At 65.0% G+C, this 54,814-nt stretch carries 56 protein-coding genes, 1 tRNA gene and 1 pseudogene (2 of these 58 cut by a window edge); 17 read left to right on the forward strand and 41 right to left on the reverse strand.

The window, feature by feature from the left end:
* From FQV39_RS21175 to FQV39_RS21190, 4 genes are all read right to left on the reverse strand, one after another.
* On the reverse strand, window positions 1-230 hold the 5' portion of the coding sequence (locus FQV39_RS21175; protein WP_149132088.1) for an MFS transporter. 1,165 nt of this gene lie to the left of the window's left edge; the window shows 230 of its 1,395 coding nt (coding positions 1-230); its start codon is at window positions 228-230; the stop codon falls past the left edge of the window.
* Complete coding sequence (locus tag FQV39_RS21180) at window positions 227-898, reverse strand: LON peptidase substrate-binding domain-containing protein (RefSeq protein WP_149132089.1); 672 nt, start codon at window positions 896-898, stop codon at window positions 227-229. The genes FQV39_RS21175 and FQV39_RS21180 overlap by 4 nt, the downstream gene beginning before the upstream one ends.
* Before the next feature lie 23 nt (window positions 899-921).
* Window positions 922-1,821 carry a thioredoxin gene (gene trxA, locus FQV39_RS21185; protein ID WP_149132090.1) on the reverse strand — a complete coding sequence of 300 codons (900 nt, stop codon included), beginning with the start codon at window positions 1,819-1,821 and terminating at the stop codon, window positions 922-924.
* A gap of 81 nt (window positions 1,822-1,902) precedes the next feature.
* The gene (locus FQV39_RS21190) at window positions 1,903-2,427 is read right to left on the reverse strand and encodes a prolyl-tRNA synthetase associated domain-containing protein (protein WP_349238558.1); all 525 of its coding nucleotides are present in this window, start codon (window positions 2,425-2,427) and stop codon (window positions 1,903-1,905) included.
* A gap of 242 nt (window positions 2,428-2,669) precedes the next feature.
* Between FQV39_RS21190 and FQV39_RS21195 the strand changes: the two genes are divergently transcribed.
* Window positions 2,670-2,744, forward strand: a tRNA-Gly gene (locus FQV39_RS21195).
* Between the two features lie 500 nt (window positions 2,745-3,244).
* On the opposite strand, the gene FQV39_RS21200 is transcribed toward FQV39_RS21195, so the two are convergent.
* Genes FQV39_RS21200 through FQV39_RS21210 form a run of 3 tightly spaced genes read right to left on the reverse strand, consistent with a single transcriptional unit; the run spans window position 3,245 to window position 4,538 of the window.
* Window positions 3,245-3,961, reverse strand: a complete 717-nt coding sequence (locus tag FQV39_RS21200) for an SOS response-associated peptidase (protein ID WP_149132091.1) — start codon at window positions 3,959-3,961, stop codon at window positions 3,245-3,247.
* An 11-nt stretch (window positions 3,962-3,972) separates the two neighbouring features.
* Window positions 3,973-4,191, reverse strand: coding sequence for a hypothetical protein (locus tag FQV39_RS21205; protein WP_149132092.1), 219 nt, complete (start codon window positions 4,189-4,191; stop codon window positions 3,973-3,975).
* Window positions 4,191-4,538, reverse strand: coding sequence for a hypothetical protein (locus FQV39_RS21210; protein WP_149132093.1), 348 nt, complete (start codon window positions 4,536-4,538; stop codon window positions 4,191-4,193). The genes FQV39_RS21205 and FQV39_RS21210 overlap by 1 nt, the downstream gene beginning before the upstream one ends.
* A gap of 35 nt (window positions 4,539-4,573) precedes the next feature.
* On the opposite strand from FQV39_RS21210, the gene FQV39_RS21215 reads away from it, so the two are divergent.
* On the forward strand, window positions 4,574-5,329 hold the full coding sequence (locus FQV39_RS21215; RefSeq protein ID WP_149132094.1) for a YkgJ family cysteine cluster protein: 756 nt from the start codon (window positions 4,574-4,576) through the stop codon (window positions 5,327-5,329).
* Window positions 5,330-5,427: 98 nt separating this feature from the next.
* Here FQV39_RS21215 and FQV39_RS21220 read toward each other — a convergent pair whose 3' ends face one another.
* Window positions 5,428-5,904 carry a hypothetical protein gene (locus tag FQV39_RS21220; RefSeq protein ID WP_149132095.1) on the reverse strand — a complete coding sequence of 159 codons (477 nt, stop codon included), beginning with the start codon at window positions 5,902-5,904 and terminating at the stop codon, window positions 5,428-5,430.
* A 307-nt stretch (window positions 5,905-6,211) separates the two neighbouring features.
* On the opposite strand from FQV39_RS21220, the gene FQV39_RS21230 reads away from it, so the two are divergent.
* Window positions 6,212-6,796 carry a DUF6647 family protein gene (locus tag FQV39_RS21230; RefSeq protein ID WP_149132097.1) on the forward strand — a complete coding sequence of 195 codons (585 nt, stop codon included), beginning with the start codon at window positions 6,212-6,214 and terminating at the stop codon, window positions 6,794-6,796.
* A gap of 223 nt (window positions 6,797-7,019) precedes the next feature.
* Here FQV39_RS21230 and FQV39_RS21235 read toward each other — a convergent pair whose 3' ends face one another.
* The 3 genes from FQV39_RS21235 to ku (FQV39_RS21245) form a co-directional block, all read right to left on the reverse strand.
* Window positions 7,020-9,092 (reverse strand): ATP-dependent helicase, encoded by a 2,073-nt coding sequence (locus FQV39_RS21235; RefSeq protein ID WP_149132098.1) that lies wholly within the window; start codon window positions 9,090-9,092, stop codon window positions 7,020-7,022.
* Window positions 9,093-9,475: 383 nt separating this feature from the next.
* Window positions 9,476-9,709 (reverse strand): hypothetical protein, encoded by a 234-nt coding sequence (locus FQV39_RS21240; RefSeq protein ID WP_149132099.1) that lies wholly within the window; start codon window positions 9,707-9,709, stop codon window positions 9,476-9,478.
* Between the two features lie 104 nt (window positions 9,710-9,813).
* The gene (gene ku, locus FQV39_RS21245; RefSeq protein ID WP_149132100.1) at window positions 9,814-10,638 is read right to left on the reverse strand and encodes a non-homologous end joining protein Ku; all 825 of its coding nucleotides are present in this window, start codon (window positions 10,636-10,638) and stop codon (window positions 9,814-9,816) included.
* Between the two features lie 126 nt (window positions 10,639-10,764).
* Here ku (FQV39_RS21245) and ku (FQV39_RS21250) point away from each other — a divergent pair, with 126 nt between their 5' ends.
* On the forward strand, window positions 10,765-11,565 hold the full coding sequence (gene ku / locus FQV39_RS21250) for a non-homologous end joining protein Ku (protein ID WP_149132101.1): 801 nt from the start codon (window positions 10,765-10,767) through the stop codon (window positions 11,563-11,565).
* 144 nt (window positions 11,566-11,709) lie between these two features.
* Here ku (FQV39_RS21250) and FQV39_RS21255 read toward each other — a convergent pair whose 3' ends face one another.
* Window positions 11,710-11,931 carry a hypothetical protein gene (locus tag FQV39_RS21255; RefSeq protein ID WP_149132102.1) on the reverse strand — a complete coding sequence of 74 codons (222 nt, stop codon included), beginning with the start codon at window positions 11,929-11,931 and terminating at the stop codon, window positions 11,710-11,712.
* Between the two features lie 465 nt (window positions 11,932-12,396).
* Between FQV39_RS21255 and FQV39_RS21260 the strand changes: the two genes are divergently transcribed.
* Window positions 12,397-12,600: a DUF4167 domain-containing protein gene (locus FQV39_RS21260; RefSeq protein WP_149132103.1), complete on the forward strand. Its 204-nt coding sequence runs from the start codon at window positions 12,397-12,399 to the stop codon at window positions 12,598-12,600.
* A 492-nt stretch (window positions 12,601-13,092) separates the two neighbouring features.
* Here the strand turns inward: FQV39_RS21260 and FQV39_RS21265 are convergent, their stop codons facing one another.
* From FQV39_RS21265 to FQV39_RS21275, 3 genes are all read right to left on the reverse strand, one after another.
* Window positions 13,093-13,392 (reverse strand): hypothetical protein, encoded by a 300-nt coding sequence (locus FQV39_RS21265; RefSeq protein ID WP_149132104.1) that lies wholly within the window; start codon window positions 13,390-13,392, stop codon window positions 13,093-13,095.
* A 1,449-nt stretch (window positions 13,393-14,841) separates the two neighbouring features.
* Window positions 14,842-15,648, reverse strand: a complete 807-nt coding sequence (locus tag FQV39_RS21270) for a class I SAM-dependent methyltransferase (protein WP_149132105.1) — start codon at window positions 15,646-15,648, stop codon at window positions 14,842-14,844.
* Between the two features lie 538 nt (window positions 15,649-16,186).
* Complete coding sequence (locus FQV39_RS21275) at window positions 16,187-16,597, reverse strand: helix-turn-helix transcriptional regulator (RefSeq protein ID WP_149132106.1); 411 nt, start codon at window positions 16,595-16,597, stop codon at window positions 16,187-16,189.
* A 393-nt stretch (window positions 16,598-16,990) separates the two neighbouring features.
* Here FQV39_RS21275 and FQV39_RS34420 point away from each other — a divergent pair.
* Window positions 16,991-17,161: pseudogene (locus tag FQV39_RS34420) on the forward strand (DUF7696 family protein); the annotation flags it as partial.
* A 389-nt stretch (window positions 17,162-17,550) separates the two neighbouring features.
* Here the strand turns inward: FQV39_RS34420 and FQV39_RS21285 are convergent.
* The 10 genes from FQV39_RS21285 to FQV39_RS21330 all read right to left on the reverse strand — a co-directional run bounded on the left by FQV39_RS21285 (window position 17,551) and on the right by FQV39_RS21330 (window position 27,247).
* On the reverse strand, window positions 17,551-17,865 hold the full coding sequence (locus FQV39_RS21285; RefSeq protein ID WP_149132108.1) for a DUF3303 domain-containing protein: 315 nt from the start codon (window positions 17,863-17,865) through the stop codon (window positions 17,551-17,553).
* A 420-nt stretch (window positions 17,866-18,285) separates the two neighbouring features.
* Window positions 18,286-18,483, reverse strand: a complete 198-nt coding sequence (locus FQV39_RS21290; RefSeq protein ID WP_149132109.1) for a helix-turn-helix transcriptional regulator — start codon at window positions 18,481-18,483, stop codon at window positions 18,286-18,288.
* Between the two features lie 504 nt (window positions 18,484-18,987).
* A complete protein-coding gene (locus tag FQV39_RS21295; protein WP_149132110.1) occupies window positions 18,988-19,773 on the reverse strand; it encodes an SDR family oxidoreductase in 786 nt (261 codons plus the stop codon).
* Window positions 19,773-20,702 (reverse strand): dihydrodipicolinate synthase family protein, encoded by a 930-nt coding sequence (locus tag FQV39_RS21300; protein WP_149132111.1) that lies wholly within the window; start codon window positions 20,700-20,702, stop codon window positions 19,773-19,775. Before FQV39_RS21300 ends, FQV39_RS21295 begins: the two co-directional genes overlap by 1 nt.
* An 8-nt stretch (window positions 20,703-20,710) precedes the next feature.
* On the reverse strand, window positions 20,711-22,150 hold the full coding sequence (locus tag FQV39_RS21305) for an FAD-binding oxidoreductase (protein WP_149132112.1): 1,440 nt from the start codon (window positions 22,148-22,150) through the stop codon (window positions 20,711-20,713).
* Window positions 22,151-22,152: 2 nt separating this feature from the next.
* Entirely contained in the window at window positions 22,153-22,836 is a 684-nt protein-coding gene (locus tag FQV39_RS21310) for an aspartate/glutamate racemase family protein (RefSeq protein ID WP_149132113.1), read from the reverse strand.
* Entirely contained in the window at window positions 22,833-23,495 is a 663-nt protein-coding gene (locus tag FQV39_RS21315) for a flavin reductase family protein (RefSeq protein ID WP_149132114.1), read from the reverse strand. Before FQV39_RS21315 ends, FQV39_RS21310 begins: the two co-directional genes overlap by 4 nt.
* 5 nt (window positions 23,496-23,500) lie before the next feature.
* Window positions 23,501-24,745, reverse strand: coding sequence for a Zn-dependent hydrolase (locus FQV39_RS21320; protein WP_149132115.1), 1,245 nt, complete (start codon window positions 24,743-24,745; stop codon window positions 23,501-23,503).
* 5 nt (window positions 24,746-24,750) lie between these two features.
* Entirely contained in the window at window positions 24,751-26,100 is a 1,350-nt protein-coding gene (locus tag FQV39_RS21325; RefSeq protein ID WP_149132116.1) for a dihydroorotase, read from the reverse strand.
* Between the two features lie 49 nt (window positions 26,101-26,149).
* On the reverse strand, window positions 26,150-27,247 hold the full coding sequence (locus FQV39_RS21330) for a DUF917 domain-containing protein (protein WP_149132117.1): 1,098 nt from the start codon (window positions 27,245-27,247) through the stop codon (window positions 26,150-26,152).
* A gap of 178 nt (window positions 27,248-27,425) precedes the next feature.
* On the opposite strand from FQV39_RS21330, the gene FQV39_RS21335 reads away from it, so the two are divergent.
* From FQV39_RS21335 to FQV39_RS21355, 5 genes are all read left to right on the forward strand, one after another.
* Window positions 27,426-28,352 carry a LysR family transcriptional regulator gene (locus tag FQV39_RS21335; RefSeq protein ID WP_149132118.1) on the forward strand — a complete coding sequence of 309 codons (927 nt, stop codon included), beginning with the start codon at window positions 27,426-27,428 and terminating at the stop codon, window positions 28,350-28,352.
* A gap of 144 nt (window positions 28,353-28,496) precedes the next feature.
* On the forward strand, window positions 28,497-29,372 hold the full coding sequence (locus FQV39_RS21340; RefSeq protein ID WP_248313098.1) for a substrate-binding periplasmic protein: 876 nt from the start codon (window positions 28,497-28,499) through the stop codon (window positions 29,370-29,372).
* A 14-nt stretch (window positions 29,373-29,386) separates the two neighbouring features.
* The gene (locus FQV39_RS21345; protein ID WP_149132119.1) at window positions 29,387-30,136 is read left to right on the forward strand and encodes an amino acid ABC transporter ATP-binding protein; all 750 of its coding nucleotides are present in this window, start codon (window positions 29,387-29,389) and stop codon (window positions 30,134-30,136) included.
* Window positions 30,137-30,144: 8 nt separating this feature from the next.
* Window positions 30,145-30,819: an amino acid ABC transporter permease gene (locus tag FQV39_RS21350; protein ID WP_149132120.1), complete on the forward strand. Its 675-nt coding sequence runs from the start codon at window positions 30,145-30,147 to the stop codon at window positions 30,817-30,819.
* Entirely contained in the window at window positions 30,816-31,493 is a 678-nt protein-coding gene (locus tag FQV39_RS21355; protein ID WP_248313099.1) for an amino acid ABC transporter permease, read from the forward strand. Before FQV39_RS21350 ends, FQV39_RS21355 begins: the two co-directional genes overlap by 4 nt.
* Window positions 31,494-31,665: 172 nt before the next feature.
* Here the strand turns inward: FQV39_RS21355 and FQV39_RS21360 are convergent, their stop codons facing one another.
* A complete protein-coding gene (locus FQV39_RS21360; protein ID WP_149132121.1) occupies window positions 31,666-32,517 on the reverse strand; it encodes an NHL repeat-containing protein in 852 nt (283 codons plus the stop codon).
* A gap of 74 nt (window positions 32,518-32,591) precedes the next feature.
* On the opposite strand from FQV39_RS21360, the gene hydA reads away from it, so the two are divergent.
* Window positions 32,592-34,034: a dihydropyrimidinase gene (gene hydA / locus FQV39_RS21365; RefSeq protein WP_149132122.1), complete on the forward strand. Its 1,443-nt coding sequence runs from the start codon at window positions 32,592-32,594 to the stop codon at window positions 34,032-34,034.
* Between the two features lie 18 nt (window positions 34,035-34,052).
* Here hydA and FQV39_RS21370 read toward each other — a convergent pair whose 3' ends face one another.
* Entirely contained in the window at window positions 34,053-35,000 is a 948-nt protein-coding gene (locus tag FQV39_RS21370) for an N-carbamoyl-D-amino-acid hydrolase (RefSeq protein ID WP_248313100.1), read from the reverse strand.
* Window positions 35,001-35,435: 435 nt separating this feature from the next.
* On the opposite strand from FQV39_RS21370, the gene FQV39_RS21375 reads away from it, so the two are divergent.
* Window positions 35,436-36,383 carry a sugar-binding transcriptional regulator gene (locus FQV39_RS21375; protein WP_149132124.1) on the forward strand — a complete coding sequence of 316 codons (948 nt, stop codon included), beginning with the start codon at window positions 35,436-35,438 and terminating at the stop codon, window positions 36,381-36,383.
* Window positions 36,384-36,397: 14 nt separating this feature from the next.
* Here FQV39_RS21375 and FQV39_RS21380 read toward each other — a convergent pair whose 3' ends face one another.
* From FQV39_RS21380 to FQV39_RS21415, 8 genes are all read right to left on the reverse strand, one after another.
* Window positions 36,398-37,189 carry an inositol monophosphatase family protein gene (locus FQV39_RS21380; protein WP_248313444.1) on the reverse strand — a complete coding sequence of 264 codons (792 nt, stop codon included), beginning with the start codon at window positions 37,187-37,189 and terminating at the stop codon, window positions 36,398-36,400.
* Window positions 37,182-38,027, reverse strand: coding sequence for a phosphodiesterase (locus FQV39_RS21385; protein WP_149132126.1), 846 nt, complete (start codon window positions 38,025-38,027; stop codon window positions 37,182-37,184). The genes FQV39_RS21380 and FQV39_RS21385 overlap by 8 nt, the downstream gene beginning before the upstream one ends.
* Window positions 38,028-38,109: 82 nt before the next feature.
* Window positions 38,110-39,381 carry an ABC transporter substrate-binding protein gene (locus FQV39_RS21390; RefSeq protein ID WP_149132127.1) on the reverse strand — a complete coding sequence of 424 codons (1,272 nt, stop codon included), beginning with the start codon at window positions 39,379-39,381 and terminating at the stop codon, window positions 38,110-38,112.
* 92 nt (window positions 39,382-39,473) lie between these two features.
* A complete protein-coding gene (locus FQV39_RS21395) occupies window positions 39,474-40,349 on the reverse strand; it encodes a carbohydrate ABC transporter permease (RefSeq protein ID WP_149132128.1) in 876 nt (291 codons plus the stop codon).
* Entirely contained in the window at window positions 40,349-41,272 is a 924-nt protein-coding gene (locus FQV39_RS21400; protein WP_149132129.1) for a carbohydrate ABC transporter permease, read from the reverse strand. The genes FQV39_RS21395 and FQV39_RS21400 overlap by 1 nt, the downstream gene beginning before the upstream one ends.
* 2 nt (window positions 41,273-41,274) lie before the next feature.
* Window positions 41,275-42,465 (reverse strand): ABC transporter ATP-binding protein, encoded by a 1,191-nt coding sequence (locus FQV39_RS21405; protein ID WP_149132130.1) that lies wholly within the window; start codon window positions 42,463-42,465, stop codon window positions 41,275-41,277.
* A gap of 80 nt (window positions 42,466-42,545) precedes the next feature.
* Window positions 42,546-43,367 carry a metallophosphoesterase family protein gene (locus FQV39_RS21410; protein ID WP_149132131.1) on the reverse strand — a complete coding sequence of 274 codons (822 nt, stop codon included), beginning with the start codon at window positions 43,365-43,367 and terminating at the stop codon, window positions 42,546-42,548.
* A gap of 217 nt (window positions 43,368-43,584) precedes the next feature.
* Window positions 43,585-44,823 (reverse strand): MFS transporter, encoded by a 1,239-nt coding sequence (locus FQV39_RS21415; protein ID WP_149132132.1) that lies wholly within the window; start codon window positions 44,821-44,823, stop codon window positions 43,585-43,587.
* A gap of 336 nt (window positions 44,824-45,159) precedes the next feature.
* On the opposite strand from FQV39_RS21415, the gene FQV39_RS21420 reads away from it, so the two are divergent.
* Window positions 45,160-45,870, forward strand: a complete 711-nt coding sequence (locus tag FQV39_RS21420; protein ID WP_149132133.1) for an orotate phosphoribosyltransferase — start codon at window positions 45,160-45,162, stop codon at window positions 45,868-45,870.
* 36 nt (window positions 45,871-45,906) lie between these two features.
* Here FQV39_RS21420 and FQV39_RS21425 read toward each other — a convergent pair whose 3' ends face one another.
* A complete protein-coding gene (locus tag FQV39_RS21425; RefSeq protein WP_248313101.1) occupies window positions 45,907-46,437 on the reverse strand; it encodes a MarR family winged helix-turn-helix transcriptional regulator in 531 nt (176 codons plus the stop codon).
* 225 nt (window positions 46,438-46,662) lie between these two features.
* On the opposite strand from FQV39_RS21425, the gene FQV39_RS21430 reads away from it, so the two are divergent.
* On the forward strand, window positions 46,663-47,343 hold the full coding sequence (locus FQV39_RS21430; protein WP_187640008.1) for an alpha/beta fold hydrolase: 681 nt from the start codon (window positions 46,663-46,665) through the stop codon (window positions 47,341-47,343).
* 1 nt (window position 47,344) lies between these two features.
* On the opposite strand, the gene hemH is transcribed toward FQV39_RS21430, so the two are convergent.
* Window positions 47,345-48,409, reverse strand: coding sequence for a ferrochelatase (hemH, locus tag FQV39_RS21435; RefSeq protein ID WP_149132135.1), 1,065 nt, complete (start codon window positions 48,407-48,409; stop codon window positions 47,345-47,347).
* 186 nt (window positions 48,410-48,595) lie between these two features.
* Here hemH and FQV39_RS21440 point away from each other — a divergent pair, with 186 nt between their 5' ends.
* Window positions 48,596-50,116 (forward strand): bifunctional metallophosphatase/5'-nucleotidase, encoded by a 1,521-nt coding sequence (locus FQV39_RS21440; protein WP_149132136.1) that lies wholly within the window; start codon window positions 48,596-48,598, stop codon window positions 50,114-50,116.
* The gene (gene ung / locus FQV39_RS21445; protein ID WP_149132137.1) at window positions 50,113-50,811 is read left to right on the forward strand and encodes a uracil-DNA glycosylase; all 699 of its coding nucleotides are present in this window, start codon (window positions 50,113-50,115) and stop codon (window positions 50,809-50,811) included. The genes FQV39_RS21440 and ung overlap by 4 nt, the downstream gene beginning before the upstream one ends.
* 113 nt (window positions 50,812-50,924) lie before the next feature.
* On the opposite strand, the gene FQV39_RS21450 is transcribed toward ung, so the two are convergent.
* The 4 genes from FQV39_RS21450 to FQV39_RS21465 all read right to left on the reverse strand — a co-directional run.
* Window positions 50,925-52,157, reverse strand: a complete 1,233-nt coding sequence (locus tag FQV39_RS21450; RefSeq protein WP_149132138.1) for a phenylacetate--CoA ligase family protein — start codon at window positions 52,155-52,157, stop codon at window positions 50,925-50,927.
* A 50-nt stretch (window positions 52,158-52,207) separates the two neighbouring features.
* On the reverse strand, window positions 52,208-53,053 hold the full coding sequence (locus FQV39_RS21455; protein ID WP_149132139.1) for an ABC transporter ATP-binding protein: 846 nt from the start codon (window positions 53,051-53,053) through the stop codon (window positions 52,208-52,210).
* Between the two features lie 65 nt (window positions 53,054-53,118).
* Entirely contained in the window at window positions 53,119-54,450 is a 1,332-nt protein-coding gene (locus FQV39_RS21460; protein WP_149132140.1) for an ABC transporter substrate-binding protein, read from the reverse strand.
* Between the two features lie 164 nt (window positions 54,451-54,614).
* Window positions 54,615-54,814 carry the final stretch of a branched-chain amino acid ABC transporter permease gene (locus FQV39_RS21465; protein ID WP_149132141.1) on the reverse strand. It continues 880 nt past the right edge of the window, so 200 of the gene's 1,080 nt are visible here — the last part of the coding sequence; the start codon falls outside the window, past its right edge; it ends in the stop codon at window positions 54,615-54,617.

Raw genomic sequence — 54,814 nt, forward strand, 5'->3', positions numbered from 1 at the left:
GAGAGCAGGGCGATGCAGAAGCCGGCGAAGCCGGTGGCATAGCCCCAGAGCGCCTGGCCTTCGGCTGCATCCTTCGCCAGCGCCGAGGCGAAGAACGGGGCGAAGACGAAGGTGGTGATCAGCGTGAAGAAGGGCTGTGCCGCCCAGTCGAAGAACAGCCAGGCTGTGACCGCGCGGCGCGGCGGCCAGACTTTCGGCGGGGCTTCGACAGGCGGCGTGGCGACGGTCACTGCAGGGTCGTGTCCGGATCACTGCCGCCGCGGGCCAGCTCGATCTCGGTGATCGCGACCAGCACCTCGGCCCGGTCCTTCAGCGTCCGCGCCTCGAGCAGGGCCTGCTTCTCGCGCGGCCCGAACGGGCACATCATCGAGAGTGCGTTGACCAGGGCCTCGTTCGGCGCCTCATTGACGCCCTTCCAGTCGATCTTGAGGTCGTTCGCCTTGGCGAAGTCGCGCAGCGCCTTGAGCAGGCCCTTGCGGTCGACCTCCTCCTCGCCGGTACGGGCGACGAAATCGGCGGCGAAGGGCTGGTAGTCGACCCGCGCCTGCCGATAGGCCGTGGTGACCGACAATTCGTCGAGCAGCCGGAACCGGCTGATCCCGGTCAGGGTGATGATGTAGCGCCCGTCGCCGGTCTCGGCGAGCTGGGTGATCCGGCCCAGGCAGCCGACCTTGAGCAACGGAGGGATCTCCGGCTGGCGGCCAACCTCGGGTTCGGGCTGGATCATCCCGATGACGCGCTCTCCTTTCAGCGCATCGTCGATCATGGCGAGATAGCGCGGCTCGAAGATATTGAGCGGCATCTGGCCGCGCGGCAGGAGCAGCGCGCCGCTCAAGGGGAAGAGCGGGATCACCTCAGGGCAATCCCCGGCCCCCTCATAGACGGCGTTCATGCCCATGCGCGGTTCCGTCCTCTCGGCGGTCAGGAGAACAACAGGGTCGACAGCTTGCGGCGGCCGGCAATGCTTGCATCGTCCATCGGGCCCCAGGCCTCGAAGAACTGGAGCAGCTGCTTGCGCGCACCGTCGTCGTTCCACTTTCTGTCGGCCCTGATGATGGCGATCAGATGGTCAACCGCCTCGTCGCGTCTGTCGCGGGCGTTGAGCGCCAACGCCAGGTCGAAACGAGCCTGATGATCCTTGGGGTTAGCTGTGACCTTTGCCTCGAGCTCCGCCGTGTCGCCGAGCGAGGCAGCCTGCGCGGCGAGCTCGATCGCGGCGCGCAAGGCCGTGATGGCCGGGTCGCCGGCCTTATCCTGCGGCGTCATGGCGAGGATGCCCTTGGCGCCTTCGATATCGCCGGTGTCGAGGTGCAGCCGCGCCAGCCCCGCGATGGCGCCGAGGTTGTCGGGCTCGGCCTGGAGCACGCGGGCATAGAGCTCGCTTGCACCGGCCGGGTCGCCGGCCTCGGCGGCGGCTTGCGCGGCCGTAATCAGTTCCTCCGTCGCGCCGGGGCCCATCGGGCCGACCAGACGCTCGATAAAGGCCTTCACCTGGCTTTCCGGCTGGGCGCCCATGAAGCCGTCGATCGGCTGGCCCTGCTTGAAGGCGATGACGGCGGGAATCGACTGGATGCCGAGCTGGCCGGGGATCTGTGGATGCTCGTCGATGTTCATCTTGACGAGCTTGACCTTGCCGCCGGCGGCCTTAACCACCTTCTCGATGATGGGGGTGAGCTGCTTGCAGGGGCCGCACCAGGGCGCCCAGAAATCGATCAGCACCGGCTGCTTCATCGATTCAGCAATGACGTCCTGGCGGAAGCCCTGCGTCGTGGTGTCCTTGATCAGGCCGGGTTGCTCGGCCGCCTCGCCATTGACCAGCATGGGTCGCCCTTCGTGATGCTTCGTAGAGGCGCTGGCGTGCCGATGCGGCCGCCTGCGCAGTCGCCCCATAGATGGGGGGCTTTAGCCGTTCTGTCCATCGGGCGGGACGGGCAAATCGACGATCAGCGGCTCATGGCCGGTCTGCCGGAGGAAGGCGAGGAAATCGTCGCGGCCGACCCTGAGCGTCGCCGTATTGATCAGCGGGTGGAAGTTGACGTCCTCGCCCGTCACCAGATTGGCGTCGAGCACCATGGTGACGTCGCCGGCGCGGTCGTTGATCACGGCGAAGGCGGTGACCGAGCCCGGCGTGACGCCGAGCTTCTCCAGCAGCAACTCGGCCGAGCCGAAGGAGAGCCGGCCGCTGGCGCCGATCCGTTCATGCAGGCGCTTCAGGTCGATCCGGGCATCCGCCTCGGCCGAGACGAGGAACAGCCGCCCCTTCTTGTCCTTCAGGAAGAGGTTCTTGGTGTGCAACCCCTGCAGCGGCTCGCGATGAACAGTCGATTCGGCGACGGTGAAGACCGCGGGATGGTCGATCCGATGGAAGGCAATGCCGCGCTCGGAGAGATGTTCGCAGAGCTGCTCGGGCGTGACGGGCATGTTCATCGTGGAGAGGCCGGTGATCGCTAGCGTCGGAATCGGTCTGGCATGGCGCGTTTCCGCCACTTCCGTCGGAGAAAGCGTGCCATCCGCGATGCCTAACCTCACGTCGTGCAGACGGCAAGGTGTCGTGGCGGAGGACGGGTTATCAACGGCCGGCAAAAAAGTTTCGACAAGGCGCTTGCACTCCGCCGCGCTTTGGGGCAATAACCCGGCCGCGCCGCCACCACGGCGCGACTGTCTCGGATGCGGGTGTAGCTCAGGGGTAGAGCACAACCTTGCCAAGGTTGGGGTCGAGGGTTCGAATCCCTTCGCCCGCTCCAGACAATCTCAAGACTTGAGAGGCACGCAAGCGTCGGATTTTCCGGCGCTTTTTGCTTTTTGGGCTCGGATGATTCGGTGCGGTTTCCGAAGCGCTCGGAAAACCCGTGGTTACCTGCGGGTTACAAGTACGATGCGTGGCCGAATAGGCCTTCTCAGGCTCACTCCCGCTGATCTCTACTGTTTGAAGCAATTCTCCCGATGCCACCGCAGGAAATGACCGGAGCGCCGAAGAAGCTCCGCGGTTACATGCTTTTCACGAGCGTTCACCAGCTTCAAGCCAGTTAAGCCGTCCCCAAGACGATAGGCCGAGCGAGCCGGCCCCGAATTCGAGATCGAATCGCAGAAGGACTATGCGCTCGCGCTCGACCGGGGCTGAGGGCCTGGAGGCTGGAGGACGCTCAGAAGAGCAAGAGGCCGAAGCGCGCGCGCTCAAGCGTGCGGTCACAATCGAGGATAGTCGGCAGAGCTAGGCTTCCGCCACGACACTCTGACGCCGGCTTCAAAAAAGATCGCCTTGTGTCGGTTGCTGCGGCTTCTCTGCCTCCGGTTCGACCGGGGCAGCCAGCGTTGGATCATCGTCGGGTGCCCGGCTGCTGTTGACCCGCGTCGAGACGATCCATTCCCGCAATTCAGGCGGCGGCCGGTCCAGCAATTCCTTGCCGCCGGTTCCGTTGAGCCAGGCATCAAAATCCTTCGGATGCAGCATCGCTGGCATGCGGTCATGGATCGCTGACATCCATCGGTCAGCGTCGCGCGTGATGATGGTGCAGGAGGTGATCTCCTCGCCGGTCGGCGGGTCCGTCCAGCGATCCCACAGCCCGGCGAAGGCCAACAGGCCGCCGTCGGCGGCGCTTATCCGGTGGGGGATTTTCTCGCCCTTCGGCCCTGTCCACTCATAGAACGCGCTGGCGGGGATGATGCACCGGCGCTTGATGAAGGAAGACTTGAACATCGCGCTATCGCTGACGCGATCGGAGCGCGCATTGAAGGTCGATCCGACCTCATTTGCCTTCTTCTTCCACCACCCCGGAATGAGGCCCCATCGCGCCTTGCGGAGCTCGCGCCCGGCCTCCGTCTTCACGATAATATCGACCTCGGTGGTCGGCGCGATGTTGTAGCGAGCCTGCAGGTTCGGTCGGCTGGCTGGCACCGTGAGAGGCTGGCTGAAAGCGACGATCTCTTCCCATGTGTACGCTTGGCTGAACCGACCGCACATCGCTGCTGCCTCTATTGGATCGGGGAAATCTGAGCCTGCGCTTCGTTCGCTTTTGCGAGCATGGCTTCAAGTTTGGCTAGCATTGCCGGTGCGAAGATTAGGTTCATGATTTGGCCGCCGGCAATCTCGAGACTGATCATGGTTTCGCCCTGCAAGTTCGTGGTGATCGCGACCCGGCGCACGTCCACGACGTCGAGATCGACTTCCGGCAGTACGGTCGGCTCGGCCATCAATCCCGCTCCTCGATCGGGCGCCAGAGCTGTTCGGGCTTGCGCTTGCCGGTTTCGCTCTCTTCGGCAATTCGATCGGTCTGAATCTGAGCCTCGATCCGGGCCGTTTCGAGGAAGTAAGCCAGCGTCCCGAAACCTCGTGCGTCCGCTTCGGCTATTAGCGCGACGATGCGTTCGACCAGATCGTCAGCCCGGTGCAAAGGGACGCACGGAACGCCTGAGCTTGAGCCAAGTCGCACGACATCTGCCATGACATCCTCCACCCCAAGGGCAAGGTATTCGGCAGCGGGGCAATTACACAAGACGAGCGCCGGACGCGGCGGTTTGCCTGCCAAGACCGGATCCATGCCATACTCACTTCGCAGCGATCCGGAGTGGCAAAATGGGCGGACATCCCGAAGGCACTGCGCGTGTGACGCTTGCACTTCGCGTCCATGATCGACCTGTGCATATCGACGTGCGCCTTCCGGACCGGACGGCGCGGCTCGATGAGCTGCTCCCCGCATTGCGCGAGATGGACGACCGCGTGATCGACGCGACGATCGCTCACGTCGAGGCGGGAGGGGAGCGCGTATCCTGCGCCAAGGGCTGCTCGGCCTGCTGCCGGGCCCAGCCGGTGCCGGTGACGCCGCCAGAAGCCTATGCGCTGGCGCGCCTCGTCGAACGGCTGCCCGAACCAAGCGGGGCAAGAGTGCGAGCGGCGTTTACCGCCAACGTCACGCGGCTGCGCGAGGCAGGGCTTTATGAGGCCTACATGCAGCGCGATCCGGCCATGACGCGCGACGAGGCGCGCATCATCGCGCGACGCTACATGGCGCTCAGGCTCACCTGTCCATTCCTCGCCGACGATGCGTGCAGCATCTATGCCGAGCGGCCATTCACATGCCGGCAGTATCTCGTGACCTCGCCACCGAAGCTCTGCGAAGCGCCTCTCGACAACGCGGTGAAGCCCGTCCCGATGCCGGCGACTTTCGCCACCGCAATGCTCGAAGCCGGCGAGGCCCTGACCGGACGTGCGCAACACACCGTGCCGCTGACACTCGCGCTCGACTACGCGGAGGCCAGTCGAATGGACATCGAGAAATCCGGCTCGGCGAAGCTGGCCTTCGAGCAGATCGTGCGCAGAGCACTGAAGTAAAAGCGAGCACGAATGACGTCAGCTTTCAACGCAACTCTGTCGCGGCCGGGACCAACGTAGAATACGAAGGCCCAGCCACTGCGCTTCGGCGCCGCCGATCAACCAAGCTTGAACAACTCTGGCGCCTTGAGGCCCCAGTTCTTGGCGGCGCTGCGCTTCTTGTAGAGCTCGTCCATCGCCTTCTGCATCTCGGCTGGCTTGGCGCGGGCGCGCTCCGGTGCGCCATAGCTAACCATTGTGAGGTCAGTCTCGTACAAGCTGATGATCCAGCTGTCGAACGTCGTCAGCTCATGGGCCAACCTAAGCACGTCAGGATCAGGGCTCTGAAAGCGGCGGTTGCGAGCGCCGTTACGAGCAATATCGGCCAGTCGCGCTAGGCTCGCGTCCAGGTGCCTGACCTCGCGCCGCGCTTCCTCGATCTTGTCCTGGAAGAGCGCGAACAGCCGCGATTTCCACTGAGTTGCTTCGTCGGTCGAGATGAGCTTTCGCTCGACATATTGGGCGATGGTGCGGAAGGCGCCATCACGCTCGAAGTCGGCTTGTATGCGCTCTGAGGTAAGGCTTGGGTCAGCCATATCGCAGGTCCTTTTTCAAGCGCTCCCTGGTAGTGTTGGCGATCGATAGTCGCAGCACAAGCAAATGTTGCGCGAAAGCGCGCCGAGGACCGACCGCCCTCGCTCTTGCGAGCCAAGATATCGATGCCGTTACAAAAGAGCGCGTCGAATCCTGCCTGTTCGACACCGGAAAGCGGCTTCAGCCAAGTCGCCTGCCGCAGGGGCTCCAGATATGCTGCGTTACGGAATACGCTGCGTCTCGACAAGCGCGCACGTCGGTGCCGACGATCAGTATCGCAATTTCCCGCATTAACAGCGGACGAATGCCATGAAAACCATCGGATGGCGTTTGGTTATGGTTGTCGCGTTACTCGCGGCGTCTTCGATCTCTGAAGTTCAGGCCCGTGATGAGACAATAGAACGCATACGTCTCGGCTCAGGTTTCGAAATAGTCATCGGCCAGAAGCAAATTGAACCGGGAGGACGGCTGCTGGAGGCCATTGCGATCTGGGTCGGTGCGAAACTGGAGCAGCCGGTGCCCGCTTCCTTGCCGAGGCTTGTGTTTGAGCCGGCTGGCCAAATTGCTGCGTCTCGGTTGAAACAGTACGCGTCCGAAATAATACAACAACAAGGCCGACCAAGTATCATCTCAATATACGATTCTCGTGAGAAAATTATCTATCTTACAGACGCATGGACCGGAGCAACAGCGGCAGATTTGTCAGTTCTTGTTCATGAACTGGTTCATCATTTTCAGGAGATGCATCAGACAAAATTTGAATGTGACGCAGCACACGAGGCAAAGGCTTTTGAGTTACAAGAGAAGTGGTTGAGATTATTCGGGCTTTCACTTGAAGGGGAATTCCAGATTGATCCGTTCACACTCCTGGTAAGAACATCCTGCGGAATGTGAGAACGTAGACCAAACGCGGTGGGGTCGCGCAGTCAGCACCCCGCGTTCAATTTATCCGGTCACTGAATGAATGGCCCGACAGGGCCTCTTATGAAAAGCAGGGAACCCTTGGCGGCGTTCCAAATCTGCCTGCGGGCGCCGTGCTCGCGTTGGCAGAAGTGGCCGCGGAGCCGCGGTAGAACCCAAGGAAAGTCCTGCAGCTTGGTGAATTCGTTCGACGGATTCACCGCCACATGCCACGCATCTTAGCTCTGACATCGACCTTCGGACCTCCGGAAGACATACGCCCGCCTTCTCCGGCTGAAGAGAGCGGCCAAGCGACCCGCTCGAACTGCCCAAGCAGGCCATTCGGAATGAAACGCGTGCGGTTCGCGTAGACGTGGCGATCACCGGTCGCGGATTGGCCGTGGGTGAAGAAGCGCTGCGGCACGACGAGATGCAGATCGTCCTTGGCGCGCGTCATCGCGACATAGAGCAGGCGTCGCTCCTCCTCGATCTCGTCTTTGGCACCCGCGCCGAGATCGATCGGAATGCAGCCGTCGACGACGTTCATGACGAAGACCGACTTCCACTCCTGCCCTTTCGCCGAGTGGATCGTCGAAAGGATCAGATAGTCCTCGTCGAGATGTGGAACCCCGGCCTGATCGCTGGTTGCGTCCGGCGGATCGAGCGTGAGTTCCGTCAGGAAGCGCTCTCGCGACGGGTAGCCGCTGGCGATCTGCTCAAGCTGCACCAGATCGGTCTGCCGGGTTGAGGCATCTTCATGGATCCGCTCGAGATGCGGCTCGTACCAGCGACGGGCGCGCTCGATCTCGCCGGGCCAGCCTGCCCTACCGGAACGGAGTTCGCCGACCGCGGCGAGGAACTCCGGCCAGTCCTGGCCGGCGCGCTGCGGGGCCGGAGCGTCTTCCAGTGCTTCGATCGGAGCGGCCGCTTGCCCGATATGATCCAGGACGCGTTGTGCCGAGGTCGGCCCCACCCCCGGCAGGAGCTGCAACACCCGGAACCCGGCGACGCGATCGCGCGGGTTTTCGACGAAGCGCAGCAGCGCCAGTAGATCCTTGATATGGGCGCTGTCGAGGAATTTGAGTCCGCCGAACTTCACGAATGGGATGTTGCGGCGGGTGAGCTCGATTTCGAGCGGACCGCTGTGATGTGAGGCCCGGAACAGCACGGCCTGCTGCTTCAAGGTCGAGCCGCCCTCGCGGTTCTCAAGAACCTTCTCGGCGATAAAGCGCGCCTGATCGGCTTCATCGCGAACATGGACGAGTTGTGGCGGTGATCCGGCTGCGCGATCGGTCCAGAGGTTCTTGGTGAAGCGCTCGGCCGCCAGGTCGATCACGGCGTTGGCAGCCGAGAGGATGGCGCTGGTCGAGCGATAGTTCTGGTCGAGTGTGATCACCTCTGCTGGCGGCGAGAAGGCGGCCGGGAAGTCGAGGATGTTGCGGACGGTCGCCGCCCGGAACGAATAGATCGACTGGGCGTCGTCGCCGACGACCGTGAGGCCCCGGCCGTCGGGCTTGAGCGCCAGCAGGATCGAGGACTGGAGTCGGTTGGTGTCCTGGTACTCGTCCACCATGACGTGGTCGAAGCGCGAGCCGACATCCGCGGCAATGTCCGGATCGGTCATGGCCTGGGCCCAATAGAGCAGCAGGTCGTCGTAATCGAGCACGTTCTGCTGCTGCTTGGCCTCGACATAGGCAGCGAACAGTTCCTTCAGCTCGGCCGCCCAGGCGACGCACCAGGGATAGGACTGGCTGAGCACCTCCTCGATCGGCAGCTCCGCATTCACGCAGCGCGAGTAGACCGCCAGGCAGGTTCCCTTGGTCGGGAAGCGCGACTCAGTCTTGGAGAAGCCGAGTTCGTGCCGGACGAGGTTCATCTGGTCGGCCGCGTCCTCGCGATCATGGATCGTGAAGGCGGGGTCGAGCCCGAGCTGATCGGCACAGTCGCGCAGGAGCCGCGCCCCGATGCCGTGGAAGGTCCCCGCCCATGTCAGCGCATCGCTGAGCACGCCGGCGCCGTCGCCGAGAACCTTGCGCGCGATCCGCTCGACGCGCTTCGCCATCTCCGAGGCCGCACGGCGCGAAAACGTCATCAGCAGGATCCGCCGCGGATCGGCGCCGCTGACCAGGAGATGCGCGACGCGATGCGCCAGCGTGTTGGTCTTGCCCGATCCGGCACCCGCGATGACGAGCAGCGGGGCCGCTGCCACCACGCCGACGCCGTGCACGACGGCGCGTCGCTGCGTCGGGTTGAGCGTATCGAGATAGGTGATCGGCGTGACAGCGTTCATGACGGCGACCTGTTTGATACGGATTCGCTCAAACCTACCATGTCGAATGACAGGTCTTCGGCAGGATCAACGACGCTTGGCATCGCGCGCAGCTCCCCTTCCTCGATACCATGTCCCCCAATGCGCACCGCGGCCGCGATCGCGGGGGTCGAACTCGATTCCGCCCATGATGTCCCTGAAGCGTGCCGCCTGGTCCGGATCGGAGAAGCAGAACACGCGGTAGTGCTTTCCGTCGTGAGCGACTTCATGTCCACGAGAGCACAGCGATGATAGAGGCCCTGTAGCTGGAACTATCCCAAGGCCAAGACCGTCCGGAATTTCGACGGCGACCTGATAGGGCCACACCCGATCAATCTCCGCCTTGGAAAGCTCACCCTTGCGCCTCACAGCTCATCGACCGTGCGAGGCCGGCGCCAGCCTTCGGAGAACCGGCCTCGCAGGAAGCCGCGAGAGGCCGCAGCGTCTGCATCCGCGGCCATGACGGCCAAGTCACGCAGCAGCATGCGGATTGCCTCACGAGCATCGCCGCCGGCTTCCTCCAAAACTGCATCAATCTCATGATCGGCAACGGCAAAAAGGTCCACTTCAGACGGGCTCTGGGGCGCGACTGCTGACATTGTTCTCATCCTCGATATGGGAACATTATGAGAACAAAGCATCCTGATGAGTCAACCAGCCAGAAGTTGCGTGGAGCGAACCTCAGGTTGGGTCAGCCCTAGTCCTATGTCGCCTTCTTGGCCGCACGCCGCTTCGGTGTTGGTGGCTTGGCGCCCTGCTTCACGCTGGCGCGCAGGGCTTCCATGAGATCGACAACCTTCGGCGCCTTGGATTTCTTCGCCACCTTGATGGGCTTGCCGGCGAGCTTCGCCTTCACCAGTTCGGCCACTGCGGCCTCATAGCGGTCGTCGAACTTGGCCGGATCAAACTCGCCACGCTTGGTTTCGATGATGTGTTTGGCGAGGTCGAGCATCTCCTTCTGGATCTTCAACTTGGGGATGTCATCGAAGGCATCGGCGGCCGAACGCACCTCGTAGTCGAAGTTCAGCGTATGGGCGACGAGGCCGAGCCCTTGGGCGCGGATCATCAGCGCGCGATAGCGCCGGAACAGCACGGCGTGAGCGAGCGCGCCGACCTTGCTGGCCCGCAGCGCCTCTCGGATCACCGCAAACGCCTCATCGCCGACCGTGCCAGTCGGAGCCAGGTAGTAAGGCTTGTCGAAATAGATCGTGTCGATCTCGCTGCAAGGCACGAAGGCCGCCACCGCAAGCGTTTTGTTGCTCTCCGGCACGGCCTTGGCGATTTCCTCGGGCTCAACCTCGACATAGCGGTCCTTGTCGATCTCGAAGCCCTTGATCTGGTGTTCGCGGTCGACCGGTTCGTCGGTGACGGGATCGATGAATTCGCGTCGGACGCGGTGGCCGGTATCGCGATTGATCGTATGGAACGCGATCCGCTCGGCTGTGCTCGCACCGGTATAGAGCGCCACCGGACAGCTGATCTCGCCGAATTTCAGATAGCCCTTCCAGTTCGCCCGCGCCGCAACCATGGCACTAAACTCCGGACGCAACACCACCCGATTCAATGCCGCGTCGACCAGCATGTTCCCAGACGCGGGAACTGTTCTGGCCGATCAGCATTGAATCCGGAGTTTCGTTCGCGGAGTTACGTTGTCATGCCCGCTCGGACCTATTGGAAGGGCTATCTCAAGCTGTCGCTGGTGACGTGTCCGGTCGCGATGACGCCAGCGACCTCCGAAAGCGAGAAGGTCCGCTTCCATACGCTGAACAGGGACACCGGCAACCGGATCATCAGCCGCTACGTCGATGCTGAGAGCGGCAAGCCCGTCGACCCCGAAGATCAGGCCAAAGGCTACGAGGCCGAATCCGGCCGCTTCGTTGTGATCGAAGAGGAGGAGTTGGAGGCAGTCCGGCTCGACACGGTTCGCACCATCGACGTCGACGCCTTCGTGCCAAGGGATTCGATCCCGTGGGTCTACCTCGACAGCCCGCACTATCTGGTTCCAGACGATGAGGTCGGGGTCGAGGCGTTTTCCGTGATCCGCGATGCCATGGCCGCCGCCAAGATGGTCGGCATTTCTCGCGTGGTGCTCTACCGGCGCGAGCGGGCGGTGATGCTGGAGCCGCGCGACCGCGGCATCGTGCTTTGGACACTGCGCTACGGCGACGAGGTCCGCGACGAGAAAGCCTACTTCTCCGAGATCGACGAGGTGAAGCCGGAACCCGAGCTGCTCGACCTGGCGCAGAAGTTCATCAAGGCGAAAAGCGCCGATTGGTCGCCGGAGTTGGTCAAGGATCCGGTCCAGGAACACCTGCTGAAGCTCATCGCCTCGAAGAAGCGTCGCAAGGGCGCGCGCGTATCTGCAAGCCGCGAGGACGGCCGGCCGGCCAATGTCGTCAATCTCTTCGATGCGCTGAAGAAGAGCCTGCAGGCGGACAAGTCGCTGCGGTCTTGACCGTATCCCCGCTCGGCCGCCCGGCCCTGAGAACGCGACGCGCATTCATGAACGCAACCTCGCCACGAACGGGTCGCAAACGGGCGGTGGGTCGATTAGTTCCTCAAGATGAAGAGCCCGCCGGCAATCGTCGGCGGGCATGGCTCAGCTGAGCACCGATTGATTGTAATGAAGCAGGACGTTCCGCTTCAGATCCTCCTCATCGAGCGCCAGGGGTGCAAAGCCGGCGACGAGATAGGCGATTCTCTTGCGCTCCCTTTCATGCTCCGATTTGGGAACGGACGTCTTGACCTCGTTCCAGACGGCCTCCAGTGCGGCATGGGCCCGAGCGAGATCTGCTGGGTCGCTCAACGATGAAAACGGCATGTCTCCTTCCCCCTAGAAGTGGACCGCGGAGAAGGATTTAGGAGCGGAGGAGCGGTTCGCAAGAGTGCAGAATGACGATCGGAACAGCCGTCTCCGACCGCCGTTGAATCGTTGGTATTAGCGTTGTGTGAGGTGTGCCATGGTTGCGTTGCGAAAGCCTGCAGGGCCGTCCGCGCGCCGGCCGATGCCACCTCGGCGCGAGCTTTATCGGGAGCGCTGCCAAGATGAGTATGGCAACCACTATATCGTCATTGTCTGGAGCGAGTGGCCCGGCCTCCCAACGACGTCCTACACGCTCAAGGACGGCACGCCGGTTCGTTACGAAGACGAGTACCGCTTCTCGCTTCCGTCGGGGAAAATGCTAACTCGTTGCGAGGATTGATCCACCGCATCCAGCGATCCGGCGAAGCCCAACCTTAATGCGCAAAATCGCTGCGCAGATAATGGGGCTTAGGAGGGCAACACATGAATCTCACAAATCGCAGGCTGCGAGGTCGAGATGGGCGCAATCAAGCCGAAGGGCAGATGGCGTGCGACCTTCAAGCACGTTACGACCGCCTCACCGTACTGGCCCGAGGGTTTGAAGCGGTAGGCGACAAGATTGATGCTGAACGCCATTATCAGCAGGCCGATCACTATCGCCGATTGTTGAACCGCAAAGCCGCATAGGGGCTCCAGCTCGGCTCTTTCGCGCCCTCTGGGAGAATCATCGGCCGCGATTTCGATCCGTCGCAGGCGATCCGCAATGGACAGCTCGTCGCGGGAACGCCCCGCGCGACCTAGCCGAACTTCTGAATGGCCAGAAGCATCGCAATAGCCCCTATCCACGCGGCTGCATGAAGCGCAGTCTGTCCTTGAGCGGCCAGAAATTGTCGCCAGCGCGGCCGACAACCTCTCCGGATACGCTCCTCGGCATTATCGCGGCCGATTTGCTTCCAATGGCCCATCGTGCGGTCTCCCGACAAATGCTTATTCGAGCGGCGCAACGGTGGGCGTGCAATCTGAAGGTCAAAGCTGTCCCAGATTTCCACAGGAGGTATTTCGCGCGCCCTCAAGTGGACGGCAAACCTCTCACCCGCTTCACCATCGCCCCTGCCTTCACGGCTCTCGTGTTCGTCGCTGTGTACCGGTGGCTGATGGGGGCTTGGCGATAGAGCGGGCTTATTCCGGCAGCCGCTGTCCCGCCAGAAAAGTGGCGACCGTCAGGGTGTGTTTTGGCTGCGCCCGGCAATGGCTCTCCACAACGGCAAGGATTTCGCCGTCCCCATATCGCGACAACCTCGAGCGGGAGTGCTGGCGCAGCGCATCGACCACCCATCGGCCGATCGTGTCACGCATGTCTTCGTCGGACGCCGCGCGCTTTATCCAGTGTTCGCAGGTGATGTAGTCCTGTAGGAACTCGCCCTTGCTCGGTTCAGCGCTGAGAGCACTCAAAGGAATCGCCGCAAGGCAGAGTGCCAACCACGCTCCGCGCATCATTTTGCCCCAATCTGTCTGCCCCGGCCGCGGACTTTACCCGTTGCCGCCCTTCGGTCCAGCGGCGATATCGTTTTTCCGCGCCGTCTTTCTTCAGGCAATGGTCCCACGTCTGCGCACCGAGATTGATCGCTATGCGGCACTGAAGGCGAAGGGATGAGGTCAGCTCTCGACCCGATTGCGGACACTGGCCTGTCGCATCATCATGGGATGGATAGTGTCTATGTCCTCCACCAGACGCCCAAGGCGGTCCGGCATATTGGCGGTCCGTCGTGGTTGACATGCAGATGGGCAATTGATCGGCACGCTAACGGCAATACTGTCGCTATTCAGAGGTAAGGGCGGTGTTCTCGCAATTGCAGCTAGGGTTCGCTATCATGCGGCTATCCCGTCCTGTATTGGCGGGGTGCCTGCTCATCGCGCCCTTTGAGGCATTGGACAGAGCTTCCGCTCAGGAATTTCAGCCAACGATGGGGACTATAGTTTCCGAAGCGCCGTACCCTTTCGTTCGCTTCATCGCGCAGGGTTTTGGCGTGCCGGACAGGATCGACCGTCCGCGGACCCATCTTCTCTTGGCACTGGAACCTTGGCCTCACAAAGGCCCCCCGACCGGACCAAATTGGATCGGCCGGACCGAACTCAGTGAGACATGGGTGAATCTGAAGCACAGCGGCTATGCGTTCGGATGTTTATCCGTCGATCATCGGCGGAAGCCCGGGCAGTTGCCGCCCCGCAAGCCTTTCATTGGACCAACGTTATTGTCTTGCCCCGCCGCTGGATAGAAGCGAAACGTCAGCTTTCGACCCCCGTTGCAGAAGTTGGATGTTTACCGCCAGATACGACCGATTTCCCTAAGGCTGTGAACGATGCCTCTCGACAGATCTGCCTTGCTCGTGGCTGCCTTCATTGTCGCGCTTTCGGCTCCCACCGTAGCTCAGCAGCCCAAAGACGTTGACCAACTTGGTTGCTGGCAGACCGAAAGGCGTGAAGTTCCACGCCAAGGCACGTTCCATGCTGCGTTCTGCTTTCTCAAAGGAGGGCGCATCTCTGGAGCTGACCTCCATGGGACTTCTGGACGCAGTTTAGAGGGCCGATGGCGGCGCCTAGGTCGGGCGCACGTCGAGATAGGCGGTCAGAATTGCGGTTTCAAGCGGTCGCGTGATGGTACGATGATGCTGCTTTCGGGCTGCCCGAAATATGCGCGCCAGTGGTTTAGGGCCGAGCCCCGACACGTGCTCCTTGGCGCGCGGTAAACCGTCTGCTTCCGGCCCAAGTCGGACCTCGTGCGGGACGCCATGGAGCGACCGCTGTTGGCCGAGAGCAGTCGGACTGCCTTGAGCGACCGGAATGCAAAAGCGGAATTCATCTAGTTTCGATAGACGTCGCAGTTTGGCCCACCGGACCATAGCCAGGCCCATTGCACGCCCTCCAGGATCAGGCTGGGACCAAGCCGCGCACCACACGGACCATCATGGGAAATGATCGGGGTCCATCCGGCAAGCCAACCAGATATCCGGCACGAACATGCTGCTCGATCGAAGCGCGGGCGTCATCCGAAAGTGCCATCAACATGCCTGTGACGCTGCCCGGGCCGTCGGTGAAGGTAGCCCAATAATCCGCGAAGGACTGATACTCGCAATCCACGACAACGGGAACCTCCGTCACGTCGGCGAGGCCGATCTTCCGCCACAACGCCGCTTGACCGTTAGGCCAGAATTGCTTGCGCCCCGCCCGCATGGATCTCATCCTGGCGACGTCGCTCTCAAGCACAGCACCGGTGTTATAGACGAGGTCGAAGGCGGGCATGCCACCAAAGAACTGGGTAACAGCGGACGCGACCACGCCGCCCGGACGGGTCACGCGCTTCATCTCGGCAACTACCTGTTCAATTTCCGGGATTACGTCCAGGGCCAGCGTGGAAACGGCCGCATCGAATACGTTATTGTCGAACCGCATGTGCCGGACATCGCCGTGTTCATAGGCGATATTGGGGTGGGATCGACGAAGGCGGGCTCCTTCCAGGTATCCCTCCGATGCATCAACACCGATCACATGCGCGCCCGCCTCGGCCAGTGCTTTCGTCAACACACCTGTCCCACAGGCTACATCGAGTACGCGACCGCCTGGAGCGACATTGACACGGGCGAGAAATGGGCTTGCCAGATGTTCGCTCCAGCGCCCCATGAAAGCCTCGTAGACGTCGGCATCAGCCCAATTATATCGTAGTTGTGCGGTTTCCATGACTTGCCATCCTCCCTCGATCACGGATGGACCTTAACACGGCCATACGGGCCGCGCGGATCGCCGTCACACCCGGGCAATCCAGCGGAACCTTGTTTGCGCTTCCCAAGAAACATGACGCAGTGGCGGCCCTGAAATCACACTGGCCTTCCCGTCGGGTGTGCTCCGAGGTCCCGCTTTGGTCGGTTTGACCAGTTCGATCGGCGTAGGTCGAACGGTGGGTATGGGCGCGATACGGCCGAACCCTCGCCCTCGCGGCAACGGCCGCTTCCCACCCCATCGCGGACCTCCGGCCAAACCAAAAGGCCCACCCCCTTCCGGAGAAAGACGCCGAGCCACCCACGCCATGGGAGGGGAAAGGCGCCAGCTCGGCGCCACGCCGCATCGAAGGCGCCCCAAGAGCCTGCCCCGAAATGGTGAACGACAGGCGAGCAATCTTCACGCTGCGCCCGGGGGGAAGGGCTAAAACGCAAAGTGGCCCCGCCCGATCAGACGCCGAATCTGCCCCCTCCCCGATTCCCTCAGCAGCGCTCGCCTTTCATGCACAGCGAGATTGGTTGCGGAAGTTGCGAGGCGTAGTTCCAACCATTCGGCGGAACGCTCGTGCAAAATGAGCCGGGTCGCTATATCCAGCCGCGAATGCGATATCGATGACCTTATCATCTGTGCTCTGGAGAAGTTCTGCGGCTATCTCGAACCGCACCATATCGAGCAGATCCGAGTACTTGAGACCTGCGAGCGCTAGCATACGCTGCAGACTTCTGAGGCTCATTCCCAGAATAACAGCCACCTCCGGCGCAGTTGGTGCTTTCTCTTCGTAGCTGCGACGCATCGACGATTTTATAGCCGCTACGATTCTGCATGCTCCGGAATGATGAGAAGCAAAAATAAACTTTTCTGGAAAAGGCGACCTTGTTGGATGAGATCCCACGATCATAGCGTCGGTCATGATGCTTGCCCCCCCCCGGCCGCACAAAAACCAAAAGCATAGATTTTAGAGATAGATGGACGAACAAAAATTGCCCTACGATCTCAATTGTTCTCCAATATCATCATAAAAACAAGCGGGATGATTTGTTGGTATGATGAAAGTATTTTATCGAATCTATGAAGGTTATCCTTCAAAACCCGCCACGGCGAGGCGCGAGAGCGGCGGCAGGACTACTCGCCATCGTGGGTGAGCCTGATGTCCCGCCGCCCCTCACTGACCGGGAACCGCGACGAACACGGCCAGAAAGCTCCTTATTTTAAGGTCGCTCCAGCAATCGCAGTTTGGAACATCAACGGAGCTCCGTGCGCCTCGTAGTAGCGGTTCAGGCGACGCAAGAGAGCCTGGTCGGAGGAGTGGAAGCACGAATGCGAGATCCGTTTTCTCGCCGGCTTACCCCTGGCCAAGCGCAATGAAGTCTTCGACGAGCCTCAGAAGGGTATGAAATTCAAACGCAGCGAAGCCGCTGTGGCGTTCCTGCGCGCCGAGATCGATCGCTATGCGGCGCTGAAGGCGAAGGGCTGAGGTCCTCCACCAACCGATTGCAGACTCCGTCATGGCGCCGGTGGCGTCATCGTAACAATGGTTCCGGCGGAGATGCGCCACGCGTCAAGGATTGGCGGAACTGCGATCTTCGGTGCGCGTTGCCGGGCTAGGGAGGATGCCCCATGAATGCCCTGACGATATCCATGCTAATCACGGCCGCGATTGTCGCGACTGCCTGTAGCACGACCGAGCAACGGGTTGGAGGAGCTGCTGTCGGTGCTGGCACCGGCGCCGCGGTAGGTGGACCAGTTGGCGCGGTTGTCGGCGGAGCGGCAGGTGCCGTTACAGCTCCAACGGTCGTAAAGGAGACTCGGCGCGCGACACGCCGCTGACCGATGTCAGGTCGCCCCCCATCGCGGTCGCGCGCTTCAAGCGCTCGCCAGACCATCGCGCCAAGCAATGACTTCGAGTTCGCCGCGCACGGCGTCCTCGACCGGAATAACGGGTCTCGCCTGAAATTCGAATGCGGGGAGCATGGAACAGAACTTGTGGACGGTGAGCGGATCGTCGCAGTCCGCCAACATGTAACCTCCCCAATCCCCTACTCGCACCACGAAGAGCTCGATCTTGAAGTTTTCAGGCGCCTTCCACTGGCGAAAAACTTCAAGTATCCGCTTCTGCGCGTTCTCATACTCTATGGCTGAACCTTGTGGTCGTTCCCACCAGCTGATCATGTATTTCATGGCGTCATCTCCCGCTTCTGCAGTCGACTCAACCCCGGTCAGATCTCAGGACGCGTCCAGGATGGATGCGACCGCGCTATCAAGTTCTACCCAGCGACCGCTCTGCACAAGGGCGACGCTTGCCTTACGGCATTCACAAGATCAGGATAGAAAACCGGGCTGTTGAACATGGCGGAGATGCGCCGATGTTATTGTTATGTGGAGGAACGCGCCCCGATGACGCGGCCTGAAACGAAAAAGCCGCCCTTCCGAAGGACGACGACCAGCGACACCCCTCGGTGCCAGGTGCCGCCTGCTATGAAAGCCTGGCGTGCGGCGCTGAAGGCGTAGCCTAAGCACCCAAGGACAATAGGCGGCGGCCACCCAGTTCTGCTAGCCTTGCCTTACGTCTGTTCCTGCCGAATCTGACGGTTAGTACGCTCAAGCGCCTACTGATGTTTTACTCTTTTCAATGATTTCGATGATCTCGCGAAGTTTGACATATTTTCGAGAGTTGAAGAGCCTGTATGTAGGGATCTGGCCTGCTTTGGCAGCGCGATAGAATTTGAAGATGGGAAGCCCTAGCGCTTCGGACGCTTCCTTTAGCGTTATTAGTTTGTCGTCTTGCTGGTTTTGCACGGTGCATTGTCCTTGTATGAGTGTTTCTACCCTCAAAAACGAAAACGCGCTGTAATCCGCTGCAATTTCGGTGATTGTTGAGACGAAATCAGTAGGGTTACACGGCAGTTGCAGGTTTAGCGGTTCGTGCACATCCGAGATTGGCGAGCGCCTACAGACTTGGCGCTCCAGTTCATTTTGAACGGAGATGGATCTGATCCGCCGAAAGCGCCGATTTCGTACGTGTGTAAGATATTGGAATTAAATGATAAATCGCTTGCCAAGGTTGGGGTCGAGGGTTCGAATCCCTTCGCCCGCTCCAAACAATCTCAAGCGATGAGAAGCATGCAAGCGTCGGATCTTCCGGCGCTTTTGCTTTTGGGCCTGGGCGCCGAGGACGTGCGAAACGCTCCGCGCCTGTGCCGGGGACGAGCCACGGGTATTCCATCCCCCGATCGATACGGCGGGCGTCACGTCCAGGAAACTGCGCCAGCTTTCGTGTCGCTGGCGCAGACGAGTCCAGGTTCAGATGCCCCTGATCAAGCCGCCGTCGATGCGGATCTTCGCGCCCGTCACATAGCTTGCCCGCTCGCTGGCGAGGAAGGCGACGACATCGGCGAATTCCTGCGGCTTGCCGTAGCGGCCGGCGGGAATCGTCGCCATCGAAGCCTGGGCGACAGCCTCGCGCGTGCCGCCGCTACGGGCCGCCGCGGCATCGTCGAGCTGGTCGACGCGCTCGGTGTGGATGCGGCCCGGCAGAACGACGTTGACCGTCACCCCGCTGCCCGCAACCTCCGAGGCCAGCGTCTTCGACCAGCCGATCACGGCGGCGCGGATGCCGTTGGAGAGGGCAAGGCGCGGAATCGGCTGCTCGACGCCGGAGGAGGCGATGGTGACGATGCGGCCGAAGCCGCGCTCGGCCATGCCGGGCAGCAGGCTCTGCGCCAGATGGAACAGATTGGCGGCCATGCCCTCGAAATGCTTCAGCCAGTCGTCGCGCCTGGCATCGCGGGCCTCGCCCGGCGGCGGGCCGCCGGAGTTGCCGATCAGGATGTCGACGCCGCCTTCCGCGACGAGGCGGTCGGCGAGGGCCTCGACCGAGGCGAGATCGGTGAGATCGAGCTTCGCGCCGCGGACCCGGCCGCGCTGATCCGCGGGCAGGGCGGCGATCCAGTTTTCCGTGACATCGCTGCTGCGCGCCGCGGCGATGACGGTCGCGCCTTCGGCCGCCAGCGTCTGAGCGATGGCCGCGCCCAATCCGCGGCTCGCGCCCAGCACCAGGGCGCGCTTTCCGACTAGTCCCAGATCCATCAGCCGATCTCCTTCAGGCGCCGCTCCTGCCGCGCGATGAGCCGTTCGATATCGGCGATATCGGCCTTCGACAATGCTCCGCCCGGCTTGCGCAGGGTGGCGGAGGCGATGGCGCCACGCTTCGCCAGCGTATATTTGCGGATGGCGAGGCCGAGGCCGGGCTGCTGCTCATAGCGGGCAAGCGACAGATAGGCGTCGAAGAGATCATGCGCCCGCTCGACTTGGCCAGCCGCATGCGCCTTCCAGACATCGACCATCATCTCGGGATAGGCGAAGCCGGTCATGGCGCCGTCGGCGCCGCGCGAAAGCTCTTCCGGCAGGAACATCCCGCCATTGCCGACGAGGATCGAGATGCGGCGGCCGCCTTGGTCGCTGGCCGCGCGCAGGGCGGAGATCTTTGCGAGGCCGGGCCAGTCCTCATGCTTGAGCATGACGCAGCTCGGATGGGCGGCGACGATCTTCAGGATCACGGCCGGGGTGATCTGCACTTGGGTGACGAGCGGGAAATCCTGCAGGACGAAAGGCGTCTTCGGTCCCAGTGTCTCGGCCACCATGGCGTAGTAGGAGACGATCTGATCGTCGGTCCGCAGGTTGGAGGGCGGTGCGACCATGACGCCGGCGGCGCCGTCGCCCATCACGCTCTCGCTGAGCTCGCGCATCGCCGCGAAGCCGGGTGCGGAAACGCCGGCGACGACCGGGACGCGGCCCTGCACCCGCGCCAGCACGCGGCGCACGAAGATGCGGGATTCATCCGCCGTCAGCTTCGGCGCCTCACCCATCATGCCGAGGACGGTGAGGCCAGTCGCGCCCTTCTCCAGGTAGAAATCGACCATCCGGTCGGTGCTGTCGAGATCGAGCGCGCCGGTCTCGGTGAAGGGCGTCACCGCGATGACGTAGACACCCTTCGCGGTTTCATCGAGCAGAACCATGATCGTCCTCAGTTGGGGGTGGAAGCGGGCAGAAGCTTGCCCGGCAGAAGTTTGCCCGGATTGAGCAGGCCTGCCGGATCGAGCAGGTGCTTGAGCTGATGCATCAGTTCGAGTTCGAGCGGCGCCTTGCGCAGCGGCATCTCGGCGACGCGCAGCTGGCCGATGCCGTGCTCGGCGCTGATCGAGCCGCGTCGACGGCCGATCTCGTCATGGACGATGCGGGTGAGCGCGGGCGCGAGCGCCGCGAAGGCTGCGGCATCCTGCGCTTCGGCCGGCAACAGGTTGTAGTGCAGGTTGCCGTCGCCGAGATGGCCGAAGACGATCGGCCGGACGCCCGGCGCCACCGCGCGGACGGCGACGTCGGCCGCAGCGACGAAATCGGCCATGGCGGAGACCGGCATCGAGACGTCGTGCTTGGCCGCCTTGCCCTCGCGCACCAGCGCTTCGGACACACCTTCGCGGATGCGCCAGAAGGCCCGGGCCTGCGTGCCATCCTGCGCAATGGCGGCGTCATGCACGAGGCCGGTCTCGATGCTGTCGGCCAGCGCGGCTTCGAGGCGCTCGCGCAAGCCGGGCTCGTCGTCCTGATCGGAGAGTTCGATCAGCACCGCCGCCGGCGGCATGATGGCCAGCGGCAGGCGCGCATCGCCGATATGGCGCAGGATCAGCGCCAGACATTCGCCGGTCATGAATTCGAAGGCGGTCAGCCGGTCGCCGCAATGGTCTCGAATCGCCGACAGAAGGGCGAGCGCGGCGGCTGCGTCCTGAACGGCGACGAAGGCGCTGGCGCGGGCATGGGGCCGGGCGAAGAGCTTGAGCACCGCACCGGTGATGATGCCGAGCGTGCCTTCCGAGCCAATGAAGAGATCGCGTAGCGCGTAGCCGGTATTGTCCTTGCGCAGCGCCGTCAGCCCATCCCAGATGCGTCCGTCGGCGAGCACGACCTCAAGGCCAAGGGTGAGCTCGCGCATGGTGCCGTAGCGCAGCACCGCGACGCCGCCGGCATTGGCTGCGAGGTTGCCGCCGATGGTGCAGCTGCCCTCGGCGCCGAGGCTGAGCGGGAAGAAGCGCCCCACCTCCTGCGCCGCCTGCTGTACCTTGGCGAGCACGATGCCGGCATCGACGGTGATCGTGTTGCCGACGATGTCGATACTGCGAATGCTATTCAGTCTTATGAGCGATAAGACGACCGCGCGACCCGACATGTCCGGCGTGGCGCCGCCGGACATGCTGGTGTTGCCGCCCTGCGGGACGACGGGCACTTCGTGGCGCGCGCAGATGCGCATTGCGGCGGCGACCTCTGCGGTCGAGCCGGGGCGCAGGACGGCCCGCGCGGCGCCTCGATACTTGCCGAGCCAGTCGGTGAGGAAGGGAGCCTGATCCTGCTGGGAGACGAGGACATTCGCCTCGCCGAGTGCCTCGGCGAGTGCGGCAATCAGATCGTCCATGTTCAGCCTCCGCGGAGGGGGTGCCCGCCCCAGCCCAGCTGCACGCGCCCGATCGCCATCGTCACCGCCGCCTGGGTCGGCTCGACGATCGGGATGCCCAGTTCTCGTTCCAGCGGCTCGCGGAAGCGCGCCATGCCGGCGCAGCCCATGACAAGCACATCGGCATGATGCGCATCGCGCAGGCTGCGGCCGACGGTGATCATGCGGCCAAGCGTGAGCGTATCGTCCGCCATCTCGGCAATGGTGAGGTTCACCGGCAGGTCGCCGGCGAAGCGGTCCATCATGCCCATCGCGCCGAGATAGCGCAGGTGGCGCGGGATCGAGTTTTGCAGCATCGCGACGATGCCGAAGCGATGGCCCAGCGTCAGCGCCGTCAGCACGCCGGATTCGGCGATGCCAAGCACCGGCTTCTCGCTCTGCTCGCGCAGCGCATGCATGCCGGGATCGGAGAAACAGGCGACGACGAAGGCGGCGGCCTCGTTCTCCAAGCTTGCGGCGCGCCTCAGCAGGGCCGGGATCAGCCCGTCGACGTCGCGCTGGGACTGGATGCCGGGCGGTCCCTCGGCCAGCGTCAGGCATTCGATCGCGGGGCCGCCTGCCATGCGCAGCGGCGCGACGGCGACATCGATCTCCCTGGTCACGCGCTCGGTCGAGTTTGGATTGATGACGTAGATCGTGCCGCTCACGACACCTCTCCTTCAGGGATGGTTCGCGTCCGTTCGCGCCAGCCTGCCAGCGTCTGGCGCAGAACCTGGAACCGATCGCGCAGGGTGACGTACCAGTCGGCGCCGTGCAGGCGGCCGACGAGGTCGAGCCTGTCGATATCGACATGCAGGCGCTCGTCGACGATGCCGTCGCGGATGTGGAGATGGACGATCTCGCCGACGACGAGGTTGCGATGCCGTGTGCCGAGCGCAAGCGAGACGGTCTCGCGGCATTCGAGCTGGACCGGGGAGGCGATGAGCCGCGGCGCTGCAATCGCGGCGCTCGGCGCGGTCGTGAGCCCCGCCGCCTCGATCTCATCGACCTCGCCGGGGAAGTCGATGGCGCAGATCTGCATCGCCTCGACCATGGCGCGGTCGACGAGGTTGACGACGAAGCTGCCGGTCTCGCGGATGTTGCGCATGGTGTCCTTCAGCGGCGAGGGGGCGTTGTCGCGCCCCTCGATGCCGAGCACGACCAGCGGCGGGGCATGGCTGAAGACGTTGAAGAAGCTGAAGGGTGCGGCATTGGCGCGCCCCTGCGCATCGACCGTGGTGACGAGCGCGATCGGGCGCGGCAGCACGGTGTTGACCAAGAGCTTGTAGAGATCGCGTTCCGCCAGATCGCTCGCTGCCCAGTCCATCGGCTTTAGCCCAGGCTCACATCGAGCAGGCGCACCGTCTCGGCCAGCACGCGTGCGCCGTCGCCGGCCTGCTCGGGTGTGATCGATTCCTCCGGCGCATGGCTGCGCCCGTCGAGGCAGGGCACGAAGATCATGCCGATCGGACCGGTATGGGCGACGAAGACACCGTCATGGCCGGCGCCGCTCGGCAGGTCGCGGGTGGCGAGCCCGAGCGAGCTTGCGGCATTGGCGATGGCCGAACGGATCTCCGGCGCGCAGGCTGTCGGCGCGACATGGCTGATCGGTTCGACCGCGATGGCAAGGCGCAATTCCTCCAGGGCGGGCTGCAGATCGCGCACCAGCGCATCGCCGAAGGCCTTGACCGCCGCCTCGTTGCCGGAACGGACTTCCAGAGTCAGGACGGCTTCGCCCGGCACGGCATTGGCGGCATTGGGGCTGACCTCGATGCGCCCGAAGGTGGCGACCAGGGGCTGGTTGTCCCGCGCGGTGGCGAGCGCCCGCTTATAGGCGGCCTCGATCAGCTTTGCGGCGCCGACCAGGGCGTCGGCCCGCAGAGGCATCGGCGTCGCGCCGGCGTGGTCGGCCCGGCCGGTCACGATGATGCGCTCACGGCGGATGCCGACGATATCGGTGACGATGCCGATCGGGATGCGCTCGTTCTCGAGCACGCGGCCCTGCTCGATATGGACCTCGACATAGGCGGCGACACCACCCGCCGGCCGCTTGACCGAAGCCAGCTCCGCCGGCCTGCCACCGATGAAGGCGATACCTTCGCGCAATGTCATGCCATCCGGGCGGGTGAGGGCAAGATGCTGCTCGGTGAGTGCGCCGGCGAGCGCGCGGCTGCCGATGCAGGAGAGGCCGAACTCGCTCGGCTCCTCCGCCAGGAAATCGACCACCTCCAGCGTATGGCGCAAACGGTCGCCGCGCTCGCTGAAGCTCTGGGCCACCTCCAGCGCGGCGAGCACGCCGAGGATGCCGTCATAGCGGCCGCCTGACGGCACCGTGTCGGAATGCGAGCCGATCAGGATCGGCTTCAGCGTCGGATCGGCGCCAGCGAGCCGGCCGATCAGATTGCCGGCCGCGTCGAGCTCGGTCTCCAGCCCGGCGTCGCGAAATTCCGCCACGAGCCATTCACGGCCTTCGAGAAAGCGCGGGGTGAAGGAGCGGCGCGTCCAGGGGCGCTCCGGATCGGTGATCCGCGAGAGCGCCTCGATGCGCCGCCAGAGCCGGTCCTGATCGATCGCCATGGCGCTCAGGCCGCCGGACGCAGGAAGCGGCCGTCGCCGGCCTTGTTGCGGATTTCCTTGCCGTCCCAGGCGAGCTGGCCGCGGACATAGGTCGCGGCGACGCGGACGCGGAACTCGCGGCCTTCCATCGAGCTCCACTTTACGGCCGACAGGCTTTTGCTCGGATCATGGATGAAGCGGCCTGGCTCCAGCACGGTGATGTCGGCATCGGCGCCGGCTTCGAGCCGGCCCTTGTCGGCGAGCAGGAAGGCCTTGGCCGGCCCCTCGCAGAGCTGCTTCACCACGATGCTCGGTGAAAGCCCGTGCTCCTCGCAACCGGTCCAGAGCGCCGGCAGCAGGGTCTCGATGCCCGGGCCGCCCGAGGTGTTCTTGAAGATCATCGGATCGCCCTTCTTCTCCAGCCCCCAGGAGACGTGGTCCGACGAGATGAAGTCGCAATGGCCGGCGGCGAGGTGGCTCCAGAGCAGGTCGCTCTCGGCCTTCGGGCGGATCGGCGGGTAGTGCTTCACCTTGGCGCCGAAGCGCGGCACATGCTCCTCGGCATTGAGCATGAAGTACTGCACGCAGCTCTCGACCGTGGCCTTGTGGCCGGCACGCTTGTACATGTTGCAGATCTCGAAGCCGCGCGAGGTCGAGACGTGGACGGCATGGGCGCGAGCCCCGGTCTCGGCGCCGATTTCGTAGATGCGGGCGGTGGCGAGGTTCTCGATCAGCGGGGTATGGGCGCGCAGGAAGGCGTCCGGGCCGGTATCACCGGCTTCGACGAGCCTGGCGATATTGCGCCGGGTCATCTCCTGGTCCTGGTTGTGGACGCCGCAGAGCAGGCCGGTCGGCTCGATCAGTTTGAAGGCCTCGTAGAGCGTGTCGTCGCCGATGCGCGGGAAGCGCGTCGGGTTGGCTTCGAAGGTCGAGAACTTGAAGGCGCAGGCGCCGGCCTCGACCAGGCCGGGGATGGCATGGAGTCCGTTCTCGATGGTGATCGTGGCGTAGAGCGCGACATCGACATGGGCGTCGCGCTCGACCACGGCGACCTTCTCGTTGAAGAGCTTGGCGCTGGTAACGGGTTCCGGCTCGTCATAGGGCATGTCGACCATGACGGTGACGCCGCCGGTTGCCGCCGCCCGCGAGCACATGCCGATGCCTTCGTGGTTGGCCTGGCTGCCGGAATGGACCTGCCCGTCGATGACGCCCGGCATGATCCACTGGCCGCGGAAATCCTGGGTCTCGCGGGCCGAAGGCGGCGTGCCGGAGCCGACCTTGCCGATCTTGCCGCCGGTGACGGCGACATAGCCGTCCTCGATGATCCGGTCGGACAGCACGATGTTGCCGCGAAGGACGAGATCGAAATCGCTCATGATCGGGGTATCCGGTTGATATTGCAGGCTGTGAGGAGAGGCGCGCGGCCTAGCCTTCGCGGCCGAGCGCGTAATCGGTGAAGTTCATGCCGAGCGCCTTCTCGACGATCGGATAGACGCTGGGGTCGGTCACGCTGGAGCTCAGCGGGATCTTGCTCTTGGGCACGCGCAGGACCGAGAGTTCCATGCCCTCGCGGACATGGCCGGCGCTGACAGGCTGACCGTCGGCGTCGAGCGTCGTAATGACATCCGGGAAGCAGGCGTGCCGGGCGCCGTCGAGATCGGTGACCGCCATGTACTCGTTCATGACATGGATGACGCGGGCGGCCGTGCCGGTGCCGACCTGGATCGTGCCGATGTCGAATGCCTCGTTGGTGTAGCGGACACCTTTCTTGGCGACCGGGCCGCGCGCGATGATCGAGCCGCCGGTCTGGTCGCAGATCGCGTCGATCACGGCGGTCCCGCCCCTGGGCTTGGCGTCGAGGATGCGCTCGCCCAGCGCCAGCGCCATCGAGATGCCGCCGAGCGCGGCGTTCTTGCGGACATAGGCCGCCGAGACGGGGTTGCGGCAGGAGGCGATGAAGCCGCCGGACATGTCGGAAGCGGTTCGCAGGATCGGCGAGACCTTGGCGGTGGCGCCGCGTGTCACCAGCTCGATGTACTGGTTCTTCGCGCGGTTGCCGCCGACGGCGACCTGGATCGTCGCTTCCGGGCTGTTGGCGAGGCCGATCGAGCCCATGTCGCCGGTAGGATGGGCGCGGATGTCGCCGACGGCATCGACGACCTTGACGCCGAGGATGGCGCTGGGAAGCCAGGCGTTCAGCGTGCTCGACATGCCGTTCTGGCCGATGATTAGGCCATAGATCGGCTTGCCCAGCGCCTCCTGTAGCAATTGCACGGCCTTGACGTAGTCGATGCCCCACATCTCCCATTCGGTCGTGCCGGCGGGCGCGCCGATGGCGGCGGCGGTGGCGATGATGGCGTCGTCGGGGATCTCGTCCATGGTGACGAGCTCGGGCCTGCCGGTGTTGACCGCGGCGGTGCCGAGCATGCGGCCATGATCGGCCCAGCCGCCTCCACCCGCGGCGAAGACCGAACCGCCGGCAACGGCGGCCTCGACATCCTTCATCGTCAGAGAGCGTCTCATCGGCCGGCCTCGTCCCGCATAAGTTGAGAGCATTGTTTAAGCGAAAAACCGGTTCCCACTTTTTCGCGCAATGCTCTGTCCCGAGCCGGTCGTTGCCGGCGCGACGAGGAGCTTAGAGCGCTATGCGCGAAATGAATCATGCTTATTATGCGACCGACCATAATTGGATGTTATCGCCATGCGCCTCAATCTCCGGCAGATCGAAGTCTTCCGCGCCATCATGATCACCGGCTCGATCAGCGGTGCCGCGCGGCTGCTCTCGGTCTCGCAGCCCGCGATCAGCCGCCTCCTGGCCTATACGGAGGACAGGCTGGCCCTGCGCCTGTTCGAGCGCGTGCGCGGTCGCGTGCAGCCGACGCCGGAGGCGCGTCGGCTCTTCCAGGAGGTCGATCAGGTCCATCAGGGCGTGGTCCGGGTCAACGAACTGGCCGAAGAACTGCGCGAGCGCGGCACGGGCTCGGTGCGGATCGTTGCGAGCCCGAGCGTCGGGCAGGCGCTGGTGCCGGACGCCATCGCCCGGCTGCGCGAGCGCTTCCCCGATCTGCGCGTCGAGTTCGAGGTGCTGACCCTGCTCGAGATCGTCGCCAAGGTCGTGGCCGGCCGGGCCGATCTCGGCGTCTCGATCCTTCCTGTCGACGAGCCGACGCTCGACACGGAAGTGCTGACCGAGGGGCGGCTCATGGTGATCATGCCGCGCGACCATGCGCTGGCGCGGCTGCGCGTCATCCGCCCGGCCGATCTCGTGCCCTATCCACTGGTCGGCTTCGGGCCGCAGACGCCTTATGGCGACGTCGTCGGGCGCGCGCTCGCGCTGAAATCGGCGCCTTTACGCATCAGCACCGTCGTCCGCTTCACGCCGGTCGCCTGCGCGATGGTCCGGGCTGGCGCCGGAATCGCCGTCGTCGACGAGTTCGTGCTGCGCGGGCGGACCTGGCCGGAGCTGGTGTCGCGCCCGCTCGCGCCCAAGACGCGGGTCCGTGCACATCTTCTGACGCCGCGCTTCGAGCCGCTCTCGCGAACGGGGAACGCTTTTGTCGACATTTTGCGGGGCCTGGTGCCGCCTATGCCCAAAGGCAAGGACGCCGAGCCGGCCGAAAGCGCTTAACATCATGTTATGGAAACCCGACAACAAATAATTGGCTGGGCATGATTTCGCCCTGTTAGGCTTCGCTCCAGACGTGGCCGGATTGTTGCAAGAACAGGGGCGCGACAATCGCGGCGTGGCCGTCGCACAACGGGAGCGGGAAGCATGAAACTGAATTCGATCGGGATGGCGCGCGCCGCCGTCAGAGGCGTGGCATTGGCCGCCCTCATCGCGATGCCGGCCATGGCGCAGGACGCCGACCATCCACAGAACGAAAAGCTGAAAGTGGCCTGCGATCTCGGTTTCGCACCGTTCTGCTTCAAGACGCCGGCGGGCGAGACGACCGGCTTTACCTACGACATGTCCGTCGCGATCGCCCAGAAACTCGGCCGCCCGGGCGTCGACGTCACGGATTCGAACTTCTCGGCGATTTTCGCCGGCCTGTTCTCCAAGCGCTACGAGATGATCCCGGCGCCGACCAACATCACGCCCGAGCGCGCCGCGCAGATGCTGTTCAGCGAGCCCTATATGCCGACGGGCCTCGGCTTCCTCGTCAAGAAGGGCGGCAAGATCGCCAATCTCGAGGAGCTGAAGGGCAAGGCGCTGACCGTCAACAACGGCTCGATCTCGGACAAGTGGCTGACCGACAACGAGGCCAAGTACGGCTTCACCATCCAGCGCTACAACAAGAACGCCGACGCGGTGCAGGCGGTCATGATCGGCCGCGCCTTCGCCAACGTCGCCGACGCGCCGGTCTCGCGTTATGTCTCCACGCAGACGCCGACGGCGGAAGTCGCCTTCGTGCTCGACAGCGGCCGCAATTTCGGCATCGCCTTCCGCAAGGAGGACGCCGCATTCCGTTCGCAGGTCGAAGGCGCGCTGGAGTGCATGAAGACCGACGGCACACTGGCGAAGATCCACGAGAAGTGGTTCGGCGTGAAGCCGGACGCGAACTCCTCGTCGGCCAAGGTCTATCCCGGCACCGGCGCGCCGGATTTCGAGGGCTATGACGCGACCGAGCGCAAGGCTGCCTGCAAGTGACCTCGCTGCCCGCCATGACGGCCACGCCCACCGAGACGATCGTTTCGATCGAGGGGCTGCGCAAGAGCTTCGGCAATGTCGAGGTCTTGCGCGGCGTCGATCTCAAGGTCGGCAAGGGCGAAGCCGTCGTGATCGTCGGCTCCTCCGGTTCGGGCAAGAGCACCTGCCTGCGCTGCATCAACCGGCTGGAGGAACCGACGGCGGGCACCATCCGCGTCGGCGGGCAGGAGATCACCGGCCCGAAGGTCGATCTCAACCTGCTGCGCCGCCGGATCGGCATGGTCTTCCAGGGCATCCATCTCTATCCGCACAAGACCGCGCTGGGGAACGTCACCCTGGCGCTGCGCAAGGTCGTCGGCCTCGGCAAGGACGAGGCGGAGAAGAAGGCCCGCCACCATCTCGAAGTCGTAGGCCTCGCCCACAAGGCTGATTCCTATCCGGCAGAGCTCTCCGGCGGCCAGCAGCAGCGTGTCGGCATCGCCCGCGCCATGGCGCTGGAGCCGCAGGTCATGCTCTTCGACGAGCCGACCTCAGCGCTCGATCCGGAGCTCGTCGGCGAGGTGCTCAACGTCATGGTCCGCACCAAGGAGATGGGCATGACCATGATCGTGGTGACGCATGAGATGAAGTTCGCGCGCGATGTCGCCGACCGCGTCGTCTTCATGGACCATGGCGCGATCCTGGCCGAGGGCACGCCGCAGGACATCCTGGTCACCCCGCAGCACCAGCGCATCCGCGATTTCGTGATGCGCTCCCACGGCTGACGGCGCGCATGGACCAGATCGTCCGCTACTTCTTCGACTTCCCGCTGATGGCGGCCTATTGGCCGGACATCCTGCGCGGCTTCCTGATCACCGTCGAGATGTCGATCCTGACGGTGGTGATCGGCATCCCGCTCGGCCTCGCGCTCGCGGTCCTGCGGCTCTACGGCATCCGGCCGCTGAACTGGCTGATCATCTTCTACATCGACTTCTTCCGCTCGATCCCGCAGCTCGTCCTGATCGTGCTGGCCTATTTCGCGCTGCCCTATTTCGGGCTGGTGCTGGAGCCGTTCACCGCTACGGTTCTGGCGCTGGCGATCGTGCTCTCGGCCTTCTCCGAGGAGATTTTCTGGGCCGGCATCAACGCCGTGGCGAAAGGGCAATGGGAGGCGGGGCGCTCGACGGGCTTAAGCTTCACCCAGACGCTCGCCTACATCATCCTGCCGCAGGTGGTGCGGATCTCGATCCCGCCGCTGACCAATCGCGCCATCGGCATCAGCAAGGGCACGACGCTGGGCTCCGTCGTGGCCGTGCCGGAGCTGCTCAACGTGACCTCCAGCATCCAGTCCAACGTGGCCAATCCGACGGCGCTCACTGTCGGCGCGTTGCTCTTCCTCCTGCTGTTCCTGCCCTTCGTGCGCTTCACACGCTGGCTGGAACACGTCTACGCGCATCCGAGGTCATGATGGACGAGCTCGTCACGACCTTCTTCAACTTCGACGTCCTCGCCCAGGTCTGGCCGCTGCTGCTGCAGGGTTTCTGGATGACGCTGGCGCTGGCTGCGGTCGCCGTGCCGCTCTCGGTGCTCACCGGCATCGCCATCGCCATGGCGCAGGACGTGCCGAGCAAGCTGTTGCGCGTCCTGCTCATCGCCTATGTCGACGTGCTGCGCGCGATCCCGCCGCTGGTGCTGCTGATCTTCATCTTCTTCGGCCTGCCTTTCCTCGGATTGAAGCTCAACGAGTTCACCGCGGCCGTGCTGGCGCTGACGCTGAACGGTTCGAGCTATTTCGCCGAGATCTTCCGCGCCGGCATCGAATCCGTGCCGAAGGGCCAGCGCGAGGCGGCGCGCTCGACGGGGCTGAGCTGGTACAAGAGCATGATCCATGTCGTCGTGCCGCAGGGCACGCGCAACGTGCTGCCGGACCTGATCAGCAACACGGTCGAACTGGTGAAGCAGACCTCGATCGCTTCGGCCGTCGCGCTGCAGGAGCTGCTGCGCTCGGCGCAGCTCGCCCAGGGCCTGCTCTACAACCCGACCCCGCTGATCGCGGCGGCGATCGTCTACTTCCTGATGTTCTGGCCCTTCGTGCGGCTGGTCTCGCGGCTGCAGAACCGCACGGCCGTCTCCGCGGCATGACGTACCGGCGCTACGCCGGTGCCTGCCGATTTTGCACGGAACCACGCCGTCATCCCGGGCTTGACCCGGGATCCATGCCGGAGCGCTTTCGATGAAAGTTCAGGCATGGATCCCGGATCTCCGCTTCGCTCCGTCCGGGATGACAGGCGTTTCTCTCGGAGCGCACCAGGTATTACGGCGCGATGGGGAAGAGGCGGGTGATGCGGTTCGGATTGGTCTCGGCGAGAAAGATGTCGCCGGCGGGCCCGAGCCAGAGGCCGTGGGCTCCGTTGAGGACCGGCCGGCAGCGACCGAGCAGGGCGCCATCTGCCGAGAGCAGGCTCAGCGTCGGGATGGAATCGCAGACATGAATCCGGTCTTCCGCATCGGCGACGACATCCTGGGGGCGCAGGAAGGCATCCCATACCGCCAGAAGCTCGCCTTCGGGCGTGAAGCTCTGTACGCGGCTGTTCTCGCGATCGGCGACGATGACGCGTCCGTCGCTGAGCACGCAGATTCCGTGCGGCGTCAGGAGGGCGCCCGGTGTGGTGCCGACCGAGCCCCAGCTTGCGATCAGGCTGCCGCTCGCGTCGAAGCGGTGGATGCGGCCGTTGCCGTAGCCGTCGGCGACGTAGAAGCCACCATCGGGCGCGAAGGCGATGTCACTAGGATGGTTGAAGGGCTTGCCGGGCTGATGGCTCTCGCCGATCTGCTGCCGCAATTGACCTTCGGCATCGCAGAAGAAGATGCGATGGGCATCGCGGTCGACGATGGCGAGGCCGCCATCGGGCGTCGTCGCGATCTTGTGGGCATCGAGACAGAGCGCCTCGCCCCAGCTCCGCAGGAAGCTGCCGTCGGCTGCCAGCGTGACCACGCAGGGGCCGTCAGGATCGACGGCGCTGTCACGGCGCAGCAGGACATGGACGAGCCCGTCCTTGCCGACCACGAGATCGGTGATCCGCCCCGACGTGGCGGGCAGGGCGCCCCAGGGGCGCTCGATGCCGAACAGCCGCTCGCCGAGCGCAACGCGCAATTCCGTTTTCATCCTGACCTCGTCGCTGTTTCGCGCGCTGTGGGTGGCCATCGCTTCAGGGCCCCGGCCGCATACGGAGAAAGACCATGAGCGATTTCGATCTCGTCATCCGCGGCGGCACGGCCGTGACAGCTTCCGATATCGGGCCTTTCGACATCGGCATTGCCGGTGGCGTCATCGCCGCGATCGGCAAGGGACTGCCGCGCGGCCGCGAGGAGGTCGACGCGCGGGGCCTGCTCGTCCTGCCCGGCGGTGTCGACAGCCATGTCCATCTCGACCAGCCCTTTTCCTCGGGCGCTGATATCGCCGATGGTTTCGACAGCGGCACGGCATCCGCCGCCGCGGGTGGGACGACCACGGTCGTCTGCCACGCGCCGCAGGTTCGCGGCGGCTCGCTGGCCGGCGCGGTCGCTGACTATGCCGAGAAGGCGAAGCAGGCGCGGATCGACCATGCCTTCCACCTGCTGATCAACGATCCGGCGCCGGAGGTGCTGGAACGGGAGTTGCCGGCGCTTGTCGAGGCCGGGCATCGCTCGGTCAAGATCTTCATGACCTATGACAGCAACCGCCTTGGTGATGCGCAGATCCTGCAGACGCTGGCTGCGGCGCGGCGCGCCGGTGCGCTCGTCTGCGTGCATGCCGAACATCACGAGTTGATCGGCTGGCTGACGCAGGCGCTGCTGGCGGCCGGGCAGACGGCGCCGCGCCATCTTGCCTGGGCCAAACCCATGGTGGTGGAGCGCGAGGCGACGCATCGCATCCTGGCGCTGGCCGAGGCTCTGGATACGCCGGTCCAGATCTTCCACGTCTCCGGCGCGCAGTCCGGCGAGGAGGTCGAGCGGGCGCAGGCGCGCGGGCAGAAGGCCTGGGCGGAGACCTGCACGCAATATCTCGTGCTCGACGAGGCCGACATGGACCGGCCCGGCTTCGAAGGGGCGAAGTTCATGATCTCGCCGGCGCTGCGCTCCGGCGCCGATCGCGAGGCGCTCTGGCAGTTCCTCCGCGACGGCGTCATCGACATCGTCTCGTCCGATCATTCGCCGCTGCGCTATGACGATCCGCGCGGCAAGAAGCAGCATGGCGAGAACGCGCCCTTCAACAAGATCCCGAACGGCGTGCCCGGTCTCGCGGCAAGGCTGCCCATCCTCTACTCGGAAGGCGTCGCCAAGGGGCGCATCGATCTGCGCCGCTTCGTCGATCTCGTCGCGACCAACCCGGCCCGGCGGTTCGGGCTCGCACCGCGCAAGGGCGCGATCGCGGTCGGGGCCGATGCCGATATCGTGCTGTTCGATCCGAAGCGGCGCGTCACCCTCACCAACGCGCTGCAGCATCACGGCAGCGACTACACGCCCTATGAGGGCCTGGAGGTGCAGGGCTATCCGACGGCGACCTACCAGCGCGGCCGCCTCGTCTTCGACGGGGAACGCGTGCTGGCGCAGCCGGGGCAGGGGCAGTTGCTGGCGCGCGGTCCCTATGCCGAGATCGTTCCGACGGGTCATTTCCCGACCCCGTTCGACCCGTTCCGCTGAGGCGGCCAAGGAGGGCGCTCAGGCGCCTTCCGCCTTTCCGAGGGGGGCGCCGACGCCGGTGCGCTCGGTGATCAGGCCGTAATGCTCGACGCGGCGATGGCGGGCAAAATCGAAGATCGTCGCCTTGCCGAAGCGGGTGTCGTCGAGATCGCAGGGACGGACGAGCACGCCATCGTCTTCATGGTCGAGTTCGCCGACGATCTTGCCGTCCGGCGCCGCGATCAGCGTGCCGGCGAAGAGGTGGTGGCCATCTTCCGTGCCGGCTTTCGCCACGGCCACGACCCAGGTCGAGTTCTGGTAGGCGCCGGCCTGAACGGACAGGCGATGGTGGAAGAGGCGATCCGCCGCCGTCTCGTTCGGCGATTGCGAGTTGATGGAGGGAGTGTTGTAGCCGAGCACGACCATCTCGACGCCCTGCAGGCCCATGACGCGATAGGTCTCCGGCCAGCGCCGGTCGTTGCAGATCGCCATCCCGAAGAGCCCGCCCTCGAATTCCCAGACGGGGAAGCCGAGGTCGCCGGGCTCGAAATAGCGCTTCTCGAGATGCTGATGCGCGCGCTCGGGGTCGAACTCGGCATGGCCCGGCAGATGCACCTTGCGGTACTTGCCGGCGATCCGGCCCGCGCGGTCCACCAGGATCGAGCTGTTGAAGTGGCGCCCTTCCGGGGTGAGCTCGGCATAACCGAAGCTCATGGCCATCCCGAGCGCTTTCGCCTTGTCGAAGAGCGGCTGCGTCTCCGGGCCGGGCATCGCGCGCTCGAACCAGTGGTCGGCCTCGGCGCGATCCTCGCTGTACCAGCGCGGGAAGAAGGTGGTCAGCGCCAGCTCGGGATAGACGATGAAGGTCGCGCCCTGCGCCTTGGCCGCCTCCATGAGCGCGATCATGCGCTCGATGACCTGCTTGCGGCTATCGGCCCGCTGGATCGGGCCCAATTGAGCGGCGGCGACTGTGACAATGCGTGGCACGGGCATTCCTGATCGGCTGAAGGTTGAGGGCCGCCCGGACGCGCTCTGCGATCCCTTTCGACGTTGATGTCGCGTTCGAGCGGGGCTTTCGCCAAGGCTGCCCTTATCGGTGTCGGCCCGTGTCACAGCCTTAGATCGTTGCCTTCCATTCTTCATATGCTTTGTTCGAGATCAGCTATAATCTGACGTTATGCTCTTTCTGCCGGTTCGGGTCCGCAATCCTGGGATCTGAAATCAGGGGGGTCGATCATACCTTCCATCATTCCGGGCTGATCGACACCCTTCGCTGCGCGCACTGTGGGCGCCGCGGACTTCGCATTGTGAAGCACCGGGAAAGCAATGTAAGTCTCGTGAGATAGCGCCGTTTCGGCGATCGACGTGCCCCCGGCACGCAGGTTGACGGAAGCGCCGAAGACAGTCGATCGGGATGCCGTGATGCCGGAGGATTCGCAGATCCAGGTGAGAGCAGCCTGGCTCTACTATATGGAAGGCCTGACCCAGGCGGAAATCGCCGACCGCCTGAAGATGACGCGGCTCAGGGTCAATCGCCTGCTGGTCGAGGCGCGCAGCAGCGGGCTCGTCAACATCACGATCAATTCGCGGCTGGAGAGCTGCGTGCGGCTGGAGCAGCAGCTCGTCGAGGCGTTCGGTCTCAGGGAGGCGATCGTCGTGCCTGCTCCGGACGATGGCGAGCAGGCCTATGCGCAGATCGGCAAGGCGGCGGGCGAGTTCGTCTCCCGCATCGTCGAGGAGAAACCCTCCGGTATCTTCGGTGTCGGCTGGGGCGGAACCCTGCGGGAGACGATCCGGCATGTGCGGGCCGGGCAGTACCGGGGTCTCGCGGTCAGCTCGATGATGGGCGGGCTGACCTACGGCATCGAGATCAACACCTTCGAGATCGCCAGCCGGTTTGCCCAACTCTGGCAGGCGGAGTGCCATTACCTCGCCGCGCCGATCTATGCCGGGACGCCGCAATCGCGCGATACGATCATGGCGCAGGATGTCTTCGAAGCCGCCTTCGCGCGCATCCGCGCCACCGATGTCGCGATCCTCAGCGCCGGCGATCTGAGCGCGCGTTCACTGATGGTCCGTTACGGGCTTCCCCGCGACGTCGGGACGGAGGAACTGGCCGCGCATGGCGCAGTCGGAGACATGCTCGGCCAGTTCATCGATCGCGAGGGCCGGGAGATCGATCACCCGATCAACCGCCGCGCGATTGCCCTGCCGCTTGAGGAGCTGCGCCGCATTCCGACCGTGATCCTGGCATCCGGCGGGCGGAACAAGGCGGCGGTGATCGCGGCTGCGCTGCGTGCCGGGCTCGCTTCCGTCCTGATCACGGATGAGGACGCCGCCGCGGCAGCGCTGGCGCTGCATAAGGGCTGATCGGGCCGGCGCGGTCAGGCGCTCCGGATCGCGTCCAGAAGCTCGTGATGGATCAGGCCGTTCGACGCGACCTTCTCCAGATCGTCGTCTCTAGAATCGACACCGGCGACGGTCGTCACCTTGCCGCCCACGGCGCGGACCAAAGGCAGGGCCGCGGCATGCGAGACGATATCGGCCTTCAGGCCGATGAAGGCATCGAGCTTCCCCGCCGCGACGAGCGACATCTCAAGTCCGCCGGAGACGATGACACGGACGCCGCGGCATAAGCCCGACAGCCGCCGGATGACGGCGCAGGTCCGCTCCGATTCCTCCGGCGAGTAATGCGAGGTCAGGCAGATCGAGACCACCGCATCGGCGAGACTCTTCGTTTCCGACACCATGGCGCGGTGATCATTGATGGTCGCGATCGCGCCCTCGGCGTAGCGCGCGACGAGGCCGGCGAGCGGCGCATGCGTCAGGCCCAGCACCGTGCGGCCTTCCTCCTGATAGGCCATGGTGACCGAGAACCAGGGGAGGCCGGAGGCGAAATTCACCGTGCCGTCGAGCGGGTCGATGATCCAGCGCGGCGCCTTGGCGGAGCCGGAGAAGCCGGCTTCCTCCGACAGGATGGCCGCCTGGGGCGTCAGGTGGCGAAGGCCCGTGATGACGAGGCGCTCGGAGGCGAGGTCGGCCGCGGTCACGACGTCGCGCAGCTCCTTGCGCGTGACGGCGAGTTGCTCGCCCTGCATCCGGACCAGCAGAGCGGCGGCTTCGCGCGCCAGCGCGTCTGCCTGATCGAGCAGGGGCGAAAGATGCGGCTCAGGCATCGGCAAGCGCGGCCTGCGGCTGGCCCGGATAGGCTGGATCGAGCGTGAAGGGGCGCGGCGCTCCGTAATCGCCGATCGGCTGCAGATGGCTGACCAGCCCGGCTTCCGGATCCCAAGCATGCACGGCGAAGGCCGGCGGCTCCATGATCATCTGATTCTCGGTTCCAGGCCGCAGGTCGAGCGCGACCTGATGCGCGGTTCCGGGCGCAACGTACCCGATCGTCCCGGCAAAGCGCCGCTGGATCGGGCGGTGATAATGGCCGCAGACGATGCGCTCGATCTCGGGGTGTCGGGCGATCAGGCCGGCGAAGCCGGGCGAGACGCGGCAGAGGATGCCGTCCATGCCATCGACCGCGACGCGGAAGGGCGGGTGGTGCATGAAGATCAGCGTCGGCCGTCCCGAGCCCTCGGCCAGCGTCTGCGCCAACCAGGCCTCGCTTTCCGCGCTGAGGGCGCCGCCGCTCTCACCCGGCACGAGGGTGTCGAGCCCGATCAGCCGGACCGGAAACGCATCGATCGCATAGTTCAGGAAGCCTGCCTTCGGCAGATAATCATGCTGCTCGGAAAGCTCGGCGACGAAATTCTCCCGACGATCGTGATTGCCAGGCACGACATAGACCGGCATCGGCAATCGGGCGAGCTGCTCGCGCACGATCGCGTATTCCTCGGCCAGGCCGCAATCGGTGAGATCGCCGGTCACCAGCACGCAGTCCGGCCGCGGCTGCATCGCGAGCACGGCATCGACGGCACGCCCGATCGCGGCGTTGGTGTCGATGAAGCCGTAGGCGGGCCGGCCATGCGGCCGGGCGTGGAAGTCGCTGAGCTGGGCGATGATCATCGGGGGGATGTCCGGGAATGGAGAAGTATGCGACCGCCCGGCCGCGCGGCCGGGCGGTCCGATCAATGGCCGAGATCTCGGCTCACTTCATCAGGGCTTCGGTCTCGGAGACGATGCGCTCGATACCGGCCTTGGGCTGGATCTCGCCGCGCATCACGCCGGCGATGACCTCGCGCTGCTGACGCCAGATGCGCACCGAGTTGCCGCCCGGATAGCCTTCCCACGGCGCGGCGCGGGAGACCTGGCCGTTGATCGTGCGGAAATTGGCGTTCGCCTTGTAGAACGGGCCGAGGAAGGCGTCCTCGCCGGCGCGCAGATTGGTCGGCATGTAGCCGGCGGTCTCGACGACGATCTTCTGGGCTTCCGGTCCGGTCACGAACTTGATGAACTCCCAGGCCGCCTTCTGCTTGGCCGGATCCCTGGCGGTGATGATCGCCGCGTTGCCACCGGTCGGCAGCTTGCCCTTGGCCTTGTCGTCGACGGGGAAGAGCGCGGTCTTCAGGGGGAAGCGCTCGCCGACGAGGTCGGTGACCTGGCGCAGCCGGGCAGGGGTGTCGAAGAAGATGCCGATCTTGCCGGCGATGAACTGCTGGCGCGACTGATCCCAGTCGATCAGCGGCATGCCGGCATCGGTGACGAGGCTGCGCAGCGTCGTCAGAGCCGTCTCGCCGACCGCGCCGCCGAAGGCGACCTTCTTGCCGTCCGCGGCCAGCATGGAGTGGCCGCCCTGCAGGATGATGCCGCGCCAGAGCCAATCATCCGGCCAGTCATGGATGTTGTAGGCGAGGCCAGCGGTGTCGCCGCTGCGGATCTTCTTGGCGAGCGCGACGATGTCGGCCCAGTTGTCGGGCATCTTCTCGGGATCGCCGCCGGCCTGCTTCACCAGATCGGCGTTGAAATACATCAGCGGCGTCGAGGCGTTGAAGGCGAGGCCCGCCTGCTTGCCAGCGACCTGGCCGAGCGAGAGCAGGGCATCGGAATAGTTGGCCTTGCGCCAGGCCTCCGGCTCGGCCTTGAGCAGCGGGCCGAGATCGACGACCTGCTTGCGCTTGTCGAGCGTCTCGACCAGCTCGGTCAGCAGGTGGAAGCCGGAATAGTAGACGTCCGGCAGCTGGTTTGTGACGGACTGACGCAGCATCGCCTGATGCCCCTCGTCATAGCTCGCCGCCGGCGCCCGGAAATTGATCTTGATATCCGGGTGCTTCTTCATGAATTCCGCGGCGATCGGCTCGTGGAACTTGGCGAAGGCCGGGAAGGCGTAGAGCACGTCGAGCGTGACTTGCTCGGCCCTGGCCGCCGTCGAGGCGAAGAGGGTGAGCGCTGCTGCGGCCAGCGCTTTGCCGAGAGGTTTCATGCGTGATCTCCTTGGCAGGGGGCAGTGGGGCTGTCGGGTTGCGATGCTTCAGGCGTGAACTCTTGGGAGGGGCAGCAGCGGCGCGCGAGCGGCTACTTCACCCCCGTCATGGTGATGCCGTCGATGAACCTGCGTCTCGCGACGAGGAAGGCGATGACGAGCGGTGCGGTCAGGATCGTCGCCGCCGCGGTGAGCGCGCCGTAGTTCGATCCGGTCTCGGCATCGGCGAAGAACATCATCCCAAGCGGCGGCGGCGCGAGCTTGGCATCGGAGATCACGATCAGCGGCCAGTAGAGGTCGTTCCAGTGCGCCACTGCCGAGAAGACCGAGAAGGCGGCGATCGCCGGCCAGGCGCTGGGCGTGACGATGCGCCAGACGATCTCGAACTCGCTCATGCCGTCGAGGCGGGCGGCGTTGATGATGTCGTCGGGGAAGCTGCGGAAGAACTGACGGAACAGGAAGATGGCGAAGACCGAGAGGAAGAACGGCACCATCATCGAGAAATAGGTGTTGAGCAGGCCGAGCTGGGCGAGCGCGATGTAAAGCGGCATCGCCGGAACCTGCACCGGGATGCACAGGCCGAGCAGCACCAGCACGAAGAGCGTGTTGCGCCCGGGGAAGCTCAGCTTCGCCAGCGCATAGGCGCAGGGGATGGCGACGAGCAGTTGGACGACGAGGATGCCGGCACAGAGGATGATGCCGTTGAGCGCAAAGCGCAGCAGCGGCGCCTTCTCCATGGCGAAGCCGTAATTCTGCAGGCCGTAGAACTGCTTGGGCCAGAGCGAGATCTCGGCGCTGAAGATCTCGGCCGGCGGCTTGATCGAGGTCACCAGCATCCAGATAAAGGGCGCCAGCATGAAGATCGCGCCGGCGATCAGCACGCCATGGATCAGCACAAGCGAGAGGAAGCGGCGCAGCACCGAATGGACGGGTGTGGCCGGCGCGGCGGAGAGCGCGAGGTCGGTCATCAGTAATGCACCTTCTTGTCGAGGGTGAAGGTCTGCACGGCCGAGAAGACGAGGATGAAGGCGAGGAAGATGAAGGTCAGCGCCGCGGCGTAGCCGGTGTGGAAGTACTGAAAGCCTTCGAGATAGATGTTGTAGAGCAGCACCTCGGTGGAGCCGACCGGACCGCCGCGCGTCATCACCGCCACCGTGTCGAAGATCTTGAAGGCGGTGATCATCGTCGTGACGAGGACGAACATGGTCGTGGGGCCGAGCAGCGGCCAGGTGATGGTCAGGAAGCGGTCGATCCCGCTCGAGCAGCCGTCGATATCGGCGGCCTCATAGAGATCGCGCGGGATCGCGGTCAGCCCGGCGAGGAACAGGATCATGTTGAAGCCGATGAGCTGCCAGATGCCGATCACGGCCAGCGTCGCCAGGGCCGTCGAAGGCTCGCTGAGGAAGGCGATTGGCCCCAGGCCCAGCCATTTCAGCAGGCCGTTGACCGGCCCGAGCGACGGATGGAGCAGGAACTGCCAGACCGTTGCCATGGCGATCAGTGTCGAGGTCACCGGCAGGAAGTAGATGACCTCGTAAAGCGAGCGGGTGCGCCGGCGCCGATGCACCAGCACGGCGATCAGCAGCGCGCCGAGCACGCCGCCCGGCACGACGATGGCGACATAGATCAGCGTGTTGACCAGCGAGCGCCGGATCACGGGATCGGCCAACGCTTTCTGGAAATTGGCGAAGCCGATCCAGTCCATATCGACGGCGCCGAACTCGTAGTTGGTGACGCTGAGCAGCAGCAGCACCGCGAGCGGCGCGAGGATCGTCAGCAGCAGCAGGATGAAGGCCGGCAAGGCGAAGCCGAGGCCGGTCAGGCGCTCGATCCGGAGCCTGCGGCGCTCGGCCGGGGGAAAGTCAGCGGACGATGCGACGGCGAGCGTCATGCTCAGGCCCTCAGCGGCACGACGGAGGCCGCCGTCGCGACGCCCTGCCCGCACGGCTCGATGCGGTCGTCATCGGCAGCGAAGACATGGGCTGCGGCCTCGTCGAAGCCGAGCGTGACTTCGGAGGCTTCGTTCACGCTTGCCGCGACGGCAGGTGTCGCGCGCATCGTCACGCTCACGGCGTCGTGCCCGGCGTGGTCGAAATGCAGGATGTACTCAGAGCCGAGATTCTCCTTGCGCCGCAGGCGGGCGGAGAACGAGGCGCGGTCGCTGCCGCCGGACTCGCCATGGACGAGCGAGAGCGCTTCGGACCGGATGCCGAGCGCCACTGCCTGTCCCTGTGCGAGCGGGACAGTGAGCGCCAGTGGCCGGCCGAAGAGTTCGAGGCGACCGCCAGCAATCACTACTGCCGGCAGCAGGTTGATGGCCGGGCTGCCGATGAACTGTGCAACCTTCAGTGAAGCTGGTTTCTCGTAGAGCTGCGAGGGCGTGCCGAGCTGCAGGACGGAGCCCGAATCCATCATCGCGACCCGGTCCGACATCGTCATCGCTTCGACCTGGTCGTGGGTGACATAGATGAAGGTCGCGCCGAGGCGCTTGTGCAGCTCGGCCAGCTCCGTGCGCATATGGACACGCAGCTTGGCGTCGAGATTGGAAAGCGGCTCGTCCATCAGGAAGACGTCGGGGTTGCGCACCATGGCGCGCCCCAGAGCCACGCGCTGGCGCTGCCCGCCCGAGAGCTGAGCCGGCTTTCGATCGAGCAGATGGGCGAGTTGGAGCTGGGATGCCACCGCCGCGACATCGGATTCGATGCCGCGCATCACCGACCGGCGCTGGGCCGAGAGAAGCCGCAGCAGCGGCAGGCGCTGCCAGAGCTGCAACCGCGACATGGTCAGCGGCAGGGCGATGTTGGCCCCGACACTCATATGTGGATAGAGCGCATAGGACTGGAACACCACCGCGACGCGTCGCTCATGCGGGCGCAGATGGTCGACACGATTGCCGCCGATGGCGACGCTGCCGCCGTCCTGATGCTCCAATCCGGCGATGATCCGGATCAGGGTGGATTTTCCGCAGCCGGATGGGCCGACCAGCGTCAGGAATTCGCCATCGGCGATGTCGAGATCGACACCCCCCAGGACCTTCGTCGGACCGAAGGATTTGGCGATGGAGGTCAGCGTGACCTTGGCCATGTCGTTCGCCTCTCTGTGGCCTCAGGGCTCTTCGTTGGGCGTGTCGTGCTCGACCGCTCAAGCACGGCCAAGCGTGCGGATCAGGCGGCGCGCGGCGGGTAGACCTCGTGGATCACGTCATCGATCCAGAGCGTCTTCAGCGCGTCGATCTCGATGATCTCGGCGGAGAAATCCCGGCCATCGAAAGCGTAGGAGACAGCGCCGAGCGTGGTCGTCCCGGCCATGCCGGGCTGCAGCTCGGGGCCGACGACGAAGCCGGAAGACGGTCCCCAGATGTAACGCGTGCCTTCGATCGCGAAGTCATGGGCCCGGTGGAGATGGCCGCTGGCGACAAAGGCGACCTCGTTGCGGCGCACGAGATCGAGGAGATGTGCGCGAGGTTTGGGAGGAACGCTCCAATATCCCTTGTCGCCTTCGTCCGGGGTCTCGATGAAAAGCGGCCGATGCAGGAACCAGCCGATGCGGCGCCCCTGCGCCTCGGCGATCTGCCGGTCGAGCCAGGCAAGCTGCCTTTGCTCTTCGGCCTCGTCGCTGCCGAACAGCATCGAATTGAGGCCGATCAGCCGCCAGTCCTCGATGTCGCGAATCCAGAAGTCTTCGCCGATATGGCTGCGCCAGCGCGCGAGGCGTGTGTCGTTGACCGGCTGATGCGGATGATAGGCCTCGCCGACGTCATGATTGCCGGGGATGCTGAGCACAGGCACGCCGAGCGTGTCGAGCAACGTGCGGCAATGACGCATGTCCTCGTCGATATCCGCCCCGTCGACGGTGACGTCGCCGGTATGGATGATCAGATCGGGCGCTTTGGCGGCCAGCCAGGTCGTCAGCGGCCCCCAATTGCAGGCGAAATGCTGCTTGGTCGGGCTGAGATGGGTATCGGAAATCTGTATGACCCGCCGCATGGCTCCCTCCGGAACACGCTGGCCCAACGGGGCAGCGTCCTGCCTCCGTCACGTCGGGGGCAGCGGCGGCTGCCTTGGATCATACAAATGAATGTTTGATGACACAAATGTATCTGGAGGCGGTGCTGGCTTGCCCGCTTTGGTTGCGGGCACGTCTCGGTGTTGCGGGTGTCAGTACGACGCGCGCGCGGTAGCGCGATGCCGCGGCGAGAGCGGCTTATAGCAGCTCGGCGCCGCGCCGCTCGGGGATCAGCAGCCACATGGCGAAGATGTCGAGGACATAGAGGGTTGCGAGCAGCGCGATGGCGGTCTGGAAGCCATAGGCTGCCGCGATCGTCCCGACCACGACCGGGCCGAAGCCGCCGACGCCGCGGCCGATGTTGAACAGGACGTTCTGAGCGGTGGCGCGGGCCGCCGTCGGGAAGAGCTCGCTGATCAGTGCACCATAGCCGCCGAGCATGCCGTTGACGAAGAAGCCCATCACCGCGCCGGCGACCAGGAGCTGCATCGGGTCGGTCAGCCGGGAATAGACGATGACCATCACGGCAGCCCCGAGCATGTAGCCGAAGAAGGCCGGGCGGCGGCCGATCCGGTCGGCGATATGGCCGAAGGCGTAGATGCCGACCGCCATGCCGGCGATGGTCACCGCCGTCCAGACCGCCGACTGCGTCAGGGCGAAGCCGAACCGCGTCGCGAGGTAGTTCGGCAGCCAGATCATCACGCCGTAATAGCCGAAGTTCTGGACTGAGCAGAGAATGACCATGCCGAGGCTGAGCTTGGCGGTGTCCCAGTCCTTGACCAGCAGGCGCAGCGCCGATTCCTTCGGCCGATCCTTGGAGCGGGCGACGAAGACCTCCGGCTCGTGCAGCGAATGGCGGATGAAATAGGCGGCGAGCGCCGGCAGGATGCCGATGGCGAACATGCCGCGCCAGCCGATCGCTGGCAGCAGGATCGGGGTGGCGATTGCCGCGGCGAGCACGCCGACCTGCCAGCCGAGGCCGACATAGGACGAGGCACGCGCGCGCTTCGAGGCCGGCCAGGCCTCGGCGACGAGCGCCATGCCGATGCCGAATTCGCCGCCGAGGCCGAGGCCGGCGATGGTGCGGTAGAGCAGCAGGTCCCAATAGCCCTGGGCCAGTGCGCACATCCCGGTGAAGACGGCGAAGAGGACGATCGTCCAGGTCAGGACGCGAACGCGGCCGATGCGGTCCGACAGCATGCCGAAGCCGATGCCACCGAGCACGGCGCCGACGAGCGTCGCCGTGACCAGCGAGGCGGCCTGGGCCTGGCTGAGCTGCAGGTCGGCCGAGATGGCGCGCAGCATGAAGCCGAGGATCAGCAGGTCGAAGCCATCCATCGCATAGCCGATGGCGGCGCCCCACAGCGCCTTGCGGGCCTTGCTGTCGACCGTTGTCGGCGCTGACAGTGCGGCGGCAGATGCTGTCCGATCGCTCATGGTTCAAAGCCCCTCGTTCTCGCCCGGCCGAAACGATGCTGAGCCGCATGCCTGATCGAGGCGCGCTCAAATGCGTGGTGTCGGTTCGCCATGTCACGCGGCTGAAGCCGGCGCAATGATTGGCCTCGAATCAGCCTGTGGATGTGTCGGGAAACATGTGCGCCTGTGGCTTCGTCGACAGTGCGATGCCTGTCCGCGGGCCATGGTGGAAATCGCGGCATGGGGATTGACCTGCCGGGCGGGGACGATCAGAAGAGGCCGTTTGCCAATTCGACCTGCCCCTGCGCCCTTGCCGTCCCCGGCGAGCGGCGTCGCTCAGCCCGGAGAGACCGCGCCATGCCCAATCTGTTCACCCCTACCGACCGGGCCGTGATCGCGCGCGAAGCGGCCAAGATGCTGCTCGAGATCAAGGCAGTTCACTTCTACAGCGACAAGCCCTTCTTCTTCACCTCCGGCTGGGCGAGCCCGGTCTATATCGACTGCCGCAAGATCATCTCCTATCCGCGCCTGCGCTCGACGCTGATCGATTTCGCCGCCACCACGATCGTGCGCGACATCGGCTACGAGTCGCTCGACACCATCGCCGGCGGCGAGACGGCCGGCATCCCCTTCGCCGCCTGGATATCGGACCGCCTCGCGCTGCCGATGCAGTATGTGCGCAAGAAGCCGAAGGGCTTCGGCCGTAACGCCCAGATCGAGGGCTCGGTGGTCGAGGGCGCGCGCACGCTGCTGGTCGAGGATCTCGCGACCGACGGCCGCAGCAAGGTCAATTTCTGCCAGGCCCTGCGCAATGCCGGCGTCGACGTCCAGCACTGCTTCGTGCTGTTCTACTACGACATCTTCCCGAAGAGCCGCGAGCTCATGGAAGAGATCGGCGTCAACCTGCACTACCTGACCACTTGGTGGGACGTGCTCGCCGTCGCCAAGGAGAGCGGCCATTTCGAGCCGAAGGTGCTGGCCGAGGTCGAAAGCTTCCTGAACGATCCGGCGAGCTGGTCGTCCAAGCACGGTGGCATCTCCTCTTTCGGCGAGGAAAAGCAGGCCTGAGATCGATCGATCTGCTTGCCAAGACGGCCGGGTGCGTCAGCGCCCGGCCGTTCGCGCTTCGAGCGCCTTGGCGACGCGGCGCATCGCCTCGCCGGCGGCGTTGCATTCCTCATCGCTGAGCACCGTCATCATCGCCTCGATCTCGGCGACGTGGATCGCCATCGCCTGGCGGGTCAGCGCTTCGCCTGTGGGCGTGAGCCAGAGCCGGCGCAGGCGCTTGTCGGTTTCGTCGTTGCGCCGCTCGATCAGGCCACGGCGCTCCAGCACCGGCAGCAGCATGCTCATCGCGCTGCGTCCGACCAGCAGCTTCTCGGCCAGCGCCTGCTGCGAAAGGCCCGGCGCATGGAAGATGTTGGCGAGCACGTCGTAATGCGCGAGCTGGATGTCGAGGGGCGCCAGCGCCTCGGTGAAGACCTTCTCCCACAGGCTGTGCGCGCGAGCGACGGCGACCCAGTTGCGGAAGCGCGGCAGATCCCAGGGCAGGATCTGCGTCTGATTGGAAGAGGTCGGCGCGGAAATTTCTTGCTTTTTGTTCATGGCTGAACATACTCGTTCAGCACTGAACAAGACAGGGTCTGTGCCATGACCGCTTCCGCCCTCCGCTACATGCGCCCGCTGGTCCGGGCCGCGAGCTTCATGGCTCCGTCCGCGACCGGCCGGCTGGCCTTCCGCTTGTTCTGTACCCCGCCGAGGCCGCCGAAGCGAAACGGAAACGGAAAATCAGCCGAACATCCGACCGCAATGAGGCTCCGGCAAGCGAGCCGACGCGCGATCCCGTTCCCCTGCGGGAGCGTGCAGGCCTATGTCTTCGAGCCCGAGATGGTCGTGCCGACGCGCACCGCGCTGCTGGTCCATGGCTGGACGGGAGAGGCGGCCTCGATGAGCGCTTTCGTCGAACCGCTGCTGGCGGAGGGCTTTCGGGTCGTCGCCTTCGACCTGCCGGGCCATGGCGCCTCGACCGGGCGCGAGCTCAACATCCCGCTTGGCGTCGCAAGCCTTGCGGCCGTGGCGCGAGTGTTCGGGCCGCTGCATGCGATCGTCACCCATTCCTTCGGCGGTGCGATTGCGCTCGCGGCGCTGGCGGGCTCGGTCAGGGGGCAGCCGCCGGTCAGCACCGAGCGCCTCGTGCTGATCGCCGCTCCGTCCTCGATCACCGAGATCACCCGCCAGTTCGGCGCCACCATCGGCCTCGGCCGGCGTGGCCAGGCCGCGCTGGAGCGGCGCATCCACGTCGTGGCCGGCAATCCGGTCGAGATCTTCGAAGGGGCGCTGCAGCTCGAGGCAATCGGGCTGCCGACCCTGGTGATCCACGACAGGCAGGACCGCGAACTCGGCTTCCATCATGCGCAGGCGCTGGCGGAAGCCGGGAAGTTCGTCACGCTTGAGGCGACGGAAGGGCTCGGACACCGTCGCATCCTGAAGGCGCGGCCGGTGGCCGAAAGCGCGGCGCGCTTCGTCGCGGGGGAAGGCTAGCTCAGAGCCAGCCCATCAGCTCGCGCTGCACGACCTCGGCGATGACGTCGACGCCCTCGCTGGAGTCGTTGAGGCAGGGCAGGTAGGCGAATTTCTCGCCGCCATTGTGCAGGAAGATCTCGCGGTTCTCGCCGTCGAGCTCTTCCAGCGTCTCCAGGCAGTCAGCCGAGAAGCCCGGCGCGACGATCGCCATCGATTTCTTCCCGGCCTGGGCCAGCGCCTTCACCGTCTCGTCGGTATAAGGCTTGAGCCATTCGTCCGGCCCGAACCGTGACTGGAAGGTCAGCGGGAAACGCTCCTCGGAGAGGCCGAGCTCGGCGCGCAGCAGGCGCCAGGTCTTGGCGCACTGGCAGTAATAGGGGTCGCCCTTCAGCAGATATTCCTTCGGCATGCCGTGGAAGGAGCAGAGGATGACCTCGGGCTCAAAATCGAGCTTGGCCAGCGAAGCGCGCATCGAGCGCGCGAGCGCACCGATATAGACGGGATCGTCGTGATAGGGTGGCGAGACGCGTACCGTCGGCTGCCAGCGCATCTGCATCAGCGCGCGGAAGGCCTGGTCGCAAGCGGTGGCCGAGGTCGGCGCGGCATATTGCGGATAGAGCGGCACCAGGAGGATGCGGTCGCAGCCCTGGTCGAGCAGGGCCTTCAGCCGACTCTTCACATCGGGCAAGCCGTAGCGCATCGCCCAGTCGAAGACGACGCGGTCGCCGGCGAGCGGCTTCAGGCGCTCGGCGAGCTGCTCGGTCTGCGAACGGGTGATGGTCTTGAGCGGACCCTCGTTGCGCTGGTTATTCCAGATTGACGCGTAATCCTTGCCTTTTCGGCCGGGACGCGTCGACAGGATGATCAGATTGAGGATCGGCCACCATTTCCAGCGCGGCTCTTCGATGACGCGCCGATCGGACAGGAATTCCTTGAGATAGGCGCGCATCGGCCAGTAGCCGGTGCCCTCGGGCGTGCCGAGATTCATCAACAGCACGCCGATGCGGCCGTATTGCACCTTGGGATGGTCGGGCGGCAGGGAAGCGGCCTCGCGGCCGGGCGCCGCGGCGATGTCAGCAGTCATGAGCGCATGCTCTCCTTAGCCTCGTGATTTAGACGAGTTCGCGCTTTCGTCCAGCCTTGAAGCCTGTCGAAGAGCGGGGGTGCGACATCGCCGACAACGGCTGTTCAGGCCGGCCTGGCCTCTGGTCAGTGCCGCGCAACTCTTGCTAGTCTGGAGCCGTTCTCAAGACCTGAGGGGCGCCCTGCCATGACGAAGCTCACCCGCCGCAAGGCTCTCGGCGTCCTGGCGGCGCCAGCGACGCTCGCCGCGACCGCCCCGGTGGCGATGGCGCAGCAGCCGGCGCCGAGCTTCACGCTGCTGCTGCTCAACGACATCTACAAGATGAGCGACGACAAGGGGCGCGGCGGCTTCGCCCGCGCCGCCGGCATCGCCAAGGCCGAGCGTGCCAAGGGCGTGCCGTTGCTCTTCTGCCATGCCGGCGACTGCTACTCGCCCTCGCTGATGTCGGGCTTCGATCAGGGCGCGCATATCGTCGCCATGCAGAACAAGATGGGCATCGACGTCTTCGTGCCGGGCAACCACGAATTCGACTTCGGCAAGGAGAACTATCTCAAGCTCGTCGCGGCCCAGACCTATCCGACCTTCGCCGCCAATCTGCGCGATGCCGGCGGAAGCGTGCTGCCGCACCACAAGGATTCGCAGATCTTCGAGCTCGGTGGCATCAAGGTCGGCGTCATCGGTACGACCTTCGATCCGACCCCGCAGCTCTCCAATCCGGGCGATCTGAAGTTCTCGTCGACGATGGAGGCGCTGCGCCGCGAAGCGAAGACGCTGAAGGGGCAGGGCGCCGACATCCTCGTCGCCGTCGTCCATGCCGACCGGGCGATGGATTACGAGATCGTGCGCTCACGCGTCGTCGACATCCTGCTCACCGGCCACGACCACGATCTCGCCATCGCCTATGACGGCAAGGTCGTGATGGTCGAGTCGAACGAGGAGGGCAATTACGTCACCGCCATCGACATCGCCGTCAGCATCAAGGGCGAGGGCGCGGCGCGGCAGGTGTCGTGGACACCGACCTTCCGCGTCAACGATTCCCGCTCGGCCACGCCGGACCCGGATGTCGCAGCCATCGTCAAGGGCTACGAGGCGGAGCTGTCGAAGGAGCTCGACGTCGACATCGCCACGCTCGCCGCGCCGCTCGATTCCCGCACCGGCGTCATCCGCACGCAGGAGACGGCGATCGGCAACCTGATCGCCGACGCGATCCGGGCCGCGACCGGCGCCCAGCTCGCCATCACCAATGCCGGAGGCATCCGTGCGAACAAGCAATATGCCGCCGGGCAGAAGCTGACGCGCCGCGATGTGCTGAGCGAACTGCCCTTCGGCAACGCCACGGTGATGGTCGAGATCACCGGCAAGGACGTGAAGGACGCGATCGAAAACGGCTTGCGCGATGCGCCGCAGGGCGCCGGCCGCTTTCCCGTCGTTTCCGGCCTGAAGTTCGAGGCTGATCTCAAGCAGCCGCAGGGCTCGCGCGTCATCGCGGTCACCGTCGACGGCAAGCCGATCGATCCGGCCGGCAAATACACGGTCGCTTCCAACAACTTCATGCTGGACGGCGGCGACGGCTATTCGGCGCTGGGTCGCGGAAAGATGGTGATCGGCCTCACCGACGGCAAGCTGATGGCGAACGAGGTGATGGTCTATCTGCGCCGGCTCGGCACGGTCGATGCCAAGGTCGAGGGCCGGGCCGTCCTGAAGTGAGCTGCACCGACGCGCTCGCGGCCTTTCTTGCGAGCGGGAACTCCAGGGGCTGGCGGGAGCTGCCGGTCTTCGCCGCTGGCGGAGACGCGGCGCGCGCCTGCGCGACTGTTGATGCCGAGCGGGCGGCCGGCCATGTCGTCGCGCCGGCGCCGGAGCGCGTCTTCGCCGCTCTGGCTTTGACTCCGCTCGACGCGGTCCGCGCCGTCATCCTCGGGCAGGACCCGTATCCGACGCCCGGCCATGCCAATGGGCTCGCCTTCTCCTATGTCGGCCCGCCGCCGCTGCCACGCTCGCTCGTCAACATCTACAAGGAACGGGCGGAGGATCTCGGGGGAGCGGCGCCGTCCGACGGCGATCTGACCCGCTGGGCGAAGCAGGGTGTGCTGCTGCTCAACACCGCGCTGACGGTGCGGGAAGGGGCGAGCAAGGCGGGTTCGCATCTTACGCTCGGCTGGGGAAAGGTCACCGATGCCGTGATCTCAGCCGTCTCGCGGGGGCGGCCTCATGCCGTCTTCCTGCTCTGGGGCGCGCCGGCGCAGGCGAAACGGCCTTTGATCGACGAGAGCCGGCATCTCGTCATCGCCAGCGCTCACCCCTCGCCGTTGTCAGCAAGGCGGGGGTTCTTCGGTTCGAAGCCGTTCAGCCGGGCGAATGCCTGGCTGGCGGAACAGGGGGAGAAGGCGATTGCTTGGTGAATGGCACCACCGTCATGCTCGGGCTTGACCCGAGCATCTCGTGAAGGACGGGCCCCTCATCTTGTCAGAGATTCCCGGGTCGAAGCTGCGCTTCGCCCGAGAATGACGGGACTTCACCCCACCGGACGCTCGTCGGCGATGACCTTGCCGTCATTTGGCAGGGCGCCGAGCGGCAGGATCTCGACCGCGCCCTTGAGCTTCGTCACCTGCTGCAGGGTCGAGGACACCGCATCGACGAGGCCGGCTGGCTCGGCGTAGATCTCGGCCTTGAGGGTCATGGTGTCGGTTTCGTTGGCGCGGCCGACGACGAGCCTGAGCTTGGCGATCTCGGCATGGCGCTTGGCGATCTCGGCGACCTGTTCAGGGCGCACGAACATGCCCTTGATCTTGGCGGTCTGATCGGCGCGCCCCATCCAGCCCCTGATGCGGGTGTTGCTCCGCCCGCAGGCGCTCCGGCGAGGCAGGACGGCGGTAAGATCGCCCACAGCGAGCCTGATCTGCGGGTGATGCGGGTCGAGATTGGTGATGACGACCTCGCCGACCTCGCCCTCCGGGACGGGATCGCCGGTGCCAGGGCGGACGATCTCGACGATCAGGTTCTCGTTCAGCACCATGCCCTCGCGGGCCGGCGTCTCATAGGCGATGACGCCGACGTCGGCGGTCGCATAGAGCTGATAGGCATCGATCCCGCGCTCTTTAACCCAGGCCTGGAGCGATGGCGGGAAGGCAGCGCCCGAGACGACGGCGCGCTTGATCGAGGAGATGTCGACGCCGCGCGCATCGGCCGCTTCGATCAGGATCTTGAGGAAGTCCGGCGTGCCGGCATAGGCGTTCGGGCGGTAGGCGGAGATCACCTCCATCTGCTGCTCGGTGTTGCCGGGGCCGGCCGGGATCACGGCGCAGCCGATGGCGCGTGCGGCGGAGTCCATGATGAAGCCGCCCGGTGTCAGGTGATAGCTCAGCGTGTTCAGCACGATGTCGCCCGGCCGGAAGCCAGCGGCATGGAGGCCGCGTGCGGCGTTCCAGGCATCGGCGGCAGTGCCCTCGGGCTCGAAGATCGGGCCGGGCGAGGTGAAGAGCCGGCCGAAAGAGCCGGGCGCGGCCGAGACGAAGCCGCCGAAGGGCAGGGCCTGCTTCTGGAGCGCGGGCAGGTCGGCCTTGCGCAGCACGGGCAGGCGCGCCAGCGCCGCGCGGCTCGTGACGGAAGCCGGATCGATGCCGCGCAACCGTTCGGCATAGGCAGGGGCCGCAACGGCGGCGGCGATCAGCTTTGGCAGCCGCGCAAAGAGATCGGCCTCGCGCTCCTCGGGCGAGCGGGTTTCGAGCGCATCGTAATGCTCGGTCATGGCGGTGTCTCGCTGAATGGGCGGATCGGCGGGCTGAAGGGCCGGAAGCCTCAGGAGAGCCAGCGCTTGCGGCGCTTGTAGCTCTTCACCTCGCGGAAGGACTTCTTGTTGCCCTCGGCGACGCCGAGATAGAATTCCTTCACGTCCTCGTTCTCGCGCAGCATCTTCGCCTCGCCGTCCATGACGACGCGGCCGGTCTCCATGATGTAGCCATAGGTGGCGTAGCGCAGCGCCATGTTGGTGTTCTGTTCGGCGACGAGGAAGGAGACGCCCTCATCCGCATTGAGCCGGCGCACGATCTCGAAGATCTCTTCGACGATCTGGGGGGCCAGGCCCATCGAGGGCTCGTCGAGCAGGATCATCTTCGGCTTCGACATCATCGCGCGGCCGATGGCGCACATCTGCTGCTCGCCGCCGGAGGTGTAGCCGGCCTGCGAATTGCGGCGCTGCTTCAGGCGCGGGAACAGCGTGTAGATCTTCTCGAGGTCGCGCTTGATCGCGGCGTTGCCGTCGCGGCGGGTGAAGGCGCCGGTCAGCAGATTTTCCTCGATCGAGAGATGGCCGAAGCAGTGCCGGCCTTCCATCACCTGGATGCAGCCGCGCTTGACGAGTTCGTTCGGCGAAAGCTTGTCGACGCGCTCGCCGTCGAAGACGATCGAGCCCTTGGTGACCTCGCCGCGCTCGGCCTTGAGCAGGTTCGAGATCGCCTTCAGCGTCGTGGTCTTGCCGGCGCCGTTGGCGCCGAGGATCGCGACGATGCCCTGGCGCGGCACGGTGAGCGAGACGCCCTTCAGCACCAGCACGACATGGTCGTAGATGACCTCGATGTTGTTGAGCGACAGGATGGTGTCGCTTGCGGTCGCTGCGGCTGGCTTTTCGAGGGTGGCGGTCGACATCGGCCTCTCCCGGCAATCGGTAAAAGGGGTGCCGGCGGCGGGATCCGCCGCCGGCCGCCGTCACATCAGGACGACTTCTCGCAGGACTCGACGCGCTTCGGCCAGTTGCCGGCCTTCTCGACATAGTCCTTGGCGTTGGACTCGATCAGCGGGCGGACCTCGTCCTTCATCGGCTCGAGCCAGTCGCCCTTCTGCGTCCATTTCGTGCCGTCCCACTCCGCGACATAGGCCTTGCTGTGGCCGGAATGGTCGGTGCAGGTGATCGTCGTCGGCGTGGCGAAGCCCTCCATGCCGATTTCCTTGAGGCGGGCCGGGGTGATGTTCAGCGATTCGAGGCCGCGGCGCATGTCCTCGGCGTTGACCACCTTCTTGCCGGTCAGCTTCTGGGCGTTGCGGATGGCCTCGACCACCAGCATCGAGTTGTAGACGCCGCGGTTGTAGAGGTTCTCGCCGACCTTATCCTTCGGCGTCGTGCTCTTCCCCTTCTCCACGACGTATTTGAGAATGTCCTGGATGGCGGGGAAGTTCTGCCCGGCTGCGTTGAGGTTGAGCGAGCGATAGCCCTTGGCCTGCTCGCCGCCGGCGCGGGCGTCGTCGTCACCGCCGGCCCACCAGACGCCGACCAGCTTGTTGATCGGGAAGTTGTTCTTGATCGCCTCCTTGACCGCGGTTGGGTTCATCGCGCCCCAGCCTTGGTTGTAGAGGTAGTCCGGCCGGTCGCGCCGGATCGAGAGCCAGAGCGAGCCCTGATTCTGCATGTCGGCTGCGGCCACGGGATAGAGCTTCAGCTCGAAGCCGTACTTCTTGGCGAGGTTCTCCAGGACCGAGATCGGCTCCTTGCCGAAGGGCGCGTCGAGATGGATCAGGCCGAGCTTCTTGCCCTTGAGCTTGTCCATGCCGCCGAGCTCGGCCGCCATGTGCTTCACCATGATCGAGGCGCCGTCCCAGTAGGTGAAGGGCGGGATGAACACCCAGGGGAAGTTCGTGCCGTCGGCCGAGGCCGAGAGGCCATAGGCCATCGACAGGATCGGGATCTTGTCGACATGGGCGCGCGGGATCGCGGCCAGCGTCGCGCCGGTCGACCAGGGCGAATAGACGATGGTGTTCTTCGCCTTCGCCTGCTCGTAGCACTCGATCGACTTCTTGGTGTCGTAGCCGGTTTCGCACTCCTCATAGACGACCTTGACGCCGTTCACGCCGCCGTCGCGCTCATTGATCATCGTGATGTAGTCGCGCATGCCGTCGCCGATCGGGATGCCCGAGCCGGAGAACGGGCCGGTGCGATAGGCGTTGTTGGCGAAATAGACGCTGTCCTGCGCCGCGGCCGGAGCGATCACACCGGCTGCGGTGAGTAGGGCGCCCAGAGCCGCCCCTTTCATCAGAATGCTGGTCTTCATGGACTTCCTCCGTTCGTTTCCTCCCGACCAGGCAGCTGCCGGATCGGTCTTTCAGCGCCGGCGCTTCAGCGTCGCCGGTCGTTTCTTGGGCCTTCCCCGTTTTTGACTCGGAAGCATGGCATCGAGCGAAAACCGGTTCCCACTTTTCGCGCCATGCTTCGGCCTCAATAGGGGAAGGGCCACGTCCGCAATTTCTGTTTCCCGATCTGCCAGAGCCGGGCGAGCCCATGCGGCTCGACGATCAGGAAGATGATGATCAGGGCGCCGACCAGCATGAAGGTGACGTGCTCAGCGGCGGCGCCGGCGAGCGGGATGCCGAGCGCCGGCAAGCCGAACTTCAGCGCCGTCGGCAGGATCGAGAGGA

It is taken from the genome of Bosea sp. F3-2 (assembly GCF_008253865.1).
Classification (GTDB): domain Bacteria; phylum Pseudomonadota; class Alphaproteobacteria; order Rhizobiales; family Beijerinckiaceae; genus Allobosea.

What these genes read in the sequence shown, in the direction of transcription:
- FQV39_RS21300 (WP_149132111.1), bottom strand. Translation starts at nt 20,702, where the DNA reads ATGGTTCTGCTCGATGAAACCGCGAAGGGTGTCTACGTCATCGCGGTG.
- FQV39_RS21295 (WP_149132110.1), bottom strand. Translation starts at nt 19,773, where the DNA reads ATGGATCTGGGACTAGTCGGAAAGCGCGCCCTGGTGCTGGGCGCGAGC.
- FQV39_RS21410 (WP_149132131.1), bottom strand. Translation starts at nt 43,367, where the DNA reads ATGCGGCGGGTCATACAGATTTCCGATACCCATCTCAGCCCGACCAAG.
- FQV39_RS21350 (WP_149132120.1), top strand. Translation starts at nt 30,145, where the DNA reads ATGGACCAGATCGTCCGCTACTTCTTCGACTTCCCGCTGATGGCGGCC.
- FQV39_RS21275 (WP_149132106.1), bottom strand. Translation starts at nt 16,597, where the DNA reads ATGACCGACGCTATGATCGTGGGATCTCATCCAACAAGGTCGCCTTTT.
- hemH (WP_149132135.1), bottom strand. Translation starts at nt 48,409, where the DNA reads ATGACTGCTGACATCGCCGCGGCGCCCGGCCGCGAGGCCGCTTCCCTG.
- FQV39_RS21335 (WP_149132118.1), top strand. Translation starts at nt 27,426, where the DNA reads ATGCGCCTCAATCTCCGGCAGATCGAAGTCTTCCGCGCCATCATGATC.
- hydA (WP_149132122.1), top strand. Translation starts at nt 32,592, where the DNA reads ATGAGCGATTTCGATCTCGTCATCCGCGGCGGCACGGCCGTGACAGCT.
- trxA (WP_149132090.1), bottom strand. Translation starts at nt 1,821, where the DNA reads ATGCTGGTCAATGGCGAGGCGGCCGAGCAACCCGGCCTGATCAAGGAC.
- FQV39_RS21450 (WP_149132138.1), bottom strand. Translation starts at nt 52,157, where the DNA reads ATGACCGAGCATTACGATGCGCTCGAAACCCGCTCGCCCGAGGAGCGC.
- FQV39_RS21400 (WP_149132129.1), bottom strand. Translation starts at nt 41,272, where the DNA reads ATGACGCTCGCCGTCGCATCGTCCGCTGACTTTCCCCCGGCCGAGCGC.
- FQV39_RS21360 (WP_149132121.1), bottom strand. Translation starts at nt 32,517, where the DNA reads ATGAAAACGGAATTGCGCGTTGCGCTCGGCGAGCGGCTGTTCGGCATC.
- FQV39_RS21380 (WP_248313444.1), bottom strand. Translation starts at nt 37,189, where the DNA reads ATGCCTGAGCCGCATCTTTCGCCCCTGCTCGATCAGGCAGACGCGCTG.
- FQV39_RS21405 (WP_149132130.1), bottom strand. Translation starts at nt 42,465, where the DNA reads ATGGCCAAGGTCACGCTGACCTCCATCGCCAAATCCTTCGGTCCGACG.
- FQV39_RS21180 (WP_149132089.1), bottom strand. Translation starts at nt 898, where the DNA reads ATGGGCATGAACGCCGTCTATGAGGGGGCCGGGGATTGCCCTGAGGTG.
- FQV39_RS21200 (WP_149132091.1), bottom strand. Translation starts at nt 3,961, where the DNA reads ATGTGCGGTCGGTTCAGCCAAGCGTACACATGGGAAGAGATCGTCGCT.
- FQV39_RS21415 (WP_149132132.1), bottom strand. Translation starts at nt 44,823, where the DNA reads ATGAGCGATCGGACAGCATCTGCCGCCGCACTGTCAGCGCCGACAACG.
- ku (WP_149132101.1), top strand. Translation starts at nt 10,765, where the DNA reads ATGCCCGCTCGGACCTATTGGAAGGGCTATCTCAAGCTGTCGCTGGTG.
- FQV39_RS21215 (WP_149132094.1), top strand. Translation starts at nt 4,574, where the DNA reads ATGGGCGGACATCCCGAAGGCACTGCGCGTGTGACGCTTGCACTTCGC.
- FQV39_RS21355 (WP_248313099.1), top strand. Translation starts at nt 30,816, where the DNA reads ATGATGGACGAGCTCGTCACGACCTTCTTCAACTTCGACGTCCTCGCC.
- FQV39_RS21210 (WP_149132093.1), bottom strand. Translation starts at nt 4,538, where the DNA reads ATGGATCCGGTCTTGGCAGGCAAACCGCCGCGTCCGGCGCTCGTCTTG.
- FQV39_RS21460 (WP_149132140.1), bottom strand. Translation starts at nt 54,450, where the DNA reads ATGAAGACCAGCATTCTGATGAAAGGGGCGGCTCTGGGCGCCCTACTC.
- FQV39_RS21315 (WP_149132114.1), bottom strand. Translation starts at nt 23,495, where the DNA reads ATGGACTGGGCAGCGAGCGATCTGGCGGAACGCGATCTCTACAAGCTC.
- FQV39_RS21375 (WP_149132124.1), top strand. Translation starts at nt 35,436, where the DNA reads ATGCCGGAGGATTCGCAGATCCAGGTGAGAGCAGCCTGGCTCTACTAT.
- FQV39_RS21235 (WP_149132098.1), bottom strand. Translation starts at nt 9,092, where the DNA reads ATGAACGCTGTCACGCCGATCACCTATCTCGATACGCTCAACCCGACG.
- FQV39_RS21240 (WP_149132099.1), bottom strand. Translation starts at nt 9,709, where the DNA reads ATGTCAGCAGTCGCGCCCCAGAGCCCGTCTGAAGTGGACCTTTTTGCC.
- FQV39_RS21260 (WP_149132103.1), top strand. Translation starts at nt 12,397, where the DNA reads ATGAATCTCACAAATCGCAGGCTGCGAGGTCGAGATGGGCGCAATCAA.
- FQV39_RS21325 (WP_149132116.1), bottom strand. Translation starts at nt 26,100, where the DNA reads ATGAGCGATTTCGATCTCGTCCTTCGCGGCAACATCGTGCTGTCCGAC.
- FQV39_RS21320 (WP_149132115.1), bottom strand. Translation starts at nt 24,745, where the DNA reads ATGGCGATCGATCAGGACCGGCTCTGGCGGCGCATCGAGGCGCTCTCG.
- FQV39_RS21455 (WP_149132139.1), bottom strand. Translation starts at nt 53,053, where the DNA reads ATGTCGACCGCCACCCTCGAAAAGCCAGCCGCAGCGACCGCAAGCGAC.
- FQV39_RS21255 (WP_149132102.1), bottom strand. Translation starts at nt 11,931, where the DNA reads ATGCCGTTTTCATCGTTGAGCGACCCAGCAGATCTCGCTCGGGCCCAT.
- FQV39_RS21345 (WP_149132119.1), top strand. Translation starts at nt 29,387, where the DNA reads ATGACGGCCACGCCCACCGAGACGATCGTTTCGATCGAGGGGCTGCGC.
- FQV39_RS21270 (WP_149132105.1), bottom strand. Translation starts at nt 15,648, where the DNA reads ATGGAAACCGCACAACTACGATATAATTGGGCTGATGCCGACGTCTAC.
- FQV39_RS21230 (WP_149132097.1), top strand. Translation starts at nt 6,212, where the DNA reads ATGAAAACCATCGGATGGCGTTTGGTTATGGTTGTCGCGTTACTCGCG.
- FQV39_RS21340 (WP_248313098.1), top strand. Translation starts at nt 28,497, where the DNA reads ATGAAACTGAATTCGATCGGGATGGCGCGCGCCGCCGTCAGAGGCGTG.
- FQV39_RS21205 (WP_149132092.1), bottom strand. Translation starts at nt 4,191, where the DNA reads ATGGCCGAGCCGACCGTACTGCCGGAAGTCGATCTCGACGTCGTGGAC.
- FQV39_RS21330 (WP_149132117.1), bottom strand. Translation starts at nt 27,247, where the DNA reads ATGAGACGCTCTCTGACGATGAAGGATGTCGAGGCCGCCGTTGCCGGC.
- ku (WP_149132100.1), bottom strand. Translation starts at nt 10,638, where the DNA reads ATGGTTGCGGCGCGGGCGAACTGGAAGGGCTATCTGAAATTCGGCGAG.
- FQV39_RS21420 (WP_149132133.1), top strand. Translation starts at nt 45,160, where the DNA reads ATGCCCAATCTGTTCACCCCTACCGACCGGGCCGTGATCGCGCGCGAA.
- FQV39_RS21285 (WP_149132108.1), bottom strand. Translation starts at nt 17,865, where the DNA reads ATGAAATACATGATCAGCTGGTGGGAACGACCACAAGGTTCAGCCATA.
- FQV39_RS21390 (WP_149132127.1), bottom strand. Translation starts at nt 39,381, where the DNA reads ATGAAACCTCTCGGCAAAGCGCTGGCCGCAGCAGCGCTCACCCTCTTC.
- FQV39_RS21440 (WP_149132136.1), top strand. Translation starts at nt 48,596, where the DNA reads ATGACGAAGCTCACCCGCCGCAAGGCTCTCGGCGTCCTGGCGGCGCCA.
- FQV39_RS21385 (WP_149132126.1), bottom strand. Translation starts at nt 38,027, where the DNA reads ATGATCATCGCCCAGCTCAGCGACTTCCACGCCCGGCCGCATGGCCGG.
- FQV39_RS21395 (WP_149132128.1), bottom strand. Translation starts at nt 40,349, where the DNA reads ATGACCGACCTCGCGCTCTCCGCCGCGCCGGCCACACCCGTCCATTCG.
- FQV39_RS21305 (WP_149132112.1), bottom strand. Translation starts at nt 22,150, where the DNA reads ATGGACGATCTGATTGCCGCACTCGCCGAGGCACTCGGCGAGGCGAAT.
- FQV39_RS21220 (WP_149132095.1), bottom strand. Translation starts at nt 5,904, where the DNA reads ATGGCTGACCCAAGCCTTACCTCAGAGCGCATACAAGCCGACTTCGAG.
- FQV39_RS21190 (WP_349238558.1), bottom strand. Translation starts at nt 2,427, where the DNA reads ATGAACATGCCCGTCACGCCCGAGCAGCTCTGCGAACATCTCTCCGAG.